Origin of the sequence: Bacteroides sp. 3_1_13 (assembly GCF_001185845.1) — a bacterium.
Taxonomy (GTDB): Bacteria; Bacteroidota; Bacteroidia; order Bacteroidales; family Bacteroidaceae; genus Bacteroides; species Bacteroides xylanisolvens.
In genome coordinates, this window is sequence record NZ_KQ236955.1 from 2591210 (window position 1) to 2648880 (window position 57671).

The window sequence follows — 57671 nt, forward strand, 5'->3', positions numbered from 1 at the left end:
TGTGGAGTCAAATTGCTCCATGATTGAAAATATTCCTCCAAAAGGAGTGAGCTTCTCGGATTTTATTTGCATTTTTGCCATGCCTGATGAGGTTTTGTTTGATTATTTTTTTGCAACACTAAGTTAAGTGAATCCTCTGACATGGCAAAATCCTGAGCAACTTTTTGTTGCTCAGGTACTTAAAAAAAATATTTTATAATAGTGTTGCGGAATTAAGGTTTTTATAGAATTTGATAATTTGTTTTTTACTTGTTTTCTTTAGAAACGAGAACCGGCACCACCGCCGCCGCCCATTCCTCCGCCGAAGCTGCCTCCACCGAAACCGCCTCCGCCTCCGAAACTGCCTCCGCCAAAACCACCAATGAACGGACCGCCTCCGCCACCGCCCCGGTGATGGTAATCATTGTCATAACTTTGCTGGCGGCGTATGATGGTATGTCCACAGTTTCTACATGTATAGGTGACATCTTCGGTCTTCACTCCATTAATCCGGGATACGACTGCGCTTCCACTTCTCTGCAATTGATGTTTACCACAATTCGGACAACGACTTTGTTTACGTGCCGAAAAGAAAGCAAGACCTCCGCCAATGGCGATAAAACAAAGGATGGCAAGAATAAAATCAAAAGAACCACCGCTGTTAGAATCGGAGAGAGCATCATTTTCCATCGAACCGTCGAGTCGCTGACAAGTCGCTTTTAGACCAGCCACCATTCCTGCATCCCAATTCCCATCTTTGAGGTAAGGAATCATATATCTTGTTTGAATCCTTTTGCAGATAGCATCAGGAAGTACTCCTTCCAGACCATAACCGGTATAGAACTGTATACAGCGTTGATCGGTGACTAATAAAATGACCAATCCATTGTTTTTGCCTTTTTTTCCTACACCCCATTTATTAAGCAGCTGGTGGCAGAAGTCGAAACAATCTTCTTCTCCGATTGAGGGAACTACGGCAACCACTGTTTCAATTCCTGTTTGTTGTTCCAAGGCATAAAGCATGGAGTCTATACTGTCACAAGCAGCCTGTGAAAGTATGCCGTCCGGGTTGCAAACATATTGCATTTTGTTTTGCAGGTGAACTTTCGGAAGGTTGTCTACCGTATATACTTTCTCTTGAGCTTGTAGTGGGAACAGAAGAAAAGTTGCTAGTATAAAAGTTAATATTGATTTCATAACGCTTGTTTTATCTTTGCAAATATAGAAACTTTTTCTGTTATGAATCTAAAACTCCTTGTTATAATAGGTTTAATGGATGTATCGCCCGACGAATGCACGGACTCGGTCGGTGTACTCCTGTTTATTCTCTTGGTATGAAACTGCATGGGCCGCTCCCGGCACAATCCATAGTTCTTTGGGCTCCGGTTTGGCTTCGTAGAGCGAATATACCATCCAGGTAGGTACATACGTATCTTTATCTCCGTGAATAAACAGCATCGGAAGTTGTGATTTGGCTACTTGTTTCAGTGAAGAAGCTTCTTTGAAATTCCATCCATATTTCTTTTCACAAAGCCAGCTTGTGGTATACATGAGTGGAAAAGGAGGAAGATGGAAACTGGCTTTAAGTTCGTGCGAGAATTCGTCCCATACGCTGGTATAGCCGCAATCCTCCACAAAGCATTTGACAAACGGCTTTTGCTCCTCACCGGACACCATCATGGTCGTCGCACCTCCCATTGAAATTCCGTGTACAACCATTTGCGTGCTGTCTCCGAAGATTTCATTGGCGATGTTCATCCATTGCAACACGTCCCAACGGTCTTTCCAGCCCATTTGAATGGCAGGGCCTTCACTTTCTCCCTGATGTTGCAGGTCAGGAAGTAATATATTATATCCTAAATCGCGATTATACAGATAACCGATCATAAACATACGGATAGCATTATCTGTATGTCCATGCACGATGACTGCTGTTTTACTGGTGGGTTGGGGAGCAGCCACATAATAAGCATGCAGTTGTATTCCGTGCGGGTTAATAATGAAAGTGTCTTTCAGTGCATCCACTTGTTTCAGACTATCCACCCATGGACGCAAGAAAGGGTAGTTTTTATACATAAAAGGATAAGAGTCAGCATCTTTAGACAAAATTTTGGCATTCGGAGTCAATGAGAAGTTTAACATATAAAAACTTCCTCCGATGGTGCAGCCGGTCAATGCCAGCATGATAAAAATGATGCTATATACTACTTTTCTCCTCATAAAAACTTCTCTCTAACCCTTATTTATGCCATATCTCCCAGGCGGCAAATGCCTGAAGCAGGAGCATTTCCAGACCGTTTTTCACAACAGCCCCTTGCGCTTCTCCTTTTTTCATGAACAGCGTAACGTTCGGATTATATAACAAATCGTAGAGCAAATGGTTTGGTGTCAGAAGTTCATAAGGGATATTAGGGCAGAAATCTACCTTAGGAAACATTCCTACGGGGGTACAATTGACAATGACTGTGTATTCTGCCATAATTTCGGGAGTCAGTTCTTCATAAGTCAGCATATCGTCGGCTTTGTGGGTGCGCGATACGAAGATGCTTTCGATACCTAGATTCTTCAGGCCGTGGTAGACAGCTTTGGAAGCTCCGCCGGTACCCAAAATCAACGCTTTCTTGTGATGAGGCTGCAACAAGGGCTGGATGGATTGAGTGAATCCAATGATATCGGAGTTGTAACCCACCAATTTGACTTTTCCTTTTGGCTGGCGGATGATTTTAATCACATTGACTGCGCCTATCTTTGCGGTGTCACGATCGAGTTCATCCAGAAAAGGAATCACTTGTTCTTTGTAAGGGATGGTGACATTGAGGCCGCACAGGTTGGGATTCTCTTCGATCACTTCCATGAAGTTATTGATACTGGGAATCTCGAAATTCACATACTCTGCATTGATTCCTTCGGATTTGAACTTCTCATTAAAGTATCCGATAGAAAATGAATGTCGCAGAGGATAGCCGATTAAACCATATTTTTCCATAATATAATAAGGGTTAAATTAATCATTCACAATGAATTGCTATTTTGTTGCGGTATAAAGAGTGCAGATGCCAAAGGTCAGCCGTTTGAAGTTGACTTCGCTAAATCCGGCTCGGGCGATGACTCCTTTCATCACTTCCCCTTGAGGAAATACTTTGATGGTATCCGGCAGATAGCGGTAGGCACTGTTATCTTTGGAGAGCAGTTTGCCCAATAATGGAATGACGACTTTTGAGTAGATGGAAAACAATTGTTTCATCGGGAAACGGTCCGGAGTGGTAAGTTCCAAAATCACAAGATGACCGCCCGGTTTCAATACACGGCACATTTCGGAGAGTCCTTTGTCGAGGTCTTCGAAATTGCGGATACCGAAAGCTACGGTGATGGCGTCAAAATCATTGTCGGCAAAAGAGAGTGAAGTACAGTCCTCCCGGGCAAAAGAGATTTTGTCCGACAGTCCTTCCTTTTTTACTTTTTCACGTCCCACATTCATCATGCCTTCCGAGATGTCCGTCCCGATCAGTTCGGCAGGTTGCAGTTTACGACAGGCGAGGATAGCAAAATCTCCTGTGCCGGTAGCTACATCCATCATACGCTGCGGTTGGAAAGGGCGTAACCAGGCAATCGCTTTTTTGCGCCAGCTGCGGTCGATACCTAGAGATAAGGTATGGTTCAGCTTATCGTATGCATGCGCGATGTTGTCGAACATTCGTTCCACTTGCTCGGTCTTTTTCCCTTCTTCGTCGTAAGGCTTGATATGTTGTTGTGGGTAGTCCATTCTTTTTAATTGATAGTTGATAAATGATAGTTAGAAGATGATAGTTGATAAATGATAGTTGGCGGATAATAATTAAGGTTGAAGTTATATGCGATGAATTGCATACGAACTGTCATTCATTATCTGTCAACTATCATTTATTATCTGTCATTTGTTGACTATCAACGATTCAAGAACGTTTCAACGTTTTTGAATATACGTTCAGCGATGTTGGTGGTATCTTCTTTCACAAACTTCTCACCGGTGATGTTTTCGAACAATTCGATGTAACGGTCACTGATGCTTTGTACGATAGCCGGAGTCATTTCAGGCACTTTCTGACCGTCTTTGCCCTGGAAACCGTTTTCCATCAACCATTCGCGAACGAACTCTTTAGAAAGTTGTTTCTGGGGTTCGCCTTTTTCGAAACGTTCCTGGTAACCTTCAGCATAGAAATAACGGCTTGAATCGGGAGTGTGGATTTCGTCCATCAGGTAGATAGTACCGTTGTGCTTGCCGAATTCGTATTTTGTATCTACGAGAATCAGTCCGCGTTCTGCTGCGATTTCAGTACCGCGTTTGAAAAGGGCTAATGTATATTTTTCGAGGATTTCATACTCTTCCGGAGTAGCCAATCCCTGTTTCAGGATTTCTTCTTTAGAGATGTCTTCGTCGTGCAATCCCATTTCTGCTTTCGTAGTCGGAGTGACGATCGGTTCGGGGAATTTTTGGTTTTCGCGCATTCCGTCCGGCAATTTTACGCCGCAAATCTCGCGTACACCGCTTTTGTAAGCCCGCCATGCGCTACCGCACAGGTAACCACGTACAATCATTTCCACCGGAAAACCTTCACACAACACACCCACTGTTACCATTGGGTCCGGAGTAGCCATTTTCCAGTTCGGACAGATGTCAGTAGTGGCATCGAGGAATTTAGCTGCAATCTGGTTCAGCATTTGTCCTTTGTAAGGAATACCTTCAGGTAGTACTACGTCAAAGGCCGAAATACGGTCGGTTGCTACCATGACGAGTTTTTCGCCGTTGATGTTGTACACATCGCGCACTTTTCCGTGGTACACACTTTTCTGTCCCGGAAAGTTGAAATCTGTTTTTGTTAATGCTTTCATATGTTTAATTATTTATAATACTTCCTGTGTTGATATCTATCTTGGTGCTTACTTTTTCTTTTTCTCCACTGTAATATGTCACATTAAATATGGAATTAAGTACATTGGATTTTAAGGAATGTTCTATTAACTCTATTTTGGGTGGATTTATTTCTTCTACTGGCTTATTGGGAATTAATTCATTGTAGGTGTTTGACCATATGAGTCCCTTGTCTAAGCATTTTCTCGATATACTATATTCTCCCCAATCAAGAAATTCTGTATTTGAAATGGCGATATTGTGATAACAAGTTGGCCATTCGTATGTTTCCCCATAGTACATTTTCTCGAATATAATTTTACCAGTTGAATCGTATACTATGTTCTTATTTTCTGAATTATCATGTATAATGAACTTATCTTCTCCAAAATTGGATGATTTTATAACTCCTATTGTTGTTACAGTTGCTATACTATCTAATTTATTTGTGTATATCATTGTGTATGTGTGAGTCTTGTTATGGGTATTAACATAATGGGCATTCCAATATAATAATATGTGTTCTTTCAAAAATAAACAATTATAAGGTGTATAAGGTATTGTTTCTACTTCTCCATATCCTAAGTCAACATTTTCTGATTTAGGTGCATATAAATTCCGTTCATGGGCGACTTTCTGATTTTGGTAAATACGAATTTTTAATATGCCATTAATTTCTTCTACTGAAACGCGAATTGATGTATCGTATGGAGATGTTTCGTTAATATAAGAATACGAAGAAACAGTTAGTATCTCTTCTTCATTTTTACTACATCCCAATATAATTATTAACAGTATTGTAAATATTGCAATTTTCTTCATTGTATTAATTTATTAGTTGTTTTTTCACTTCCCGTTTCTCCCGCTCGGCTTTCGCTTCTTTATCGAACTTTTCGTAAGCATCCACGATACGTTCCACCAGTTTATGGCGTACAATATCTTTCTTATTCAGTTCAACAAAACTGATCCCTTTCACTCCCTTCAAGATGCGGAGGGCTTGCACCAATCCCGATGTTTGTGAAGCGGGAAGGTCAATCTGTGTCATGTCTCCCGTCACAATCATCTTGGTGTTCATACCCATACGGGTGAGGAACATTTTGATTTGTTGGGCGGTAGTATTCTGGGCTTCGTCCAATATAACGACTGCATCATTCAGCGTACGTCCGCGCATAAAGGCTAACGGGGCAATCTGGATAATGTTCAATTCCATGTATTCCTTTAACTTGGCGGCAGGTATCATATCCTGCAAGGCGTCATATAAAGGTTGTAGGTATGGATCGATCTTATCTTTCATGTCGCCGGGCAGGAAACCGAGTTTTTCTCCGGCTTCTACGGCGGGGCGGCTAAGAATGATTTTTTTGATTTCTTTGTTTTTTAATGCACGCACGGCAAGGGCGATAGCAGTGTATGTTTTTCCCGAACCTGCCGGACCGATGGCGAATACCATATCATTCTTGGCGAATCCTTCTACCAGTTTCAACTGGTTTTCGCTTCGGGGGATGATAGGCTTGCCCGTGACGCTGAACACAATCACGTTTCCTGTCTGTTCCGCTTGCGGAGCATTTCCTTTTATAATGTCAATGATGACCTCTTCTTTCAGTGAATTATATTCGGCGCAGTACTTTTCAAGTTTGGTGATATTTTCCTCGAAGGCACACATTTCTTCCTCGTCGCCCAGCACTTTGATGACATTGCCTCGGGCAACTATGCGTAGCTTTGGGTATAAAGCTTTAATTAACTGTATGTTGGCGTTGTTTACACCGTAAAAAATAACCGGATCAATGTCCTCAAGAACAATCAGCTTCTCTATCATTAAGTTGTATTAAAGAAAAATTTCTGCAAATTTAATCAAACGTTTTGGATTCTCTGATTGTTTGGAGGTGAATTTTACTGCAAATCTTCTACTATCCACTTTTCGATGTTTCTTGTTTCATTACTGAAATTAATGCCTATTTTAAATATTTGTCGCTTGTCGGCAGCAAATGCTTGTGCATAATGTTTGTCATTGATTTGTTGCAGAGCTTCTTCGGCGGTTCCCTCTAGCTTGAATTCCATTACATAGATGAAATGATCGGTTTGCAGGACGAGGTCAATGCGTCCTTGTGAGGTATGATACTCTGCTTTTACATAGAATCCAATGAGTTTAAATACGATGAAGAGTACATTTTGATAATGTAGTTCCAAATCGCGTACCAATTCGTAAGGTGTATCGGCAAAGAAACTTTGCAGGCGGCGGAAAAAGGCATCATAATCACCTTGTTCCACTTCATCGACAAACTGCCGTATTTGGAAAGGAGATTCGATTACGTCTATATTGGTATAGAACGGAAGGAGGTATTTTACAAAACCTTCTTCTACTTCCCGATTGGGAAATCCCAGTCGATAAATTCCAAAGCGATTGTCGAATCCTTTGATCGTAAGATATCCACTTTGATAGATAACCGGAATAGGATTTCGGGACGTCGAATCAATGCTGTTCAGTACATCTGCATCCGTTTCTTCATGGGTGATACGTTGGAGATTATAATTGGATTTCTTTAGTAATTCTACCAAATAAGTCGGGGTGCCGGTCTCAAACCAGTAACTACCGAATTTCATCTTATAGAATGTGTTGAGTAAACTGAATGGGTTGTATATTCCTATGGAATTTTCTACGAAATGATAACCATCGTAACATTCTTTCAGTTCGGAGCAGACCTCCTCATAAGTCATTTTCTGCTTATCAGCTAAAATATGCAGGTCTTCTTCCATATTGTCGTGGATTTCTTTCTCTGTGATACCGCAGAGTTCCACGTATTGCTCATCCATTGAAATATCAATCAGATTGTTCAGATCGCTGAATACACTGACTTTTCCGAATTTGGTGACACCTGTAAGGAATCCGAGTTTGATGCATCCGTCTTTACTCTTTAATGCCCCATAGAAAGGCTTTAGTGTGTTTCGGAAATATTTTTGCAGTTCTTCGTTTCCGATAGCTTGCAGCATAGGTTTGTCGTATTCGTCCACAAGGATAACGACACGTTGCCCGGTCTGTTCGTAAGCCCGCTGTATGATGCCTGCAAAGCGTAAAGAAAAGGAAACTTCCGACGGGCGTGTGCCATACAGGCTTTCCCAATGTTCCAGATTGTCATTGAGTATTTGGTCCAGACTTTCGGGAGTATCATATTTCTCGATATTTAAATCAAGGTGTAATATCGGATGTTTGATCCAGTCTTTTTCCAGTTGTTCGATAGCCAATCCTTCGAATAGTTCTTTCTTTCCCTGATAGTATGCTTCAAGAGTAGATATAAGCAGACTCTTCCCAAAGCGGCGGGGACGGCTAAGAAAATAGTAACGGCCGGTTTTTACTAATTGGTAAATGAGTCTGGTTTTATCTACATAGAGATAACCATCGTTACGGAGACTTTCAAAATTCTGTATGCCGATAGGATATAGCTTGCTCATAATCTGATTCTTTTAGCGTTGGATTCATACAAAGATAGCTGTTTTCCATCTTAACACAAAATTTACCTTGAAGGTTTTATGATATGCTAGTCAAAGATTTTGAAAAAAGGTATTTATCGGGCGGTGATATGGAAACATCCTTGCTTCAATTCATATTTGATGTAGCATTTTTCAGCTTGTCGCAGGTCTCTTAAAACCTCGGACAAGACAAGTTTCAGTGTATCGGCACTTACATCCTGTAACGGTCTTCCATCCTTGTCTTCTACCTTTTTGAAACGTTTCCAACTGACATCAAAGGTGGCTCCAAAGCAGTGTGCCGAGTTGGCGGAAGCATTTCCGTTGCGACGGCGGAGGCGTTTCACATCGTTTTCGGTACGCAGTACGGAAGTAATAATTACCTGGTTGGGGTTTAGACCTTTGGCTGCCAATGAATCGAGGAAATTGGAACCGATTGTATCGAGCAGTGCACTGGCACGCGGTACGAGATAGGGGATAGAGTGTGTCAGTGAATCTACTACATAAAACTCATTGTCGGTAATATGAGTTAGCTTTTCTTTCATATCTTCTGCTGCTTCCCGGTCTGCCAATGGACGGATACCTATCTTTTTGGCTACTTCCAGATGTGCGTCATTCAAATCAGGGAAAGAACGTTTATAGCTGACGACGCCACGAATATTGCGTGGCTCATTCAGTTTCAGCGACATGTCTTTCTTTTTGCAGCCCGAAGTAAGCGTTGTAAGCCCAATAACTAGTAAAAATAGCGGTAATATGCGAAGCTTATAAATAGTCATTTTATATTTTTTGCTCGCAAATATACGCTATTTTTTCATACGTTCCATGCTTTGCATTATTTTCAATTCCATACTTTTGAGGTTATTCCAAAATATTCTCTGGTATTTCAGGATAGGTATTTAATATACCTATTATGGTATAATCTGTATTGTCAATTGTTGTTTTTAGTGTGGGTACTATTGTATGTTCGCTTCTGGTAAGAGCTTTTTCTACAAGTTCTTTCCAATCTACACCTAGAAATCTTGATATAAGATTTAGGACAGCATTTGCACTCGTAACCCCATCGTATAGCTCAAATCTTAATTTGTGAGGGGTGGGGGGAACTGATGCATCCGTGAAATTTTCTTGTTCGTCAGATGTATAATTTAATGTTAAATAAGGTATGGCGTATGTAGGAGACGAGTTGCCGGAACCGCTTTCTAACTTGGTGAAAAAGTCGTATGTTCCTTTTGCTATTGGAGTGTGAGATAGTTCGTCTCTAAACTCAATATAACGGAAAAAATAGCATTCTTTAGCTTCATTGTTAATCAGATAAACTACAGTGCCATTGGAAAGTGCCGGATGATTACTTTTTTCTATAGCGTACGCCAAATAGCTGTCTGTTATTTTAATTCTTAAATCAACTGTTTCGTTGGTGATATTATCTTTTATTTTCACCTTTGTTTCTCCTTTCTTTTTTGGGGTGACCCTTAAGCTTCCCATTCCTATCGAACTGGACAAATCTACATCTATATTTAAAATGTCAGTTTTTTCTACAGTTACGGTGTAGTCCCTGTTTCCACCTGTGATGGTGATATTGGTTGTTCCTAACAAAGGTCGTTCGTAATACTCTTTTTCGAAGGATAAAGAATATATCTTTTTTTCATCGTTATTTCCACAGCTAAAAAAGATAATTGTATAGAGAAATGACAGTAGTGCTCCAGGTAAATGTTTTGTCTTCATGATTATTCTGTTTTATAGTTTTGCAGGAGAGATATAGTTTTATAAGTTCCTGTATTGATGTTGGAGGCAAATATAAAGATTTTATCAATGTGTTGAAGTAAATAGTGTATTTATTTCTTGTCCTCCAGCTATTTTCATACATTTGTAGCGGTTTATAAAAATAGGCCACTTTTCCACTAAACATAACACACATGAAAACAGATTTCGATTACAATTCTATGCCCGTTAGCTTCGCTCATTGCTTGAATGGACATTGTTTGCGTGCGGACAAATGTCTGCGACGACAAGTAACTCTCCGAATGCCGAAAGAGCGGGCTGCTGTAATGGTTATTAATCCCGAACATGTCACCTCCGATGGTGAAGACTGTACTTACTTTATTGATGAAAAGCCGGTGTTGTTTGCACGGGGAATGAAACATTTGCTGGATCGGGTGCCGCTTGCTGATGCCACCGTTATCAAGCGACAGATGATAGCCTACTTCGGCAAAACGATCTATTATCGTTGTTGCAATAAAGAACGGTTGATTAAACCAAAGGAACAAAAGTATATACAAGAACTTTTTCGAAAGAGGGGAGTTACAGAAACGCCTCAATATGATGAATATATCGAATACTATGATCTTGGGTAAGTATATCCGTTAGTTCCGGTAATCCCATATATTGTGGGAAAGTATTCTCTTATATTATGGGAATTTATTCCCTCAAAATGAGGGAATAAATTCTCTCCAGCTAGGGAATCTTTTCCCACAATATGTGGGACTACCGGGGGCTGTAATACCCTGATAATAGTTGGCTGCCTTTTTTTTATCTTCGGGTTGGGTTGACATTTATTATGTAGGTATTATATAGCAGTTCCGGTATGAGAAATGCATGATGAAAGTATGAGAAATACCGGTTTTTTGTGGCATTTCAGGCAAAATACTATGAGAAACACCTTTTTGAAAAGTATTTCTCATAGTGTTATTGCTTTGAATTACAGATGATTATCCTGTAAAGTATGAGAATATGAGAAATGATTTCGCGAAATCATTTCTAGTGCGTATTAGATTACTGCATCTTTCAGCCATTTTCCGAAAAAACGGTCATAGACAATATACCCATCTGGTGTATTATATATCAGTTCTTTATTCAGTAAGGATTTTAGTGCCACGTTAACGCTGCTGGGCGTTTTTAAATGATGCTTTTTGATGAAGTCATTGGCATTTATGCTTTTTATACAGCCTTCTGTGGCAATAGCTTTCAATAAATCTACTTGATTGTTGGTTAGTAGAGTCAGGTTACTTTGATATATGGTTTCCTGTTCATCTAAAATGTCGTTTATACATCTATCTACCAGTCGGTTATCAATGGGGTTGATTTTCTTTTCATACAATCGGTTGAGTATACTTTGGACGTACCATGTGTGTCCGTTTTCAAGTTGGTACAAATAAGAAAATGTTTCTAGTGTCAACTCTCTTTTTTCCTTAGCAAAGAATGAGTGTGCGAACGAATAATAATTCTCCAGTGGGATTTCCGTTAATACAATGATTTGGGTACTTTGATAAAAAGGACGTTTTGCAGAAGTAAACATTTCTTCCATTACATGCTTTTTACTTCCGGAAAAGATAAAATGTACATTGGGCATGAATTGGATATGAGAGCGGAGCAATGCTTCTACACCTTTTTCCGGATATTCTGTAATTTGTTGGAATTCATCAATGGCAAGATAACACTGTTTCTTTGAGGCTACCATATAATTGAGTATTTCTTTCAATGTTTGTTCAGCGTGGGTAGGAGCAAAGTCTAATGTTACGGTAGGCATACCACTTCTTTCGTCAGCGCTGATAATAGGACGGCAAGATTTGAAGAAAGCAGTCATTTGCCGGAGTATGTTTTGGGACAGAGTATCTAATTCTCCAAGTACATTTTGAGCAAGTAACTGGATGAATGCTTTTAAATCACGTGTGGAGTAAATGTCCATATAAAAATAGGCAGCATTCGGATTATTTTCCCGCTTCATTCGATAGAATACATTTTTGATAAGTCCCGTCTTTCCCATGCGTCGGGGGGATATTAAGGTCAGGTTACGTTCATTTAGTAAAGCTGAAATCATTTTATCAGTTTCTTTCTCCCGATCGCAAAAGTATTCGGGACTGTTGTAACCGTATACAAGGAATGGATTGTATGGCTTCATGACTTATTACATATTTTACGTTACATATTTTATGTAACACAAAGAACGTAATAAATCTGGAATATTCAAAGATTTATTTGAATTATATAAAAAACAAACGCTGATGAGAACAAGTAATCATTCTTTTCTCATCAGCGTATATTATGTCGGATCACAACTATTTCTTATCTTTTTTCTCGTCAGCTTTTGTTGCAGGCTTTTCCTCCGTTTTGCTTTCCGGATTGATAATACCTTTCACTGTTTCACCGATAGGCAATTTATCCAATACACCGAGACTTGGAGCTACCGTTTTCACCAATGTGTTTAGGAAATTGCTAGTTCCACCGTTTCCTCCGTCGAATACGGTGATATTTCCTAAGTTCATGTGTTCGAACGCCTTCACCTGTTCGCCGGCGATTTCCTTCCACTGGTCTACCATCTTATATTGGATAGCGATAGCCGGATTCGATTCGGCCGCTCTTACCATTGCTTCGAAACCTTCCGCTTCCGCAAGTAATGACCGTTTCTTACCTTCCGCTTCTGCTTCCAGTTTCATTTGGATAGCTTTTGCTTCCGCTTCGGCTTGTGCTAAAGTAGCCTTTGCGCGTGCTTCCGCTTCGCGGGTAATCTTTTCAGCGATGGCATTTGCCTGAAGGATAGCTTCCTGTCTGGCGATTTCTGCAGGAACAATCTTTTCAGCCTTCAATGAAGATTCCACTTTTCGTGCCTTAGCTTCTTCCACTTCTTTTTGCGCAATTTCGCGTGCAGTCTGTACGGCAGCTTCCGATTTCGCGGCAGCTTCACCGGCTTGCTTGTCGGCGTTAGCCTGTGTCACGGCTAGTTCGGAATTTGATAGAGCCACCTCTTTCTGTGCGTCATTTCGTCCGATGGCAGCTTTCTTTGCAGCTTCCGCCTGTTTGATTTCCATGTCGGAATTCAGTTCGGCAACGCGGCTTTCCTTTTCGGTATTTGCCTGCTCGATTCGGATATTCTTTTCAGCTTCAGCCTTTGCTACTTGCGATTCTTTTTCCGCGTTGGCGATGGCTACTTGCGAGATTCTGTCCTTATCCGCATTTGCAACAGAGATTTCCTGTTGTTTCTTTGTTTCTGCAATAGCAATATCCTGATCTTTGCGGGTTTCTGCTACTTTCGTTTCACGTTCCTTTATCTGATTGGCAATTTTGATAGCACCCAGCTTTTCCTGTTCTTCGATGTTAGCCTGTGCTTCGTTCAGTGCTTTACTTTCAGCTTCCTTACCTAAGTTGACAATGTAGTTGGCAGCGTCGCGAATGTCACTGATGTTAATGTTCATCAGATACAAACCGAATTTGCGAAGTTCGGTATCGATGTTATCTTTCACTTTAGCCAGGAACTTATCTCGGTCTGAATTTAATTCTTCGATAGTCATATCGGCGATCACCATACGCATCTGACCATATACAACATCAGTAATTAAGTTCTGCTTGTCATCCATTGTTAATCCCAGCATACGTTCAGCAGCGTTTTGCATCACTTCAGGATCGGTGCTGATAGCTACAGTGATTGTAGTCGGCACGTCTACACGAATGTTTTGAGCGGATAATGCACCGGTCAGTTTACATTCGATCTGCATTGGTTTCATGGACAGGAATTCATATCCCTGAATAATCGGCCATACAAAAGCCGCACCACCATGATATAGCTTTGCCGACTTCTTATCTCCTCCCGTTTTACCATATACAACGAGGACTTCATCACTCTTACATTTGCGGTAACGCGAAAGGATACCAATAAAAGTGAGTAGGATGACTGCCACTAGTATAGCAGCCATGATTAACATTTCTTGTGTCATAAAATTGTGTATTTGAATAATTATTGAATGAATAGCGTTCCGTCTTTGTAGCTGGTAATCATTGTTCTGTCGCCAGTCTGATATGCTTTTCCGGATTCGGAGATGACGTCTACTTCGCGCATGGCTCCGTCCCGGGTGGTCTGTACAGTATATTTGCTGTCGCTTTGTTTGAAATAGATCACACATTCCCGTCCCACAAGCTGATCGGTCTGCTCGTTGTGGTTCACTTGTTGCAGTTGATAAGCTTTCTTATAGAGGAACCAGACGGCAAAAACAAAGAAAAGACCCACTAGAATACCGATTATGTAACTTTGAATTTCCGTGTTTCCCGCCAGATACATGTACCATCCGAATCCAATTCCGAAATGGGTAAGTCCTTTAAAAGAAACTACGCTACTGATATCAGCATCCACGTCTACATCTGCATCTATATCTCCGAAAAAGATGGATAATACGAATTGAATAAGAAAGATGCCTGTCGTGACGAGGGCGATGATGAGGAAAATGGTACTACTCATAATTGTGGGGTATTAGTAAATCATGATTATTTTGTTCTGTAAATATACAGGTTTATGTGAATTATACAAAGATAAATGAGATAAAATGATTAATTTTGCGCGCGAAAACCCTAAAATGAGGAATTAGCGTGCAAAGGTATTTTATTTATTTGGCTTACGACGGGACCAACTATCATGGTTGGCAAATTCAACCGAATGGGATTAGTGTGCAGGAATGTCTGATGAAAGCATTGTCTACCTTTCTGCGTCGCGAAATTGAAGTAATAGGGGCAGGTCGGACAGATGCCGGGGTACATGCTTCCCTGATGGTTGCTCATTTTGACTTCGATGAGCCGTTGGATGAAATATCAGTTGCCGATAAATTAAACCGTCTGTTGCCTCCCGATATTTCCATTTATCGTGTTTGCCGGGTCCGGCCGGATGCGCATGCCCGCTTTGATGCGACTGCGCGAACTTACAAGTATTATGTAACGACATCGAAATATCCTTTTAACCGGCAATATCGTTGGCGAGTTTATAATCAGTTGGATTATGCACTCATGAACGAAGCTGCACGTACCCTTTTTGAGTATACTGACTTTACGAGCTTCAGCAAACTTCATACAGATGTAAAGACCAATATCTGCCATATCACTCATGCCGAATGGACGCAGGAAGATGATGCTACTTGGGTGTTTACCATCCGTGCCGACCGTTTTCTGCGAAATATGGTGCGAGCTATCGTAGGTACGCTGATTGAAGTGGGACGGGGGAAACTTACTGTTGAAGGCTTTCGGCGGGTTATCGAACAACAAGACCGTTGCAAAGCCGGGACATCTGCTCCAGGGCAAGCCCTGTTTCTGGTAAATGTGGAATATCCCGAAAGTATATTTGAATAATAAATAATAAATATTCTCATGTGGTTATTATTAGCATTTCTCTCGGCTACTTTGCTGGGCTTTTATGATGTATTCAAGAAGAAATCGTTGAAAGATAATGCGGTACTTCCCGTTTTGTTTCTAAATACATTTTTTTCCAGTCTCATCTTTCTGCCGTTTATCCTGATATCCGTATATAAACCGGACCTGTTGGGAGGAACGATATTTAATGTTCCCGTTGTTGGTTGGGAACAGCATAAATATATCATCATCAAGTCGTTCATCGTGTTGTCTTCGTGGATATTCGGATATTTCGGAATGAAACATCTGCCTTTAACCATAGTAGGACCTATCAACGCCACTCGTCCGGTGATGGTGCTTGTGGGAGCGATGCTGGTATTTGGCGAACGGTTGAATCTCTATCAATGGATTGGGGTAATGCTGGCCATTGTCTCTTTCTTTATGTTAAGTCGTTCGGGGAAGAAAGAAGGAATTGATTTTAAACATAACAAATGGATATTCTTTATTGTGTTGGCTGCCATTACAGGTGCTATCAGCGGATTATATGACAAGTATCTGATGAAGTCTCTGAATCCGATGCTGGTACAATCCTGGTATAATGTTTATCAGGTGTTTATTATGTGTCCTATTCTGTTATTGCTTTGGTGGCCTAAAAGAAAGTCTACCACCCCGTTTCGCTGGGACTGGACGATTATCCTGATTTCTATCTTCCTTTCGGCTGCCGATTTCGTTTACTTTTACGCATTGAGCTATGACGATTCCATGATTTCCATTGTTTCGATGGTCCGTCGGGGAAGTGTAGTAGTCTCTTTCACTTTCGGTGCACTTCTCTTCCGTGAAAAGAATTTAAAAAGCAAAGCGATTGACCTTATACTGGTGTTAATCGGAATGATATTCTTATATTTGGGGTCTAAAAATTAAAACAGTTACACAAAATCTGTTTGTCACAGGTTAAATAAGATAGATATGAAAATAAATAAATTTGTAATCACTATATTCTTTTCTGCTGTCGGACTCTTTGCTTCGACCGCTCTTTGGGCACAAGAAGCCAAAACGCTGTTTGTGAATATGCCGGATTCTCTAAGCCCGTTACTAACCAAAGTAAACCGGGAAGATTGTATTGACTTTCTGGAAAGTAAGATGAAAGCGCAAGTAGAGAATCGTTTCGGCAAGAAGTCGGAGATGACTGATCTAAGTAAAGATTATATCCGTATGCAGATGTCTTCTCAATCTACCTGGCAGATGAAAGTGTTGGCTTTGAATGACTCGACGAACGTGATCTGTACAGTCTCTACAGCTTGTGCACCTGCCTGCGACAGCAGCATCCGTTTCTATACAGATGACTGGAAACCGCTTACAGCATCTCTCTATATTACCCTGCCTGTGATGGGCGACTTTCTGAATACGCCGGATTCAGCAGGTGTTTATGAGTTTGACGAGGCACGCCGTTCGGCAGATATATTATTGATGAAAGCCGATTTTAATAAAGAAAATACAGAATTGACTGTTACATTGGCTACTCCTGATTATATGTCAACAGAAACGGCAGAGAAACTGAAACCGTTTCTCCGCCGTCCGATTGTTTATCATTGGAAGAATGGAGCCTTTACCAAATAGATAATTCTCCATTCTCTTTTTTCCTCTATTCTCAATTCTTTAAGCAATCGTTGATGAATGCGATCATTTCCGGTGTGTTGGCTTCCACACTTTGAAGCAGTTTGAATTGTGCTTTAGTACGAACCAAATTATGTTCCGGATATTTGATTTTATAATAAGTATCTCCATTGATATAGTCTGCCAAGAACCGTACACACTGCATGTATGGGAATAAAGCGGCTGCATAAGGAAGATTCTCAATCTCAATTGGAGTCAGGAATGATTTGGCTCCTTTCAGATAGCCTTTGGTAAACGCTTTGAATATTTCCATATTGAAGTTTACACGATCAAGGTCTTTATCGTCCTCATCACCCGTGTTGGCGCCTGTACGAAGGAAATCTCCATAATCGGAGAAGACAAAGCTGGGCATTACCGTATCCAGGTCGATGACACAAAGCACTTTGCCATCCTCGTCGAACATCATGTTATTCACTTTCGTATCGCAGTGGCAAACACGTTTGGGGAGTTTTCCTTCACGATATAAACGTTCTGCTTTACACATTTCATCTGCACGCTTCTCTATTTCGTCCAGATAGTATTTCACTTCCGATACCCGTCCGGCAGCATCTTTCGCAACAGCTTCACGTAGTTGTTTGAGGCGGAACTCCATATTGTGGAAGTCAGGTATGGTTTCACCCAATGTTTCCGGAATATCGGCCAACATAGCCTGGAAGTTACCAAAAGCTTCTCCAGCATAATTTGAATATTCGGGATTCACCGTCTCATACGTTTTGGCGCGTGGGATGAATACCATCACACGCCAGTAGCTATCACCGTCGAACCAATATGCTTTACCCTCTTCTGTTTCGAGGAAACTCAAAACCTTGCGCTCTATATCCGATTCTCCTGCCTCCGTTAGTTTCTTGCGAATATGATTGGTGACAGCGGTAATATTGGATTGAAGCATCTCTACATTCTGAAAAATGGCATGATTGATGCGTTGCAAAACGTAGTCGGGAGCATCTGCTTCTTTGGTGTTTACTTTGTAAGTGTCGTTAATAAGTCCTGTACCCAAAGGTTTGATTTCTTCTATCGTACCTTGGACTTTAAAATTAGCTACAATGCTAGATAAATCTTTCATGAGTTTTTTCTTTAAAAATTTATACTAAGGTTATCGATAATCGTATTTAGCCGCTTCGTTGGCCTGATTAGCCGAGCGAACAGGTACTAATGTGAAGCCCCAATGGTAATCACGATTAGCCGGGATTTGGTGGAAAGGTTCCGGGCGTGCACCCCAACTGTCATATCCGCCTACACCTTGTTGCTTCATGTCCACACAAACCTCTACGAAATCTCTCGGAACGATGTCATTAACATGATGCATTCTCCGCAATACATTACGGGCGGCATTCTCATCATGATTGGCTACTTCTTCCGGACTAAAGTTATTCCATTGGTAAGGGTGGGGCAGAGCCTCTTCAGAGTCAAAATCTTCGATAGAGTTGCGCAAGGCATTGAAACCGATCGTACTGTCGGCTACCAAAACCAGGCCATTTCCTTTGGCGGGAGATAAAGCGATCCAACGGGTATCGGTGTGATGCCCGTTTTCCTGTGGACGTACATAGTTGAAGTACATTTTATCTGCTGTTGTCTTATATACGCCAACGAGGGTTCCATGATTACGGTCGATATAGTTCTCTTCCGGACCACGGCCAAAGTATTGTACGTTGTTCATCTGTGCCGGCAAGCGGAAACGAACACCGATACGGGGGACTTCCAGTTTGGAAGCGGCCTTGCGGGCAGCGTCACTTCCGGGAGTAAACGTAGCCATGCGGGTAGCTTCGGAAACTTCAGTTTCTGTTGCCTGCATATCTGTTGACGTGAATTTGGCATTTACATTGACTACTCCGTTCGGATAGATTTTGTACGTGACAACATACAAGTTGCCGGCAGCCAATAAGTAGGTCACATTTAAGGAAACTACCTTATTCTCTGTTGTCATGGTTGCATCCGTTACGTGGAAGTTTTTGCTTGATTGCTTCCATACCTGTAAACGTTTAGGAGCGCCATTACCATAATCATTATCATTAGGAGCACGCCAGAAGTTAGGCTGAATACCAAATCCGTCTTTGAAATATTCTGTGCCGTCCACTTTATACGAGGTAACTAATCCGCTATTCTTGTTGAATACAAAATTCACTTTGGAAGAAGAAACGATTAGCTCATCTCCTTGAGTCGTTGTTTTCAGTGCCGGACCGTTTGCTTTATAAATAGCTTTCTCTGCCTGGATAGGAAGCTGGAACTGGTCGTATGCTATTTCATATCCTGTTGGAATCAACGGTTCAGGTTCTGTGGTTGTCACGCTGAAGTTTACAAAATATTCCACTCCCGGTTGGGCTTTCAAGCCGTTTACCGGTACGGTGAATTCTTTGGATGCCTGCGGAGCAATATCCAAAGATACTTTTCCACCTTTTATAGTCTTTCCGTTAGCGAGTACGTTATAGTGAATCTGATACTTTTTCAGATTGGTGAAATAGAAACGGTTGGTGATTTTGAATATACCGGCAGCGGCATCTACTGCCTCAAAGCCTACATTCTGATGTACATATTTCACTTCAGCCATTGCCGGATGCGGACCACGATCCGGATTGACAAGACCGTTGCAGAGGAAGTTGCCATCGCTCGGCGCGTCTACACCGAAGTCACCTCCGTAAGCCCAGTATTCTCTTCCATTCTCATCTTTCTGGAGAAGACCTTGGTCTACCCAGTCCCAGATATATCCACCCTGTAGGTTCGGATATTTGTAAATCGCCTGCCATTGTCCCCACAGGTTTCCGGTGGAGTTTCCCATTGCGTGCGCATATTCGGAAGGAGCTACAGGACGGTCGCTGCCGTTCTTTCCTGTATTTTCCAGCCAGTCGGCACCTGGATATTGCGGAACATACATATCGGAGTTCCATTCCCATTGAGCACGCTCATAGTTGACAGGGCGATTCATCAGCTCTTTGTCAGCCTCTTTCAGCCACAAGTAAGTCTGATAGAAATTATATCCGTTTCCGGCTTCATTTCCCAACGACCAGAAGGTGACGCTCGGATAGTTCTTGTTGCGTTCGAACATATTGATGGTACGGTCCATGTGTGGTTTCAGCCATTCGGGGTTGTTACCCAATGAACCGCCCTTTCGAAGATCGTAATACATTCCGTGGCTTTCGACATTGGCTTCATCGTACACATAAAGACCGTATTCATCGCAAAGTTCGTAGAAACGGCGGTCTTGCGGATAGTGGCAAAGGCGTACGCTGTTCAGGTTATGTTGCTTCATAAGCTCGAAGTCACGACGCATTAACTCTTCTGTTACATAATGACCTGTTGACGGGTTGTGTTCGTGGATATTTACCCCTTTCAGTTTTAGTGGCTGACCATTGATGAACAGGCAAACGTATGGTTTTCCGTTAGCAGCTTTTTGTTCGATAGGTTTGATTTCAATACGGCGGAATCCTACATTAAAAGGAATAATCTCATTTATTTTGCCATTCTCTTTGACGGTCATCAGCAGTTTGTACAGATTCGGATGTTCGGATGTCCATGTATTGACATCTGCCAGCTTCTGATCGAAAGAAAGTGTACGTACTTCGTCCGATGGGATATAGGCGGTCTTCTCTTCAGTAGAGATTACTTTTCCCTGTGCATCCAATAGCTCATAAACTAATGTGAGATTAGTTGCTGCCTTCTCGTGATTTCTCAAATCGACATTCAAGCTGAAGATTCCATTCTTGTAGCTGTCATCCAGGGTAGACTTCACCCGGAAATCTTTGAGGGCTGCTTTAGGTTGTGAATACAGATAAACATCGCGTTCAATACCGCTCATGCGCCAGAAGTCCTGACATTCCAGATAGGAACCAGTACTCCAACGGAAGATTTTAACGGTAAGCACGTTTTTGCCGGGCTTCACATAGTTGTTAATAAGAAACTCTGCCGGATTTTTGGAGTCTTCGCTATATCCAACTTCTTGCCCGTTGATATATACATATACGCCGGACTTGGCTCCTGCCAGATGCAGGTAGATATCCCGTCCGTCCCAATCTGCCGGAATATCAATATCCCGGCGGTAAACTCCCACCGGATTCGCTTCGGGAAGAGCCGGAGGTTGCGGATTGCGCGGCTTGAATTCATAACCATGATTGGTGTAGATGGCTATTCCGTGTCCTTGTACTTCCCAGTTGCCGGGTACCTGAATATCATTCCACGAATCTGTATTTGTATTCGGGTCAGTAATGTTGTCGGGAAGTTTTTTGTAAGAGTCTACAAAGTAGAATTTCCAGGTTCCGTTCAGCAAGCGGTAATACTTGCTTCGTTCGAACTTGCCACTCAAGGCATCAGCGCGATTGTTGTATGTCATAAAAGAAGTGCGTGGATACTCTTTGTTGACTTCAACTACCTGCACATCCTGCCAATAGGGTTTCACGGCTTTTTCAGCCATTACATTAAATGTTGTCAGGGAAAATATTCCCATGAAAATGCCTGTTAATAAATTGGGGGTTGGTCGAAATTTCATGTTTCTCAATATTGGTTTTTCATTTCTTTTTTATTTAACTTTAATATGATCGAATCCTTCTCCATAAACTCCGATGACAGCACTTTGTGACACAAATGCATTCGGGTCTATATCTTTAATCAACCGGAAGATGATAGGTGATTCCCTCTTCTTGGCTAATACGAACAGCATCTTTACTTCTCGTCCTGTATAAAAGCCGGTTGCATTGATAATCGTAACTCCCCGGTGTGGATATTCGTTGATATGCCGTCCTATTTCTTCATATTTATTGGATATGATAAAGAACTGTACGGATTGACGGGCACTATTCACTACCTGGTCGAGAACGAAGCTACAAATATAAAGAGTAACAAACCCATATACCACTTTTTCCCAGTCTTTTAAGACAAAATAACTGGAAGAAATAATAATCATATCGCAGATGAGTACGACTCTTCCTAATGTGATGTCCCGGTATTTGTTGATGATGGCTGCGATAATATCCGTGCCTCCTGTGCTTCCGTTTGCCGAAAAAGCAACCCCTATACCACCTCCACAGAAGGATGCTCCAATGACACATGCCATAAAGGGCTGGTCGTGAAGGAGTCCGAAACCTGCTGTCAGCTTTTGAATGACGGACAGAAAGAAGGTGAGGGTAAATACTCCAAAAATAGTTTTAATGCAAAACTTCATCCCCAGCAATTTGAGGGCCAGTAGCAATAAAAAGAAGTTGATGCTGAAGTACGTATACTGTACGGGAAAACCCGTAGCCCAATATACAATAGAAGCAATACCTGGTACTCCCCCGGTAGTGATATCGTTCGGAAGTAGAAAAACGGTCCAACCGATGCCATACAAAATCATGCCGATGGCAATCATTACATAATCTCTGGCTTCACGGATAATGCTTTGCTTAGAAGGTTTTGGAATAGCTGTTTTCATAAAAGTGATTATGATAATCTATAAAATGTTCAAACACGAACCCATGAATAATCCGGCTTTGGGGGAGAAGCCGGATTGGTTCATTATGTTCGTGCTAAAAGGATATATTCAGTTTTATTTTGCAAAAGCGTGACGATAGCCTTGTACTTTATTCCATCCGCCGCGAGTGAAATCGGGAACTTCTACCGGAGCAGAATTGTTTTCGATGGAAAGTCTGGTAAGTTCGGCCATGCAACACCACTCTGCCAAGTCATAAACGTCCATATCTAATGGTAATCCATTTTGCAGGCAATATGCCAGACGGTAGTCCATGATAAAGTCCATACCACCGTGGCCGCCTACTTTCTTGGCAGTTTCTTCCAACTCTATGTGAATCGGATCTTTATATTTGTCCATCAAGGCTTTCTTTACATTTTCGGGTACAGAGCCATGTGCATTCAGATTTTCATGATTAGGCACATCTTTAGAATCAACTTGTGTAGGTCGCAGGCAATATTCTTCAATCGGATATTTGCTTGCATAACCATCGGCTCCTACTATCTGGTACATACGGCTGTATGGGCGGGGTGTCATTACATTGTGCTGGATCAGCATCGTTTTGCCATTTTCTGTGCGAATCAAGGTCGAAGTCTGGTCACCATTCTGGAAATCGGTCACTTCTTCTCCTGTTTGTTTCTTAATGTAAGCCGGTCCGTTGACAGCTTTCGTATCCATAGATACCAATGTTTTCATACGGTCGCCACGGTGGATGTTAAGTACCTGACAAGCGGGGCCCATACCGTGAGTCGCATATACGTCACCGCGATGCAGGTGATTATAATCCATTCGCCAGTTGTTCCAGTATTCAGGCCAGAAATCTTCCAGGTTGTGGATATATGAACCTTCTACATGAAGCACTTCTCCGAATACGCCCTGTTGTGCCATATTTAAAGAAGTCAGTTCAAAGAAGTCATATACACAGTTTTCGAGCTGCATACAATGCTTGCGGGTCTTTTCAGAAGTGTTGATTAACTGCCAGATTTCATCCAATGTCATAGCGGCAGGAACTTCGATGGCTACATGCTTGCCATGTTCCATGGCATAGACACCCATTGCAGCATGATGCTTCCAGTCTGTAGCTATGTATACAAGATCAATATCATCCCGCTCGCAAAGTTTTTTCCATGCATCTTCCTCTCCGCTGTAAGAAGCAGCTGCAGGGAGTCCGGCATTCTTCAAAATTTCTTGTGATTTTTCAACACGTTCGGGAAGCAGGTCGCATAACGCTACAATCTTAGTTCCCGGAATATGAGTCCAGCGTGCTACGGCGCCGGGACCACGCATTCCTAAGCCGATGAAACCGACACGTACGGTGTCAATTTTAGGAGTAACGAGTTGGATTACATCTTCTTGTCCGGCAGGGCGGGCAGGAGTTTCTACTTTGATAGGAGTAAAGGCTTCCGGAGCCTTTGGTTGTTGAGTACAACTGGTGTGCCAAGTTAACAAAGCCAAGCCGATAGCAGTGGCTGTGAGTAGTTTCTTCATCATATTTTAAGTTTTTAATAGGGGTTATTCGCTGTTTTTCATTTACGTGTCAAAAATAGTAATTAATTAGCCAACTATTTATATTTATAACTGATATTTTCATCATAAACTTCTATTATGAGGTAGAAAATGATTCAAACTTTTTCTACCTGATTTTGTATAGTCTTGTGTATCGACAAATACATATAAAAGACAGGCCATTAGAAGGTCTTTCCTAAAAAGAAGTGGTCTTTTTAAAATTGCTTAACGTTTACTTCTTTTGTTTTGATTAACTACATAAGCCGGTAGTCTATTATAGTTCATTTCTGTACGGAAATGAGCTAAATGATAATTTTGCGGAGTGCCCTGAAAGGGCTTAATTATATAGCGTAGGGCAACGCCCTACGAAAAAACGGTAATCTGAATTTGCGCCCTGAAAGGGCATAATTGTATACAGTTCCGCCCTTTCAGGGCTTGTGGCTGGTGTGTTTTTTTTCGTAGGGCGTTGCCCTACGCTATATAATTAAGCCCTTTCAGGGCACCCCAATAAATATATAATTGTAAGGCTTTCAGCCTAACTGCAAAATTCCCATTTAACCGCTAAATTCCCATTTAATTGAGAACAGCATAGAAACGAGTTAAACGGTGCGCTAATGAATGGATCAAGGGTGAGGGGTGGTGAGGGTAGATTTATAACTTTCGTATTTTTTTTTATAGATAAAAAAGGAGATAGTATAGAAAATAATAAAATAAAAGGTTATAAATCTACCCTCACCACCCCTCACCTTTGACCCATATTTTATAATAAAAAGATAACGGGGAATCTTAAAAACTCAATCATCTTTTTCAGATTTACCACAACGTTTCCAGAATACTTCATTATTTTATTCAAAACTACATAGTTTGGAATCAATTGCCACTAATGATTTTATTAGTTATTTTTAAGCAATCGTTTACCTATTGATAGTTATTTCATTGCCTAAGTAGTTTTCGTTTGACTATAGTCAAGCGATAGTTCAACATATGTCAAGCGTTCGTTCAACAACTGTCAAACGATAACTCGTTAGGCAATTGAAAGAATAATATAAGCAAGAGAAAGAAATAAAAGCTGCATATTGACGAGTTATTGTCAGCGGTAGTATCTTGGGAGCCGTTTTCAGACTGAGCCGCATTTCCGTACCGGAATGAATTAATTTTTAGGGATATGGGCTCAGTTGTAATTCTTGGGGGATTAAGTTTAGTCAATTCCCTTCATGCATATACCTTTGCTAGCCTAAAAAGGAAGAAGCTCATATCCACTACTCCTCTAAATGATGCCCTAAATGCTTTGATTTTAGCATTAAATGCTTCCGCTGCTGCATTTGTACTCCTGTTCACAAAGAAGTTCAGAATCCTTTCATAATGATTCTCAATAGAGTTTGCTACTGTTGTGAATGTATCGTATCCATATTCTTCAATCTTATTATACCATAGTGCCAGCTTTGCTCTTGCTACATCCTTGTCATAGTTTGTGGAAAAGATCTTTCCCAACTCCAATGAGTAGTAATATACGTGCTTAATATCTTCAAACTGCTTGAAAAGTAATTCTGCCCTGATTTTCTGACTCTTGGTCCATTTATCAGGTGATTTAAATAATAAATATCTGCTTCTGGCCAATAATTGCCTGAGTGTATCTCCGTTTTCGAGTTCTTCTGCTTTATATACTTCCCCCTTCTCTTTTGCCGCTTTCATAGCTTTATTCTCCTCTTTTATCACTTGCCATCTATATGTAATGCGCAACTCTTGTACAGCTTCGTATACAAGTTTTTGTACATGAAACCTATCAATCACCTGCATGGCACGTGGAAAGCACGTTTTGGCAATCTTTTGCATGCTCCCTGCCATATCCAGTGTAATTTCTTTGACCTGATTACGCAGCTCCTGTGGCATCTTTGTAAGTACCGCAATGATATCATCGGTTTTAGTGCCCTGAATTACAGCTATAATAGAACCTTTCCTACCTCGCTTATCTCTATTTATTAAGATGGTATAAAGATCTCCCTTACTTAAAGCCGTTTCGTCAATACATAGGTGATAACCCATATTCTTTGGATAAAGGATATACTCTTGGGCATGTGCTCTCTGATCCCAATTCTGGAAGTCACTCAGGTGGTCTTTATATTGGCTTTGAAGCTGTTTGCCATCCATACAGTAATGCTCAGCTACACTTTGGCAGCTAACGGCGTGATTATCTAAGTAATTCTTTTAAAAAAGCACCGAACTCAGCGGTTATGCGAGTACCGGTGGCTACCAAACTCCAGTCACGACTATATGTCTGCCCAGTGGATGGATCTTCCCAGCGACGACGCTTGATACGTAAATAAACGGCTTTACCACGGATAGGGAAGTCCTGAACTTCAATCTCAGGGAGGAAACCTTTTGAGTGAAGATGGAGATCAGAGTACTCAGCAGGAATAGTGGCTTTCTCCTCTAAATAAAGAATAAAGCAAGTATCCTGAGAAACATGATTGACTAGGGTAAAGTAATCAAGGATTCCTGAAGGCAAGAACAAGCTTAAAGAAGCAACAGGATCAATCGTTTGGGAAGAGGATGTTTTCATGATGCAAAAATAAGAATTTTAACGCAATCCCCCAAGGTTTCAGACTGAGCCGGGATATGCCGCCGTTTCATAATCTTAGCGGTCTAAAGTAAAACAAAAAAAAGAGAATCTAATTTCTCAGATTCTCTTTGGAGAGCGGAAGACGGGGCTCAAACCCGCGACCCTCAGCTTGGAAGGCTAATGCTCTATCAACTGAGCTACTTCCGCAATTTTTGTGGGCAAAGATGGATTCGAACCACCGAAGTCGAAAGACAGCAGATTTACAGTCTGCCCCATTTGGCCACTCTGGTATTTGCCCTTTTTTTGCTTTTGAGGAGGTTTGTTTCTCAATTGCGGTGCAAAGATACAACTATTTATTTAAACTCCAAACAAAATCGATCATTTTTATTGCAGTAATTGCACATTCGTCTCCTTTGTTACCCAGTTTGCCACCGGCACGATCCTCTGCTTGCTCCATTGTATTTGTGGTAATTAATCCGTAAATAACTGGTATATCGCCAGTTGCGTTTAACTCGGTAATTCCCTGGGTTGCTCCCATACAAACATAATCAAAATGTGGAGTATCTCCTTTAATTACGCAACCAATTGCAATAATTGCATCAAGATCGCAATTTTCCATCATTTGATTGGCGCCAAAAGTTAGTTCGAAACTTCCCGGTACAGTTTTTACCAGAATATTTTCGTCTTTTGCTCCATGTTTTTTTAATGTATCGACTGCGCCTTTCAGTAAAGCACCGGTAATATTGAAGTTCCATTCGGATACGACAATGCCAAATTTCATTGCTTCTGCATTCGGAACGGAATTGAAATCATATTCGGATAAGTTATGGTAAGCTGTTGCCATAGTAAATTAAAAGTTGAGAATTATAAAATGAAGTTTGAAAGTATGGGAAATTAAGAAGAAAGGCACGGATTTCACGGATTCCACGGTTTTAATAGATAATCCGCTTAATCCGGTGTAATCCGTGCCTCGATCTCCTTATATAATAAGGTATTATTTTTTCATCAATTTAGCCTGTTCGATATATTTGTCGATGTCCATAGCTTGATAAGACTGGAAGTATTTATCCTTGATCTTAGTGTAAGCGTTTACTGCATCGTCATATTTTCCTTGTTTTACCAAGATTTCTCCGGCTTGTATCAGGAAAATCGGGCTTAATGTGTTATTGTCAGCTTTGTCTGCTGCCGACAGTAAAGTAGAGGCAGCTTTGTCCAGTTGACCAAGTTGTGCATAGCAGTTACCTGCAGCACCCAAGATTGCCGGAGCAACCATTTGGTCTTTTCCATTGAAGCTATCCAGCATCTTCACTGCTTCTTCATATTTGCCAAGTTGTGCGTAGCAAATACCAGCATAAGCTTTTGCCAAATTAGCAGCTTTTGTTCCGCTGTACTCATCAGCTACTTTCAGGAAACCTGTGTAACCGATGCTGTCACCGTTTAAAGCCTGTTCAAAAGCATCCTGTTCAAAGTATTCCTGTCCTTTGAAAAGAGCTGCTTGTGCTTTTTCTTCACGTGGTTCAGCATAGAGGTTTTTGTACATGATAAAACCTGCTACAATAATAATCACAGCAACAACACCGCCAATAATTGCGTTTTTGTACTTGATAAGAAATGCTTCCGATTGTGTCAGTGCATCTTCTACGTTCAGATGTTCGTTCTGATTCTTTTGTTCTGCCATTTTATATGATTCTTTTTGTTATTATTCACAGTTTGATATTTCGACTCGCAAAAGTAGTTTTTTTATATCTACAAACGAAATTTAGAAGCATCTTTTTTTGTTTTACACCCGAAAACCACGAAAATCTTGCTACTTTTGTGAACAAATTAACGTGTGCACAATGATACTGAAACGAATATCTATATTAAATTATAAGAATCTGGAAGAGGTGGAGCTGGGATTCTCTGCCAAACTGAATTGTTTTTTTGGACTGAATGGGATGGGGAAGACGAATCTGCTGGATGCAGTGTATTTCTTATCCTTCTGTAAAAGTTCCGGCAATCCGATTGATTCGCAGAATATTCGTCATGAACAAGACTTCTTTGTCATCCAGGGTTTCTATGAAGCGGAGGACGGAACTCCTGAAGAGATTTATTGTGGAATGAAACGCCGTTCGAAGAAACAATTTAAACGGAATAAGAAAGAATATAGTCGTTTCTCGGATCACATCGGCTTCCTGCCTTTGGTGATGGTTTCACCTGCCGATTCTGAATTGATAGCCGGAGGGAGTGATGAACGTCGTCGGTTTATGGATGTAGTGATTTCGCAGTATGATAAAGAATATCTTGAAGCACTGATACGGTATAATAAAGCATTGGTGCAGCGTAACACATTGCTGAAGAGTGAGTTCCCGGTGGAGGAAGAATTGTTTCTTGTATGGGAGGAAATGATGTCTCAAGCCGGTGAAATCGTTTTCCGGAAGCGTGAAGCGTTTATCCGGGAGTTTATTCCTATTTTCCAATCTTTCTATTCTTTTATTTCTCAGGATAAAGAGGCTGTGGGATTATCTTATGAGTCTCATGCACGGGATGCTTCTTTGTTGGAAGTGTTGAAGCAGAGCAGGGAGCGGGATAAGATAATGGGATTCTCTTTGCGGGGGATTCATAAGGATGAGTTAAATATGCTGTTGGGCGAATTTCCGATAAAGAAAGAAGGCTCGCAGGGACAGAATAAGACATATCTGGTGGCGTTAAAACTGGCACAGTTTGATTTCTTGAAACGTACGGGCAGAACTGTTCCTTTATTATTATTAGATGATATTTTTGATAAACTGGATGCTTCCCGCGTAGAGCAAATAGTGAAGTTAGTGGGCGGAGACAATTTCGGGCAGATATTTATAACGGATACGAACCGGGGGCATCTGGACCGTATTTTACATAAGGTAGGTAGTGATTATAAGATATTTCGTGTAGAAGAGGGTACAATTCAAGAAATGGAGGCTGACGATGAAGCGCAATGATGCCGAACAAATAGGAAAACTGATTCAACAGTTTCTTCGTCAGGAGAGTTTGGAATCTCCGCTGAACGAACAAAGACTGTTGGATGCCTGGCCTCAAGTCTTAGGACCGGCGGCGGCTTATACCAGCAATCTTTATATTCGTAATCAGACATTGTATGTGCATCTTACTTCTGCTGCTCTCCGGCAGGAGTTGATGATGGGGCGTGAAGTATTGGTGCGCACACTCAATCAGAGAGTCGGTGCTATGGTTATTACAAACATTATTTTTCGTTGAGGAAAGGGATTCTGTCTATAACCTTTATACCCAGCTTGCGAAGTGTTTCGGTTGCACGGCTGTAATAAAAAGGATTTTCCAGATATTGATTATTGTGAGCATCTACACCGATGATAGCGGTACAACCTTCATGGGCGGCTACTTTCCAGAAATCCGGGTAAGGAATGGTGGTGATTCCATGAATGTCATTATACTCTTCATAACCAAGATTATATTCCAACGGTAGGTTTAACCGTGCTGCTGTCCGGCAGATATGTCTGCTGACCAGTTTGCAATGATGATCGAATTCCGGGTAGGAACGCATGAATAAATCCGGATGGGCAAGGTAGGCAAATAGTCCGCTTTCCATCCCTTCAATAGCACTCTCTTCGTAGAGCTCGAGCATGTCTACCGAATCTGTATTCCGGCCGAAATAGGGAAACTTCTCATCTGTATGAAAATGGTGATTTCCGAAGATGATGTAATCCAGCTTATATTCTTTGATGATTCCTTTTAACCAGTGTATATATTCAGGAAAGTATTCACATTCCAATCCTATTTTTATACTGATTTGATTCTTGTATTTTTCTTGTAGCGAACGGAGGCTTTCCACATACCCCGGCAACTCTTCAGGGAGCATGCGGATGTCGGAGATATAATTGGTGTGGTATTTCCACGGAGTGTGGTCTGAAAAGCCTATTTCTTGATAGCCGCCTTTGATGGCACTTAAAACAAATTCTTCGTCACTCCCTGTCGCATGATGGCAGCGGGTGGTATGGGTGTGATAATTCGTCTTCATTGATTGTTATAATTATATCCATGCGGACGTCGAATGATTCCGCAGGAACTTCTTCTACTAATTGAAATGGGAAACAAATCCCAGCTTTGTAAGCTGTTGGTATGCGTGGCAAGAGGCGGTCGTAGTATCCTTTTCCTCGTCCCAAACGATTACCTTTTGCGTCGAAAGCGACTCCGGGAACGACGATGAAATCGATGGCTGCATAGTCTGTGAATGCTTCCCCGGTTGGTTCTTCTATGCCATAGACACCACAGATTGACATATTTTCAGGCCCGGTATATACCCGAAGCTCCAAATCATCGCCTACCACTACGGGGAGCAAGATTCGTTTCTTATTGCTCCATTTTTGGATAAACTCATGTGTGTCTACTTCATCATTTAGCGAATGGTATAGTAGTACGGTATTGGCCGCCCTGAAAGCCGGGTGGGCTTCAAGGGCGGTCAGTATGTTAGCTGATTGCAGCTTTCGCATAGTCGAATCCGCGTGTTGGGTCTTCAGTAATGCTATACGCTTGCGCAGTTCTTTTTTTCTTTCCATCTTTTTTGTCCTTTGTCACTTCTTCCTCTTCAACGGCTACCGGAGCTTTTGGGAAAGCTTCTCCTTTTTCGAGTATCTCAATGCCTTTAATGACGGTAGCATCTGTCTTGTTAAAATATTGAAGATAAGCTTCCAGTCCAAGCATATTGTAGATGATGTTACCAAAGAGGTTCTTCTCCAAAAGTTTGTATGACTTCTGAATGAGGATATTTCTTCTTTTCACTCCTTTGCTGTCGGCAAAACGGACAAACTGTTCTACCAATCCCTGATGACGAAGATAATTCAGCAATTCTTCCTCTGTTTCATATTGGCTAAGTTTCTTCCGGTTATTGTCGGTGTACTGGAATGTGAATTGAATAGTCAGTCCCCGATTGATAACAGTAGAAAGATAAGAGGTGACTCCCGTTGTATCTTGTGGTACGAATATATCCGGCATGATACCACCACCGCCATAAACAGTACGTCCTAGGCTGGTGTTATAACGTTCGCTCTCATTCTGCTTGATACTGTCGCGTGAGAAGAATTCCCCATGTTCGTAACGGGTATATAAATCCAGTTCGTAGTTACGATCTTTACCGCTTTCGTATGGGCGTTGGATACAACGTCCGGATGGAGTGTAGTAGCGGGCGATTGTCAGGCGGATAGCCGAACCATCACTGAAGTCGATCGGTTGTTGCACAAGCCCCTTACCAAAGGAACGGCGTCCTACAACTGTACCCCGGTCGTTATCTTGAATAGCTCCGGTGAAGATTTCACTGGCAGAAGCAGAACCTTCGTCAATCAATACGACGAGTGGCATTTTCTGACAGCTACCTGTGCCGTTGGCGAATTCTTCTGCACGTGGATATTTACGGCCTTGAGTGTATACGATTAATTTGCCTTCGGGCAGGAACTCATTCACCATGCGGATGGCAGCCTCCATATATCCTCCGGTGTTACCGCGGAGGTCAATGATTAGACCTTTGCATTTTTTATGGTTGAGTTGTGCCAGTGCATTCAACAATTCTACATGACTGGTACGACCGAATTTGCTGACTTTCACGTAACCTATGTCATCGTTTAGCATATAAGCTGCATCAACGGTATTTTGAGGAATGTCTCCACGGGTAATGTTGAAATGCAATAAGTCTTTTTCTCCTGTTCGTTTGATTCCTAATTTCACTTGTGAACCTTTCGGACCTTTCAGAGTGCGCATAGCCCGTTCGTTAGTTACTTTCTTACCGACAAACAAACTGTCGTCCACGGTAACAATACGGTCGCCCGCCATCAATCCTATCTTTTCAGAAGGGCCACCCTGAACGACTGCATTCACATGAATGGTGTCGTTCTGTATGGTAAACTGGATACCGATTCCGCTAAAGCTACCTTCCAGTTCCGAGTTGACTTCTTCGAGATTTTGAGCAGGGATATAAGTTGAATGTGGATCTAATTCGGCCAGAATCTGCGGCATGGCTTTTTCCACTAAATCGGCCATGTTTACGGTGTCGACATATTGATCGTCTACAATGCGTAACAATGCGTTTAGCTTATTGGAGGAACCGTTGATAATACCCAAACGGTTGCCGGCAAAATGCTTGGCATAAAATGTACCGATAAGAATCCCGACTACCACGCTGACTGCTATGATGACAGGTGTAAAACGTGAAGAGTTTTTTGTACTCATGTCTATTCCTTTTTTAAAACGTTCGTCTTCTTATTTATTCGGAGAGGAATGGTTATCTAATTCTGTGTAGATAACTTCGATTCCCGCCCGTTTTAATAACTCAATTCCATCTTCCAGGCGGTAATGTTCGGAGTAAACTACCCGTTTGATCCCTGCCTGTATGATTAACTTCGCACATTCGATGCAAGGAGAGGCGGTGACGTACATGGTAGCACCGTCGCTACTGTTGTTTGAACGTGCTATTTTGGTAATGGCATTTGCTTCCGCATGCAGAACGTATGGTTTTGTCAGATTGTTTTCATCTTCGCATACATTCTCAAAACCGGAAGGAGTTCCGTTATATCCATCGGAGATAATCATTTTATCTTTAACAATTAAAGCTCCTACTTTGCGGCGTTGGCAATAGGAATTTTCAGCCCATATACTGGCCATGCGTATATAACGTTTGTCAAGTTCTAATTGTTTCTTTTCAGTGTCCATGTTGTTTACTATTTATTACTAACTACCCGGAAAACCATACGGAAAGTTTGTTTACCGGATGCCGGTTTGTATAAAAGGTATAAGTTGTTACTGTCTCCTTCGTAAGATGTGGCTGCATTAAGTCCCTCTATAAAATTTCTGGCGAGTTGGTCGTTACCATAATTACCTGCAGTGGTAACAGTAGCTTTAAAGCTGTTGTTTTTGGCATTGGCGCTCCATTTCCCTTCAAAAGTACTGGTTGCAATGACAGTTCCTTTTATATTTCCGTTCATAACATCTCCATCTACTGTACCATCAAATACGATATTGTATGTACCATTCTTATTAAGTTCTTTGATACTTGCTTTTTCTTGTTCCTCATTTTCCCAGAAGGGAAACATCTCATGACCTCCATCCACAGTGATATAATTTAGTTTCCACGTTTTTCCTGTAAAGATAGCAGCTACATCGTCCGAATCATTACACCCTGAAAATAAAGGAAGCAATAGTAATAATCCTACTATTTTATAGATATTCTTCTTCATACGGTTATGTTTAATACTTAATACCTTATACTTAATACTTATTTCTTTATTCCATTTCTGATTAATAAAGCATCAATACTTGGTTCCTGTCCGCGGAAACGTTTATAAAGTACCATTGGATGTTCCGTTCCTCCTTTCGACAGAATATTATTGCGGAACGAGTCTGCAACTTCCTGATTGAATATTCCTTTTTGCTTGAACAATGAGAAAGCGTCAGCATCCAGTACTTCCGCCCATTTATAGCTATAGTATCCGGCAGCATATCCACCAGCAAAGATATGGGAGAACTGCGTACTCATGCAAGCTTCCGGCACAACCGGCAATATTTGTGCATCCTTCCAGGCTTCCTGTTCATAAGCTTTCACGTCTCCTTCAAAAGGAGTGTCGCGAGTATACCACGCCATATCGAGTAAACCGAAACTTAGTTGTCGCAGACAAGCATAGGCAATATTAAAATTAGAAGCATCTACAAGACGTTTTATTAATTCATCCGGTAAAACTTCTCCTGTCTGATAATGACGGGCAAATGTATTGAGGAAATCTTTCTCTATGGCGAAGTTCTCCATAATCTGCGAAGGAAGCTCCACAAAGTCCCAATATACATTGGTTCCGCTTAAACTTCTGTAAGTGGAATTGGCAAACATACCATGCAGGCTATGTCCGAACTCATGCAAGAATGTTTCTACTTCATTGAATGTTAATAAAGCAGGCTTATTCTCGGTTGGCTTGGTAAAGTTCATCACAACGGATACATGCGGACGGCTGTTTTCGCCAGTCTTTTTATCTATCCATTGATCTTTGTAACTCGTCATCCAAGCTCCGGCGCGCTTACCTAAACGCGGGTGGAAGTCAGTATATAGGACGGCTAAGAATTTTCCGTCTTTATCAAACACTTCAAAGGCTTCCACTTCTTTATGGTAAACCGGAATCTCTGTATTTTTCCGGAAAGTAATTCCATATAACTTTTCAGCTAGTCCAAACACTCCTTTCTTCACTTGTTCCAATTCGAAGTAAGGACGGAGCATTTCTTCATTGATATTGAATTTTTTGTCTTTCAGTTTGTTTGAGTAATAACTCCAGTCCCAAGGCATTACAACGAAATCATCTCCCTGCTCTTCGCGGGCCAGTTCTTGAATTTCTTTGTATTCTTGTTGTGCGGTAGGAGCGTATGCTTCCAGCAGTTGGTTGAGCAGCTTGTATACAGACTCACTGTTTTCAGCCATTCTTTTCTTTAGCGTATATTCCGCATAATCTTTGTATCCCAATAGCTGGGCTATTTTCATACGTGTATTGGCTATATTTTTTACGATATCGATATTATTGAATTCGTTATCGTGCGTACATTTTGTATTGTAAGCCATATACAATTTCTGGCGTAAATCACGATTGTCGGAATACGTCATAAAAGGAACGTAGCTTGGAGCATGAAGCGTGAACGCCCATCCTTCTTTTTCTTCGCTCTTGGCTGTTTCAGCAGCAGCTTCTATGATAATTTCGGGTAATCCGGCGAGACTTTCCTTTTTTGTCAACAGCATCTGATAGGCATTTGTCTCTTTCAGGTTGTTTTCACTGAAAGTAAGCGTCAGTTTACTCAACTCGTTTGTCAGGCGGCGGTACTCTTCCCGTGCTTCTCCTTCCAAATTGGCACCATGACGAACAAAACTGTTGTATGCATTTTCCAGTAACTGTTTTTGTTCCTGTGTCAGTTGCAAAGTCTCTTTTTGGTTGTACACTTCTTTCACACGTGCGAATAACTTTTCATTCAGTGTGATATTATTGCTGTGTTCACTAAGTAACGGCATAATCTTTTGAGCGAGTTCTTGCAGATCGTCATTCGTTTCTGCGCTCAACATATTACCGAAGACGGCAACTACTTTATCCAGTAATTCCCCTGATTCTTCGAAAGCTTCTATCGTATTGCTAAAATCAGCCTTTTCCGGATTCTGTATGATAGCCTCTATTTCAGCATTTTGCAGCTTGATTCCTTCGAGGATAGCAGGCTCATAATGTTCAGTTTCAATCCGGTCGAACGGCACGGTTCCGTGCGGCGTATGGTATTGCCCGTAGAAAGGATTCTGGGCGTTTGTTATATTGCTCATAGTGCAAACTAGTATCAATGTTATTAATAATCTCTCCATAGAAGTACAAAGCTACTAAAATTGTCGCTTATTCAACGGATAACACGTTGCTTTTTAACAATATATAAAATGAAATGTATAAAAAAACCGCTACGGTTTCCCGCAGCGGTTTTCTATATGGTTCAAGCTTCTAATTAAGCGTTAACTGATGCCATGTGAGCGATCAAGTCAAGAACTTTGTTAGAGTAACCGATTTCGTTGTCATACCAAGATACAACTTTAACGAAAGTATCAGTCAAAGCGATACCTGCTTTAGCGTCGAAGATAGAAGTACGAGCGTCACCTAAGAAGTCAGAAGAAACTACTGCATCTTCAGTGTAACCCAGGATACCTTTTAATTCGCCTTCAGAAGCTTCTTTCATTGCAGCGCAGATTTCAGCGTAAGTAGCCGGTTTAGCCAAGTTAACTGTCAAGTCAACTACAGATACGTCCAAAGTCGGAACACGCATAGACATACCAGTCAATTTGCCGTTCAATGCAGGGATTACTTTACCTACAGCTTTAGCAGCACCAGTAGAAGAAGGGATGATGTTGCCAGAAGCAGCACGACCACCTCTCCAGTCTTTCATAGAAGGACCGTCAACTGTTTTCTGAGTAGCAGTTGTAGAGTGAACTGTAGTCATCAAACCGTCAAGGATACCGAACTTGTCGTTCAATACTTTAGCGATAGGAGCCAAACAGTTAGTAGTACAAGAAGCGTTAGATACAAATTGAGTACCTTTTACGTATGTCTTTTCGTTTACACCGCAAACGAACATCGGAGTGTCATCTTTAGAAGGAGCTGACATTACAACATATTTTGCACCAGCTTCGATGTGAGCCTGAGCTTTGTCTTTGCTCAAGAACAAACCTGTAGATTCAACAACGTATTCTGCACCTACTTCGTTCCATTTCAAATCAGCCGGATTTCTTTCAGCTGTGATACGGATAGCTTGACCGTTAACGATCAATTTGCTGTTTTCAACATCTGCTTCGATAGTACCGTCGAATTGACCGTGCATTGTATCATACTTCAGCATGTAAGCCAAGTAATCAACCGGGCAAAGGTCATTGATACCTACGATTTGAATATCGTTTCTTGTCATTGCAGCGCGGAAAACGAAACGTCCGATACGTCCGAATCCATTAATACCTACTTTAATCATTTTGTTTAAACTTTTAAGGGTTTTATAATATTTGTTCAAATATCTCTCTACCTCCGCACTTGTTTTATTTTCAAATGCGGTGCAAAATTACAAAAATGTTTTTATATTCGCGCATTAAATTCACATTAAATATTGAAAAAAGATGGGAAAGAGTACATTTTTACAGGACTTTAAGGCGTTTGCCATGAAAGGTAACGTCATAGACATGGCTGTCGGTGTTGTTATTGGTGGTGCGTTTGGAAAAATCGTATCATCATTGGTTGCTAATGTTATTATGCCTCCGATTGGTTTATTGGTTGGCGGTGTGAACTTTACGGATTTGAAATGGGTGATGAAAGCGGCAGAGATCGGTGCTGACGGTAAGGAGATAGCTCCGGCTGTGACATTGGATTATGGTCAGTTTCTGCAGGCCACCTTTGATTTTCTGATTATCGCTTTTGCTATATTTTTATTTATACGTTTGATTACGAAACTGACAACTAAAAAACAGGCAGAAGTAGCGGCTGCTCCTCCAACTCCTCCTGCGCCAACGAAAGAAGAAGTTTTGTTGACGGAGATACGTGATTTGCTGAAAGAAAAAAATAATTGATTCTAATTAAAATAAAGGAGATTTCGGGTGTAAACTTGTGAATCTCCTTTATTTTTCTCTTCATTATTAATATAGATTGCGTACTTTTTTCTACTTTTGCAACTCAATTTATTCAAAATCCAACCATTGATATGCAGGAAAAAATAATAATTCTTGATTTCGGTTCGCAGACAACACAGCTTATAGGCCGCCGTGTACGTGAATTGGATACGTATTGTGAAATCGTTCCTTATAACAAGTTTCCTAAAGAAGACCCGACTATTAAAGGAGTCATTCTCTCCGGAAGTCCTTTTTCGGTTTACGATAAAGATGCTTTCAAAGTAGATTTGAGTGAAATTCGTGGTAAATATCCGATATTGGGTATTTGTTATGGTGCACAGTATCTGTCATACACCAATGGCGGAAAAGTGGAACCGGCCGGAACGCGTGAGTATGGACGTGCTCATTTGGCTTCTTTCTGCAAAGATAATGTACTGTTTAAAGGAGTGCGTGAGGAGTCGCAGGTGTGGATGAGTCATGGAGATACGATAACTGCTATTCCTGATAATTTCAAGAAAATAGCTTCAACAGATAAAGTAGAGATTGCTGCTTATCAGATAGAAAGGGAGCAGGTATGGGGTGTCCAGTTCCATCCGGAAGTATTCCATAGTGAAGACGGAACTCAAATCCTGAAGAACTTTGTGGTAGATGTTTGCGGCTGCAAGCAAGATTGGTCGCCGGCTTCTTTTATTGAGAGCACGGTTGCCGAACTGAAAGAACAGTTGGGTGATGATAAGGTTGTTCTCGGTTTGAGTGGTGGAGTCGATTCATCGGTTGCGGCAGTGCTGCTGAATAAAGCTATCGGCAAGAACTTGACTTGTATCTTTGTAGATCATGGTATGCTGCGTAAGAATGAGTTCAAGAATGTGATGAAAGACTACGAATGTCTTGGTTTGAATGTGATTGGCGTTGATGCCAGCGAAAAGTTCTTTACGGAACTGGCTGGTGTGGCCGAACCGGAAGCTAAACGTAAGATTATAGGTAAGGGGTTCATCGATGTGTTCGATGTAGAAGCTCATAAGATCAAAGACGTGAAATGGCTGGCCCAAGGTACAATCTATCCGGATTGTATCGAGTCATTGTCTATCACGGGTACAGTGATAAAGAGCCATCATAATGTAGGTGGACTTCCTGAAAAGATGAATCTGAAATTATGTGAGCCACTTCGTTTGTTGTTTAAGGATGAAGTTCGTCGGGTAGGTCGTGAGTTGGGTATGCCGGAACATCTGATTACCCGCCATCCGTTCCCGGGACCGGGGCTGGCAGTGCGTATTCTGGGTGATATTACTCCTGAAAAAGTACGTATTCTGCAGGATGCTGATGATATTTTTATTCAGGGATTGCGTGACTGGGGATTGTATGACCAGGTATGGCAGGCAGGAGTTATCTTGTTGCCCGTACAGTCTGTAGGCGTGATGGGAGATGAACGTACGTACGAAAGAGCAGTTGCTTTACGTGCTGTGACATCTACAGATGCCATGACAGCCGACTGGGCGCATCTGCCTTATGAATTTATGGGTAAGGTATCGAATGATATTATTAATAAGGTGAAGGGAGTGAACCGTGTAACCTATGATATCAGTTCAAAACCACCAGCAACCATTGAGTGGGAATAATAACACTTTATAATCTAAAAATAGCCTCAATAGGAATTCCTGTTGAGGCTATTTTTATGATGGATAGGTTCTTTTTATAATGAGTCAGTCTGTATCTACTCGCTTACCAGCTTCTGTGCATCTGGAATAAGAATCTCTTTCCGACGTAATTCTAATAATCCTTTGTCTTGTAGCTCATTGAGCGCTTTTGAAGTATTCAGTCGGGTGTCGTCTAAGTAGCGGGCAAGATCGTCCATCTTCATTTTGAATATCTTTTCTCCCTGAATCTTTTCACAATGTAACAGAAAAAAGCGAATGATTTTCTCTGTTAAATCCTGTGTCGGCTCTTCCCATAAGCGGGAGTAAAGATTTTGTGCCCGGTTACTTACGATATTCATATAGTTGAGCCGGAATATTTCATATTTGAACAGATCGCTAAGTACAAATGCTTTGCTGATACTGACAGTATGCGCTTCTGTATGTGCCACATAAGCAGAAGTGTAATGAGTGTTCATGCCAAACAGCGACTGTGGTTCCAGCAGGTAAGGTGCTTCCATCTGTTCAATGACGGTGTATATATTTTCTTTGGAATTTGTGACAATAGAAACCTCGCCTTTTAACAGGAAGCAGAGTTGTTTACACGGACTACCACTCTCAATGATAGTTTCTCCTACTTTATGCTTGATAAAGTGTAGCTTGACCTTATCCAGAATACTTGTGAAATCTTCATGACAAAGACCTTGAAATAAAGGCAATTGGAGCAAAGTGTCGAACATTGTTTCCATATGTTGTAATCTCTTGTTAATCGTACAAATTTACTCATAATACAACACGGCTGTCAATATCTGACCCTTCTTTTTGTTTTTTTTATTGTTTGAATGTATAAAAATAGAGTATATTTGCAGAAAAAAAGGAGGAAATTATGTTTGCAGGCTTCAATTGGCAACAGATGGTTAGTGCGTTTATCGTACTTTTTGCCGTGATAGACATTATCGGCTCTATACCTATTATAATTAACCTGAAAGAAAAGGGGAAAGATGTGAATGCAATGAAAGCTACCGTCATCTCTTTTGTTTTGCTGATCGGATTTTTCTATGCGGGAGATATGATGCTGAAACTCTTCCATGTAGATATCGAATCGTTTGCAGTTGCCGGTGCGTTTGTTATCTTCCTCATGTCTTTGGAGATGATTTTGGATATTGAGATTTTCAAAAATCAGGGTCCTATCAAAGAAGCTACTTTGGTGCCGCTTGTCTTTCCTTTGTTGGCAGGTGCCGGAGCTTTTACTACTTTGCTTTCTCTTCGGGCGGAATATGCCAGTGTTAATATCATTATAGCTTTAGTATTGAACATGATTTGGGTTTACTTTGTAGTGAGTATGACTGGTCGTGTAGAACGTTTCTTGGGAAAAGGTGGTATCTATATTATTCGTAAGTTTTTTGGTATCATCTTATTGGCTATTTCTGTAAGGTTGTTTACGGCCAATATAACGTTATTGATTGAAGCGTTGCATCGGTCTTGATTAATAATCTAATCTTTACTTGTTTTCTACTTGTTATTTTTGTATATTTGACGATTTTACTTATACTTTTCACTAGGGTGAGAAGAGCTTGTCATCGAGGTGAAAAGGGCTTCTCATTCGGGTGATAATGTCTCATCATTTTAGTGAGAGGTTACTGATGTTGGTAATAAACTACAAGGATGTTGGTGAGAAATGGTGAGGATGTCGGTGTCCTTATGAAGGAGAAACTAATATATAACCGTAAAGATGGCAGTACAATTTGAGTTTTATAAGAATCCTGGAACGGGAGAAGAAGGAGAGGAAGAGCAATATCATCCCCGAGTTGTTAACTTCAATTCTGTGAGTACTGAATATTTGGCAGCTGAAATTCATAGAGCTACAACGTTCGGTGAGGCAGAGGTTGAAGGCGTTCTGATGTCATTAAGTCATTTCATGAGCTCTCATCTTAAAAATGGTGAACGTGTACATTTGAAAGGGATAGGATATTTTCAGGTGACGTTGCAGACTACAGAACCGGTATATGATGTTAAGACACGTTCTGATAAAGTTTCTTTCAAAGCTATTCGTTTTCAGGCGGATAAAGAACTCAAAGGTGAATTATATGACATGCATATACAACGTTCGAAATGGAAGTGCCATTCGGCTGTCCTTTCAGAGGAAGAAATTGATCGGCGTTTGACGGAGTTTTTCACTACTCACCAAGTCTTGATTCGGCGTAATTTACAATCCATTTGCCAGTTTACTCAAATTATGGCATCGCGTCATATACAACGTTTGAAAGAACAAGGTAAAATAGAGAATATAGGAACTCGTTTTCAACCGATTTATGTGCCCAGATCCGGGTATTATGGAAAATAAACCATCCCTGATACTGGGTGGAGAGGCGTAAGTAGGGCCGGAAAATCATGATAGGGGGGGCTGGATATGGGTATATTGGATGTAGATAAATATTTAATATGTGTCTTTGCATTACTTGAACGTCTCCTGTCATAGTTGCAGATAGATGGGAATTTCTTGTTTGTCATGAAAAGACCTCTGTTATTAAGTTAACCTTATTGTATATAAGTAAAAAGAAAAAATCACGGAACAATGAAACAAAAACGATATTTGTTGATCAGCCTTCTCATTTTCTGCTTGTTTGTAACATTGCAATGGGGCTATGCAAATACTACTATATTGTCCAATTATCGTTATGGACTTACCTTCAAAGCACATACTGTTAATCAGGATCAAAGAACAAGTCTTGATCTGACTCCGGATAGAAGTCTGCATCTGGGTAATAAGTTCTCGCTTAGTTTTGACATTAAGTTGAGAGAGGAATTGCATACTTATGGATATGTGTTTAGAATAATCTCCGACGATACTTCTTCTTGCTTGGATTTTATATCTTATCAACTACGATCCAAATTCAATTTTATATTGAACAAAGGTAGTTCGATTGTTGAGAATGTGGATTTTATAGACAGTACTCAAATAGTAAAGGATGAGTGGATTAAGATAAGGCTTGATTTCACAGAACAGGGGATTAAGATTTCGGTGAATGAGGCTACTCAAATGATGCGTCATTCTTTTAAAGACTTTAACAGTCTAAGTTTCTTATTTGGAAGCAATAGGCATCCAAAGTATTATACGACCGATGTTCCTCCCGTTAGTTTGCGTAACATTGAATTGTATAATCAGGATGGTAGAATAATACGATGCTGGAAGCTGGCCTTGCATAACAGAAAAGGAGAAACAATGGATGAAGTAGAGGCTCAACGTGCAATTGTTCAAAATGGCATTTGGGAAATAGATAGACATTATAACTGGCAGAAAGAGAAATCCCTGAAATTTGATAGTAAGAAGTTTCAATGTCAAAATCTTCAATTAGCTTATGATAGTATAGGTGGTAGGATATTTATGGTACTAAAAGAGAAGGTATTGGTCTACCATGTCGATAATAAACAGGTAGATACTCTATCAGTTGAAAAAGGAGAACCTTATTTTGGAGTATCCAGACAGGTTATTTATTCTGCTGCTACTGACGAGTTGATTTCCTATTCTACTGAACATCCTCTTTTAAGCAAATATAATTTTGCCACGCATGAATGGTCGATTCCTTCTACGTGGGAAGTGGACTCCAGACAGCATCATAATCGTATGATAGATCCGGAAACCAATCATTTGATCCTTTTTGGAGGATATGGACGCCATACTTATAATGCAGATTTTGTGGAAAAAGGTTTGAATGACGGAGATCAATGGCAAATTATTTCTTTGGATTCCTGTATCACTCCTCGGTATTTAAGTGCTATGGGCATTGAGGATAAAGACCACATTCTTATAATGGGCGGGTATGGAAGCCGTTCAGGAAAGCAGGAAGAGTCTCCACAGAATTACTATGATCTTTATCGGTTGAATATCCGGGATAAATCATGTTCTAAAGTGTGGTCTTTTTTTAATGAAGGCGAGCATTTTACGTTTAGTAATTCAATGATAATAGATACTGTCGCTGATAAGTTGTATGCTTTGGTTTATAATAATGATCGTTTCCATACCAATCTCAACTTGTGCAGTTTTGATATTTGTACCTCAAATCCACAATCCAAAATAGTAAGTGATTCTATCGAATATGATTTTCTGGATATTAAGTCTTATTGTGATTTATTTCTTTATCAAGACCAGATGTTGTATGCTTTTGTTGTTCAGGAGAAGATACCGGGTGAGGCAGTTTTAGATGTATATTCTTTAGTATATCCTCCTTTATCGTCAGATGAGATTTATATGGAAAAGAACAAAGATTGTCATTTTTCTACATGGGTTATCTATGGAAGCATTTTAATATGTCTGGTATTCTTCTTCTTCGTTATTGTATATGTCTACAAAAAAAAGAAAAGTAAAACAACTGGAGTTTCGATGACTATTTCCAAAGTGGAATATGGAGAACAAGAGATTGCTAAGCCATCTAACAGAAAAATATCTGCAATTTTACTTCTTGGTGGTTTTCAGGTCTTTGATAAACAAGGGAATAATATAACGGGTGAATTTACGCCTACTCTTAAATTACTTTTTCTTTTCCTATTGCTAAACTCCATCAAAGGTGGAAAGGGAACAACTTCACAAAGATTGGAAGAGACTTTTTGGTTTGATATGAGTAAAACGAGTGCAGCCAACAACCGTAGGGTTAATATCCGTAAACTTCGGCTAATTCTTGAGACGGTCGGGGAAGTACAGATTGTTAATAAAAATGATTATTGGTATATTGATATGGGTAAAGATACCCTATGTGATTATCATCAGGTATGCCAGATCTTAAATGCTTTTGAATTCTATAATTCTTCTAATAAAGAAATGATTGTCAACTTTGTAGAGTTGGCATCTTTGGGGGTGTTGCTGCCTAATGTAAGTACGGAATGGGTGGATGAATATAAATCGGAGTATTCTCATAACGTTATAGAACTACTTCTTTCTATCAGTGTTCGTGAAGAGATTGGGAAAGACAACAAACTATTGCTGAAAATAGCGGATATTATACTGATGCATGACTGTACGGATGAAGATGCTATTCGTATAAAGTGCAGGGCGTTATTTCTGTCTGGACAAAAAGGACTTGCTAAACAATGTTTTGATAAGTATTGTGCTGATTATAACCGTTTATTGAATACTTCTCCCGAATTTACATACGATGATGTGATTTGTGAGAGCTGATAGGTGGAATTTATTTTTTGAATGAAATAAATTTTGCATTAAAAGTGCATTAATGATTTCCCGGAAGTGGCTTTATTGCTTTCGGGTTCTTTTATTTTCTTCATAAGAGGGCAAAATATTTCTATTTTTTTCTCTTTGTTTATCAGGTACTTATATGGAATGTGATAAGAAAAATCATATTATTAATATGAAATTAATGTTGTGATAATGCCTCTCATATACTTTCGCAGTACCAATTAATCGCAAATCTATCGAGTTATGAAGTGTACTGATACCTCTTGAGTAGGTTCATGATTCATAGTGATCTATAATAGATGATTGATTGAACAATATATCAACTTAATTTATAATTTATGAAAGCACGCATTTGCAAAGAGAAGCACTGGAATGTGCATTTAAGGTTCTTTCTTGTGATGATGGGAGACTTACTGTTCTCAGTTTCTGTTCTTGCCCAAAGTAACCTGATAACGGGTAAAGTTATAGACAACGCCAGCGAACCGATTATTGGAGCCAGTATTCAATCTTCTGTGGTCGGGAAGGGAACTATCTCTAATATGAATGGAGATTTTTCCATTGAGGTTCCTGTCGGGACGGAATTAACTATTAGTTTTCTTGGTTACCGCACTCAAAAAATAAAAGTGTCTGATATGCGGTCTTTAGTTATCAAATTGCTGGAAGATACACAGGCGTTGGATGAAGTGGTAGTGGTAGGTTATGGAGTTCAGAAAAAAGAGAGTTTGACGGGTGCTATTTCTAATATTAAAAATGATGAGATTATTAAAACGAAAGCTACCAGTCTGGCACAATCACTTGAAGGGAAAGTCTCGGGATTGAAGATACGGCAGAATGACGGTGAACCGGGACAATTTCGTTCCGATATCAATATCCGTGGTTTGGGTACTCCGCTTTTCATTATTGATGGGATTGTCAGAGATGGGGCTAATGAGTTTCAGCGTCTTAATCCGGATGATATAGAAAGCATTTCTTTCCTGAAAGATGGTACTGCAGCTATTTATGGTATGAATTCGGCTAATGGAGCCATTGTTGTAACAACAAAAAAAGGATATAAAGGAAAAGCGAAAATATCCTTGTCGGCTAATTGGGGATGGTCTAAACCGACTAATATTCCTAGGATGGCAAACGCAGCTCAATATATGGAGCTTAGAAATGATGCTGCAATATTAGGAGAAGGTAATCCATTGGTTACAAAAGAAGAACTGGAATTATGGAAGACGGGTGCTTCTGGATATGCCAGTACTGATTTATACGATCATGTGATTAAGAATAGTTCTATTCAACAGCAATATACTTTGTCCTTGCAAGGAGGTTCGGATATTGTCTCATACTTTGGTAGTTTTAGCTATGCATCTGATGAAGGGTTGTTGAAATCCGGTGATTTGGGATATGAGAAATTTACTTTTCGTTCGAATACTGATATAAAAATAGCTAAAGGATTGACCGCAGGAGTTAATTTGGCAGGTAGATATGATAAGACCAGCCAGCCATGGAACTCTTTCTATGAGATCTTCAAGCAGACCCGTGTGAATGTGCCGACTGTGCCTGCGTATGCCAATAACAATCCGGACTATTTGGCAACTCAAAGTATGGGAATTAATCCCATTGCTTTGGCGGATGCGGATATGACAGGTTATCATTATTATTATAATAAAAACTTTCAATCGACATTCACTTTAAAATATGAAGTACCGTTTGTGCAGGGATTATCTATACAAGGGCAATTAGGCTATGATTATAATCACAATAAACATAAAGGATTGAGAAAGAAGTTTTCTACTTATACATACGCTATCGAAACGGATGAATATATAGAGAATGAATACAATAATCCTTCTATGATACAAGTGAATAATAACGAAGCGAGCAGGCTTGACATGCAAGCACAAATCAGTTACAATAGGTTGTTTAATGATACACATAATGTAAGTGCTACATTGGTTTATGAAAGGAGACAGGAAAAAAGCGATTGGTCGAATATAGAACGTAAGTTTGATTTATTGACTTATGATGAAGTAGATTATGCCGGATTGAAAGATGCTGTTTCAGGGGGGATGTCCAACGAACAGGCTTTTATCTCGTATGTCGGTCGGTTTAACTATGATTACAAAGGAAGGTATTTATTAGAATTAGGATTCAGAAATGATGGTTCTTACCGCTATGCTCCTGGTAGCAGATGGGCTTTTTTCCCTATGGGGTCTATTGGTTGGCGTTTGTCGGAAGAGAAGTTTTTGAAGGAAAAGTTGGGCTTTCTTGATAATCTGAAGATCAGGGCTTCATACGGGGAGTCCGGACAGGATGCAGGTGATCCGTTCCAATATGTGTCGGGGTATAATCTTAATGTTGGTATTTATGAATTTAATGACGGAACTACCACTTCGGGCATTTCTGCTCCCTCTATTACGAATACGAATTTAACTTGGTATAAAGCTAAGTTACTTGATATAGGATTCGATCTTTCTATATTCAAAGGATTATTCTCTTTGGAGTTCGACTTATACCAAAGAAAAAGAAGCGGATTGTTAGCTACAAGAGTGGTGGCATTACCTAATACATTTGGTTCGCAACTGCCACAGGAAAATTTGAATAGTGATTTGACGAGGGGTATTGACATAACGCTCGGGCATACTAATAAGATCAGAAATTTTTCTTATAGCGTCAAAGCGAATATGAACTTAGCCCGCACCCGGATGGAGCATGTAGAAAGAGGACCTTTCATCAGTAGCATGGATCGTTGGAGAAATCAGTCTTCCGGACGTTGGAATGATTTCACATGGGGGTATCAAACTAATGGGCAATTCCAGACTACAGAGGAAATAAAATATGCTCCTGTTCAGGATGGAGAGTTGGGAAATAGCAAGGAACTGCCGGGGGATTACCGTTATGTAGATGCTAATGGTGACGGTATTATCGATGATAATGATAGAATGCCTCTCTTTTGGTCAGGTACTCCACTGATTCATTATGGCTTTAATTTGGAGGCTTCTTGGAAAAATTTCGATATCTACGCTTTGCTTCAGGGAGCGGGAATGTATACTGTCCAGTTTTCAGAGGTTTATGCCGAGGTACTGTGGTCAAAAGGAGCGAATACTCCAGCCTATTTCTATGACAGATGGCGCAAAGAAGACCCTTACAATCCGAATAGTAAATGGGTTGCCGGGAAATGGCCTGCTACCCGTTTAATACAGGATACTGGAGCTATGTATAAAGAGAGTAATATCTGGCGTCGTGATGCTTCTTATTTAAGACTCAAAACTTTGGAACTGGGTTATACATTGCCAGACAGTATTTTGAGAAAGAGTGGTATTAGTAATATACGATTCTATATTAATGGCTATAATCTTTTAACCTTCTGTGATTCTTTTGTGAAAGCGTTTGATCCGGAAAAGGTGGAAGGCTCTTATAGTGCTGGAATGAATTATCCTCTGACTAAAAGTTTTAATATTGGTTTTACTGCTAATTTCTGATAGATTATGAAATATAAGATTATACTATTGCTGAATATGGCTCTTCTTTTTGCAGGATGTACGGATATTCTGGATATAGAGCCTAATAATAAGGTGGTTGCAGACAAAGTCCTGACTACTGAAGAGGGGATTGCGATGCACATGGCAAATCTTTACGGCCGTCTTCCTATCGAGGACTTCTCTTATGCGATTGATAAGGGCTTTAATTTGGGAATTGGGAATACTGATCCGAATAATGGTGGACGGGCTGCTGCTATGTACTGTGACGAAGCGATGCATTCTGAATTCGACGAATGGGGAAGTGAAGGATTTAATTTTTGGGAAAGATATACGGATGATAAAGGTTTGTATAATGCTTCTGTTGGTATTTACACATTGATAAGGGATATTAATAACCTGTTGGAAACGATTCCTACGTTGAATACTTCCAATAATAAAAAAACATTATTGGAGGGTGAAGCTGCTTTTCTACGTGCATATACATATTTTGCTTTGGCAAAGCGGTATGGTGGAGTTTCGATTATCAAGAAAGTTCAGGTGTATAATGGAGATGTAGAAGAATTGAAAGTGCCCCGCAGCACAGAAAAGGATACATGGGATTTTATCTTGAGCGATTGTGATGACGCTATCCGGAAACTAAGTGAGTCTTCAGAAGATACTCGTCGTGCTAATAAATGGATTGCATTGGCACTGAAGTCTCGGGCAGCTTTATATGCAGCTTCGATTGCCAAATATACTCATGAGCCTTATGTGGGTCTGTCGGGGCCGGCTGTAGAACAGAAACTTGTGGGTATTGATGCTTCGGAAGCAGATCGTTATTATGAAATCTGTATGCAGTCGTCTGATGAAATAATGAAGAGTGGGTTGTATGGTTTATATGGTGCAGAGCCTCAAAGCAGAGACGAAGCTATCGTAAATTATAAAAAACTGTTTGAGGATCCAAACAGTGTATTGAATGGAACGAAGGAACCTATTTTTATTAAAGGATATACATCTGGTACCCAACTTGCACACAATTATGATATTTGGTATCGTCCTAATCAGGTAGCAAACGGCTGGCCGCATCCGGGACGTATGAATCCTTCGTTAGATCTGGCCGATATTTATGAAGATTATACGGATGACGGGCAAGGATTAAGTAAGCCTATCCGTACTCGTGTGGATAATAATGAAATTTTTTCTGGTTTTGACAGAAATGCTAACTATTATTCTTATCCAATGGATGCTCCTTATGAAATATTCAATGATAAGGATATTCGTATGTGGGCTACTATGATTCTTCCGGGTACGCAATGGAAAGGACAGAAAATCATTATTCAGGGAGGATTTATTCGTCCCGATGGAAGTTATGTGTTCAGAACAGATGCCAGTACTCAGGGGAAAGATGGAAAGACCTACTATTCGTTTGGTGCGCAGGATCAGAAAATGTATTCGGGATTTAGTTCTGTTGGTGGTAACTACACCCGTTCTGGTTTTCTTCTTCGCAAATTCTTGCAGGAAAGTAAAGACGTGACTTCTGAGTGGAATAAGGGATTTACAGACTGGATCGAATTTCGTTATGCTGAGATTCTGATGAATTATGCGGAAGCATCCATAGAACATTCGTCTGCAACGGGTGAACAGCTGAAAAAAGGGAAAAAAGCGCTTAATGCTGTTAGAAAGCGAGCTGCACACAAAGACGAAATTCCATTAACAATAGAGAATGTACGTAAAGAGCGTTTTGTTGAATTTGCTTTTGAGAATAGACGCAGATGGGATCTGATTCGTTGGAGGATATTTCATAAGGAATATGAGAACCGAATAAAGAAGTCCTTAGTTCCGTTCCTCGATTTAAGAGGAGAAACTCCTAAATACATCTTTGTACGCATGGATGCTCCTGGAGTGAACAAACATTCGTTTGATTATTCCTGGTACTATCAGGATATTCCTGGTACCGGTAGTAACGGACTTGTTCAGAATCCTTGATATATCAAAACTTTACTTTAAAGACAGAAAATATGAAAGCAACTTTTTATTTATTGACAATAATATTCTTTCCCATATGTTTTGTAGCATGTGAAAAGGACAATCTGGATATAGCCCCAAATGCTACATTCGGTGGGGAAATCCGGGATATGGAGACAGGTGAGTTGGTGGAGCAAGAGATAATCAGAGGTTCGCAGATTTATTTTATTGAACTCGGATGGGACAATCCTCCTGTTCAGGCAATGGCTGTTAAAAATGACGGAACATTCCAAAATAATCTCATGTTTGCGGGCGATTACAAAATAATTCTGAATAAGGGGAATTATATTCCTCAAGATACGATTGATTTTAGAATTAATAAAGGAAAGAATTATAAGGTGTTTGAGGTTCTGCCTTACATACGTATCGTGAATCCTGATATTAGATATAAAGGTAATAAAGTAGTAGCAAAATTCAGTTTACAGCAATATACGGTAGATCCGGTAAAGACAATCGCTCTATTTGCACATACAGAGTCCCATGTAAGTAGTAATATCCAGACAGCTAAAGTGAGTAGTGAAATAAATACTGCTGTATCACCTTTGACGGAGTACGAATTGAGCATGGATTTGAGCCAGACTACTGGAATTGAACGGGAACATAGTTATTTTTTCAGAATCGGAGCATTGAGCAGTACGTCGGAAGCTAAATATAATTATTCTCCTGCAGTAGAAATCGACTTATAAAGGAATAGGACATTTATGAAAAGAAAAATACAAGATTGCCTTGCATACAGACTGTTTTTGTTGTTACCGCTTTTCTCGTTTGGAGGATGTGTGGAGATAAAAGCTCCTGTTGATTACGTAAATCCATATATGGGAAATATTAGTCACTTGTTGGTACCGACTTATCCGACTGTCCATTTACCTAACAGTATGTTACGAATATATCCTCAAAGGGAGGATTATACAAGTAATAAATTGAAGGGATTACCTGTGATAGTGACAAGTCATAGAGGAAATTCGGCCTTCTCTATCAATCCGTTCAATAGCTTTTGTGATAGTTTAGAGAAGGGTAGTAGGTCTTCTTTTATATTGTATAATTACGATAATGAAAAGATCAAGCCTTATTATTACAGTGTTTTTTTGAGTGACTATGATATAGAGGTAAAATATGTCCCTTCTCATCAGTCGGCTTTATATCAATTAGATTTCCGGGCAGGGCAACCTGGGCTTTTGATCGGGGCGACAAATGGAGAGTTGCATGTAGAGAAAAACAAAGTTTTTGGTTATCAGCAAATCGGTTCCTATGAGACAAGAGTGTATCTTTATCTGGAAACGGACGTGGTTCCTTTACAAACGGAAGAAGGAAATACTGTCGTAATGAAATTTCCAGAGAATGATAAAAGGATTAATCTTCGTTATGGAATCTCTTTTATAAGTGTAGATCAGGCGAAAAAAAATATGGAACGCGAAGTGGCTGGAAAGGATTTGGAAACTCTTACACGAACAGGTAGAACTATTTGGAATGATGCTCTTGGAAAGATTCAGGTAAAGGGAAACTGTGAGGATAGTAAGACTATATTCTATACTTCTTTATACAGAACATATGAACGAATGGTTTGTCTTTCTGAAGATGGACAGTATTATAGTGCTTTTGACAATCAGGTTCATCAGGATAGCGGTGTTCCTTTTTATACTGATGATTGGATCTGGGATACGTATAGAGCTACCCATCCATTGAGAATATTACTGGAACCGGAACGCGAGAAATATATGATTCAGTCTTTTATCCGGATGGCTGGTCAGATGAAACATTTTTGGATGCCTACTTTTCCGGAGATAACAGGTGATAGCCGACGGATGAATTCAAATCATGGGGTGGCTACTGTACTTGACGCTTATGTAAAAGGAATTACGGATTTCGATTTAAAGGAAGCATATCGTGCTTGTAGAAATGCTATCACTGAAAAGACATTAGCACCGTGGTCGGATATGGAAGCCGGAAAGCTAGATTCTTTTTATGTGTCAAACGGATATTTTCCGGCGTTAGCTTCTGGTGAAGAGGAAGTTGTTTCCGAAGTACATAGTTTTGAGAAAAGGCAAGCTGTTGCTGTGACATTAGGTACAGTGTACGATGAATGGTGTCTGGCACAAATAGCCAGACTGCTGGATAATAAAGAGGATTACAATTACTTTTTGCAAAGAAGTTTGAACTATCATCAATTGTTTAATGCAGAAACAAAATTTTTTCATCCTAAAGATAGTGAAGGAAATTTTATCACTCCGTTTGATTATCGTTATTCCGGTGGAATGGGTGGAAGGGATTATTATGGCGAAAATAATGGATGGGTTTATCGTTGGGATGTCCCCCATAATGTAGCGGATCTTATCAAACTGATGGGAGGGAAAGAGGCGTTTGTTGATGAGCTGGAAAAGATGTTTGATACTCCTTTAGGAAAAAGCAAGTATGAATTTTTCTCCCGTTTTCCTGATCATACAGGTAATGTCGGACAGTTTTCTATGGCAAATGAACCTTGTTTACATATTCCTTACTTATATAACTATGCCAATAAACCCTGGATGACCCAGAAAAAGATTAGGGCATTACTGGAGGAATGGTTTAGAAATGATTTGATGGGGATGCCGGGAGATGAGGATGGTGGTGGCATGAGTGCATTTATTGTCTTCTCGCAGCTGGGTTTTTATCCGGTTACGCCAGGATTACCTATATATGTCATTGGAAGTCCGGTGTTTGAACGGGCAAAAATTCAGTTGAGTGATGACAAAACCTTTGAAGTATATTGCCATAATTATTCGCCGAAACATAAATACATTCAATCGGTTAAGCTGGATGGAGTGGAATGGGATAAATCTTGGTTTAGTCATGAGGAACTGATGAAGGGAAATAAATTAGAAGTAACGATGGGGGCCTATCCCAATAAGGAGTGGGCGTCTCAAGACCAGTCTGTCCCCCCTTCATTTGAAATGAGAAAATAAAGAATATGAATAATTAAAATTAAATCAATTATGATGCAGAGACTCTTTTTTATGATGATTTTTTTCTTGTCACTTTCATTGGAAAGTTGTAGCAAAGAAGATGATAATAATCCTTCTAATTCGGAGAATAACGGAGGAAATAATAATTTAGGTACAGAGTTGGATTATGATACTTTCTGCTTTTATTATGATTGGTATGGAAGTGAGGCTATTGACGGTCAATATAGACATTGGGCCCATGCTATAGCACCCGATCCTAATGGTGGATCCGGTCAGAATCCGGGGACCATTCCGGGTACACAGGAGAGTATAGCCAGTAATTTTTATCCTCAATTAGGAAGATATAGTAGTAGTGATCCTAATATTTTGACCAAACATATGGATATGTTTGTTATGGCGCGTACCGGAGTGCTGGCACTTACCTGGTGGAATGAACAGGATGAGACTGAAGCCAAGAGAATCGGTCTTATACTGGATGCAGCAGATAAGAAAAAAATAAAAGTATGTTTTCACTTGGAGCCATATCCCAGCAGAAATGTGCAGAATCTCCGGGAGAACATAGTTAAATTGATAACGAGGTATGGAAATCACCCGGCCTTCTACAGAAAGGATGGCAAACCTTTGTTTTTTATTTATGACTCTTATTTAATCGAACCTAGTGAATGGGAAAAGTTATTAAGTCCTGGTGGTTCCATTACAATCAGAAATACAGCCTATGATGCTTTGATGATTGGATTATGGACTTCTAGTCCGACAGTGCAACGGCCTTTTATTTTGAATGCTCATTTTGATGGTTTCTATACATATTTTGCAGCTACCGGGTTCACGTATGGTTCTACCCCGACTAATTGGGTAAGTATGCAAAAATGGGCAAAGGAAAATGGTAAGATATTTATTCCAAGTGTGGGTCCCGGATATATAGACACACGTATACGTCCTTGGAATGGTTCGGTAATCCGGACTAGAACGGATGGGCAGTATTATGACGCTATGTATCGAAAGGCCATTGAAGCTGGGGTTTCGGCTATTTCTATTACCTCCTTTAATGAATGGCATGAAGGGAGCCAGATAGAACCGGCTGTGCCTTACACAAGTTCCGAGTTTACTTATTTGGATTATGAGAACCGTGAACCTGATTATTATCTCACCCGCACTGCGTACTGGGTTGGGAAATTTAGAGAAAGCAAACAGTAATCATATTTATTAATAAAAAATAAACCATGAAAAAAGTCACAAAAGTAAAGATGTTGTTAATAATGCTATGTGCATTGTTTATATCAGTATGTTCTATTTCTTGTTCTGATGACGACGATAATGTGCTAAAGGTAGACACAGTAGCTTTTATAAGCCAACTGACTGATTATCAAAATCAGCTGGAAACATTGAGGGATGGATCGCAGTATGGAAATAAGACGGGAATGTATCCGGAAGAGAGCAGGGATATACTTGAACTGGTATTAATCCAGATAAAAAAGAGCATCCGGCAAATTGAAAACGGAGAAGAGACTAATCCTTCACAGGAGAAAGTGGATGAATTGATTCAGGCTGCTAAAAAAGCGATGGAGGATTTTAAAGCAACTGTGATTATAGAATATGTTTCTGTAGCTGCAGAATTGTATGTAGACGGACAAAATGACGGGTATATTGATTTTGGAGCAAGTGAGAACTATTCTAAGTTTGGTAATACTGGTGAACAAGTTTTCACTGTTGAGTTGTGGGTGAAGTTGAAATATACTTCCGGTTTTGGTAGTGTGGTGGATGTCTTTATCGAAGATGGTACCGGACATTATAGAAAAGGATGGGTAATTAATAACTTTGATAATAAGAGACTACGTATGTCGTTGGGAATGGATAATTGGGGATTGTTGGAACCTGGCATTGATTTCAGTACGACAGAGAAATGGGTTCATTTTGCAGCAGTTATTAACGAGAAAGGAGTTGATGGAGATGTTAATTCAGAAGGAAAACCTATTGTTGTAAAAGTGTATATGAATGGCGAATTGAAGGATCAGGCGACAGGGCTTGATGGTAATCCTTATAATCCGAATGATTTGGGAACATCTATGATTGCTTTTAGACATATGGGGGGGAATCTTGGTATGACAAATGACTGGAAACTATCTGGATATATCAAACATTTCCATCTTTGGAAATCTGCCAAGTCACAGGGAGAAATTAAAAAGCTGATGAATAAGGAAATTAGGGTTACAGGACAGGAAGATGATTTAGTTTGTGGATGGGAGTTTGATGCAACAGTGGAGGATGATACTAATATACCTGATTTGACAGGCAAATATTCTGCTAAGTTGCTTGGAGAGTATAAGTGGATTCCTTTGGAATAAAAGATTCTTTATCTGCTTCCTTTGGTAGGGCAGAAGCTTTTTGAGGCTGTCAGAAGTTTGGATTTACTATGTTTGGGATATTTTGTCTCTAATCAATCAGATAGTAAAACAGGCTTTTGACAGCTTTACTTTTATTTGATAAATTAAATGTGGTCTGTTTACTCTGCTATTTCAGCCCTTTAAGGGCTTTTTCCCTTCTCTTCTTCATTATTTTCCTCTTCCGTTTCATCTGCAAAAGGTTCCGGCCGTTGCGGTCCGTGATTTACGAAAACGAAAGCGCAGAGCGTTCCCATAATTCCTCCGCTAAGATGTCCTTCCCATGACATATTGGTAGGGGAGAAATAAGGAAACATATGCCATATAATTCCTCCATATAAAAAGGTGACAAGTAAAGAGATGGCAATGAGTGGAACATATTTGCGGAGAATACCACTGAAAAAGAGAAAGAAGGCAAAGCCATAGATCAGTCCGCTGGCACCGATGTGCCATCCCGGTTTTCCGATCAGAAAAGTAAGTAGTCCGCTTCCGAGCCAAATGAGAATAAAAATTTTACCGGCTATTCCCCGGTAAAAGTAAAAAAGACACCATGACAAGAAGAATAAAGGGATTGTATTTGCTAATAAATGACTGAACCCGCTGTGTATCAGCGGATGGGTTAAAATGCCGGTCAGTCCCCGTTTCTCCATAGGATATACCCCCAAGCGAGAGAAGTCCCAGTTCATTCCGACTTCCATAATCTTGAGTATATAGAGAATAAAAATAAGGAACAAAGGCTTTGCTGCAGCCAGCATGATACGCTGAATATCTTGCTTCATGACATTCTTTTCTTTAGATATTTTACGCAATACTACGAATATTTGCACAAAATCTGAAAATAAAAAGCCTTTTTATTTTTGTTTTTATCTATAATTTGTACATTTGGGCGTTATACCTATTGTATATGCTGCTACAGCCAATATATACGGTATGTAACAATAAATAGATATACGATATAATGACCAATAATTAACCTTTAATAATGCACAACTATGAGTTATTTACGATTTGACAAGACCCTCATGACGAATCTGGAAGAATCTCTTCAAAGGGAAATCCTCCGGACGAACAAAGCAGGAGCTTATCATTGTACGACGATTGTTGATTGTAACACACGCAAATATCACGGCCTGTTGGTAATTCCAGTTCCCAATCTCGACGATGAAAATCATGTGCTGCTATCTTCTCTTGATGAAACGGTAATTCAACACGGTGCGGAGTTTAACTTGGGGTTGCACAAATATCAGGGAAACAACTTTAGTCCTAACGGACACAAGTATATCCGTGAGTTTGACTGTGAGCATATCCCGGCAACAACTTACCGTGTCGGAGGTGTAGTCCTCCGCAAAGAAAAAATCTTTGTACATCATGAAAATAGAATCCTGATTCGTTATACTTTACTTGATGCGCATTCGGCTACAACCCTGCGCTTCCGGCCGTTCCTTGCTTTCAGAAGTGTACGTGAGTACACTCACGAAAACCCACAGGCAAGCCGCGAGTATCAACTGGTGGAAAATGGTATTAAAACCTGTATGTATCCCGGTTATCCGGAACTTTATATGCAGTTGAATAAAAAGTGTGAGTTTCATTTCACGCCCGACTGGTATCGGGGGATTGAATATCCGAAAGAACAGGAACGTGGGTATGACTTCAATGAAGACCTTTATGTTCCCGGCTATTTCGAAGTGGATATAAAGAAAGGAGAGAGTATTGTATTCTCTGCCGGAACTTCAGAAGTAACTCCTCGTAGACTGAAACAAACATTTGAGGCTGAAGTAGCTGATCGTACTCCACGTGATAGCTTTTACCATTGTCTGAAGAATTCCGCTCATCAGTTCCATAACCAGCAGGAAGACGAACATTATATTCTTGCCGGTTATCCGTGGTTTAAATGTCGTGCACGTGATATGTTCATTGCCCTGCCGGGACTGACGCTTGCGCTCGATGAGGTCGATCAGTTTGAGGATGTGATGAAAACGGCGGAAAAGGCAATTCGCAATTTTATAAATGAAGAACCAGTAGGCTACAAGATTTATGAAATGGAGCATCCTGACGTTTTGCTTTGGGCTGTCTGGGCTTTGCAGCAATATGCAAAAGAAACTTCCCGTGAGCAATGTCGTCAGAAATACGGAGAACTTCTGAAAGATATAATGGAGTTTATTCGTCAGCGGAAACATGAGAATCTTTTCTTGCATGATAATGGATTACTTTTTGCCAACGGTACGGATAAGGCGATTACATGGATGAATTCTACAGTGAACGGACATCCGGTGATTCCTCGTACGGGGTATATTGTTGAATTTAATGCGTTGTGGTATAATGCGTTGCGTTTTATAGCTGA

General features: G+C 40.4%; 48 protein-coding genes and 2 tRNA genes (1 of these 50 cut by a window edge). 18 read left to right on the top strand and 32 right to left on the bottom strand.

Translation table 11 applies throughout. The features are described from left to right. Window positions 1–258: 258 nt before the first annotated feature. The 10 genes from HMPREF9009_RS09160 to HMPREF9009_RS09205 all read right to left on the bottom strand — a co-directional run bounded on the left by HMPREF9009_RS09160 (window position 259) and on the right by HMPREF9009_RS09205 (window position 10045). Window positions 259–1176, bottom strand: a complete 918-nt coding sequence (locus HMPREF9009_RS09160) for a TPM domain-containing protein (protein WP_049701974.1) — start codon at window positions 1174–1176, stop codon at window positions 259–261. A 72-nt stretch (window positions 1177–1248) separates the two neighbouring features. Then, complete coding sequence (locus HMPREF9009_RS09165; protein WP_032811706.1) at window positions 1249–2199, bottom strand: alpha/beta hydrolase; 951 nt, start codon at window positions 2197–2199, stop codon at window positions 1249–1251. Between the two features lie 19 nt (window positions 2200–2218). Next, the gene (locus HMPREF9009_RS09170; RefSeq protein ID WP_004315681.1) at window positions 2219–2965 is read right to left on the bottom strand and encodes a shikimate dehydrogenase family protein; all 747 of its coding nucleotides are present in this window, start codon (window positions 2963–2965) and stop codon (window positions 2219–2221) included. 39 nt (window positions 2966–3004) lie between these two features. Then, a complete protein-coding gene (ubiE, locus tag HMPREF9009_RS09175; RefSeq protein ID WP_004315680.1) occupies window positions 3005–3742 on the bottom strand; it encodes a bifunctional demethylmenaquinone methyltransferase/2-methoxy-6-polyprenyl-1,4-benzoquinol methylase UbiE in 738 nt (245 codons plus the stop codon). A 161-nt stretch (window positions 3743–3903) separates the two neighbouring features. Continuing rightward, window positions 3904–4848, bottom strand: a complete 945-nt coding sequence (locus tag HMPREF9009_RS09180) for a phosphoribosylaminoimidazolesuccinocarboxamide synthase (protein WP_004315679.1) — start codon at window positions 4846–4848, stop codon at window positions 3904–3906. 4 nt (window positions 4849–4852) lie between these two features. Continuing rightward, a complete protein-coding gene (locus tag HMPREF9009_RS09185) occupies window positions 4853–5689 on the bottom strand; it encodes a hypothetical protein (protein ID WP_008020811.1) in 837 nt (278 codons plus the stop codon). A 4-nt stretch (window positions 5690–5693) separates the two neighbouring features. Continuing rightward, window positions 5694–6680, bottom strand: a complete 987-nt coding sequence (locus HMPREF9009_RS09190; RefSeq protein ID WP_008020812.1) for a PhoH family protein — start codon at window positions 6678–6680, stop codon at window positions 5694–5696. A 74-nt stretch (window positions 6681–6754) separates the two neighbouring features. Beyond that, entirely contained in the window at window positions 6755–8311 is a 1557-nt protein-coding gene (locus HMPREF9009_RS09195) for an ATP-binding protein (protein WP_008020813.1), read from the bottom strand. Between the two features lie 113 nt (window positions 8312–8424). After that, window positions 8425–9102, bottom strand: coding sequence for a DUF5715 family protein (locus HMPREF9009_RS09200; RefSeq protein ID WP_008020814.1), 678 nt, complete (start codon window positions 9100–9102; stop codon window positions 8425–8427). 82 nt (window positions 9103–9184) lie between these two features. Next, complete coding sequence (locus tag HMPREF9009_RS09205; RefSeq protein WP_049701975.1) at window positions 9185–10045, bottom strand: hypothetical protein; 861 nt, start codon at window positions 10043–10045, stop codon at window positions 9185–9187. A gap of 191 nt (window positions 10046–10236) precedes the next feature. Between HMPREF9009_RS09205 and HMPREF9009_RS09210 the strand changes: the two genes are divergently transcribed. Then, on the top strand, window positions 10237–10674 hold the full coding sequence (locus HMPREF9009_RS09210) for a DUF6078 family protein (RefSeq protein ID WP_008020821.1): 438 nt from the start codon (window positions 10237–10239) through the stop codon (window positions 10672–10674). A gap of 413 nt (window positions 10675–11087) precedes the next feature. Here the strand turns inward: HMPREF9009_RS09210 and HMPREF9009_RS09215 are convergent, their stop codons facing one another. The 3 genes from HMPREF9009_RS09215 to HMPREF9009_RS09225 form a co-directional block, all read right to left on the bottom strand. Beyond that, on the bottom strand, window positions 11088–12218 hold the full coding sequence (locus HMPREF9009_RS09215; RefSeq protein WP_049701976.1) for an AAA family ATPase: 1131 nt from the start codon (window positions 12216–12218) through the stop codon (window positions 11088–11090). Window positions 12219–12375: 157 nt separating this feature from the next. Then, the gene (locus tag HMPREF9009_RS09220; RefSeq protein ID WP_008020825.1) at window positions 12376–14028 is read right to left on the bottom strand and encodes a flotillin family protein; all 1653 of its coding nucleotides are present in this window, start codon (window positions 14026–14028) and stop codon (window positions 12376–12378) included. 20 nt (window positions 14029–14048) lie between these two features. Then, window positions 14049–14546: a hypothetical protein gene (locus tag HMPREF9009_RS09225; protein ID WP_008020827.1), complete on the bottom strand. Its 498-nt coding sequence runs from the start codon at window positions 14544–14546 to the stop codon at window positions 14049–14051. A gap of 128 nt (window positions 14547–14674) precedes the next feature. On the opposite strand from HMPREF9009_RS09225, the gene truA reads away from it, so the two are divergent. From truA to HMPREF9009_RS09240, 3 genes are read left to right on the top strand one after another with little or no spacing between them, the layout of a single operon-like run. Further along, window positions 14675–15424 carry a tRNA pseudouridine(38-40) synthase TruA gene (gene truA, locus HMPREF9009_RS09230; protein WP_008020828.1) on the top strand — a complete coding sequence of 250 codons (750 nt, stop codon included), beginning with the start codon at window positions 14675–14677 and terminating at the stop codon, window positions 15422–15424. Window positions 15425–15442: 18 nt separating this feature from the next. Next, window positions 15443–16345: a DMT family transporter gene (locus HMPREF9009_RS09235; RefSeq protein ID WP_008020829.1), complete on the top strand. Its 903-nt coding sequence runs from the start codon at window positions 15443–15445 to the stop codon at window positions 16343–16345. Window positions 16346–16390: 45 nt separating this feature from the next. Continuing rightward, window positions 16391–17041 carry a DUF3256 family protein gene (locus tag HMPREF9009_RS09240; protein ID WP_008645465.1) on the top strand — a complete coding sequence of 217 codons (651 nt, stop codon included), beginning with the start codon at window positions 16391–16393 and terminating at the stop codon, window positions 17039–17041. Window positions 17042–17072: 31 nt separating this feature from the next. On the opposite strand, the gene HMPREF9009_RS09245 is transcribed toward HMPREF9009_RS09240, so the two are convergent. The 10 genes from HMPREF9009_RS09245 to HMPREF9009_RS09290 all read right to left on the bottom strand — a co-directional run bounded on the left by HMPREF9009_RS09245 (window position 17073) and on the right by HMPREF9009_RS09290 (window position 28276). Continuing rightward, window positions 17073–18161, bottom strand: coding sequence for a phosphotransferase enzyme family protein (locus HMPREF9009_RS09245; protein ID WP_009040152.1), 1089 nt, complete (start codon window positions 18159–18161; stop codon window positions 17073–17075). A gap of 30 nt (window positions 18162–18191) precedes the next feature. Next, on the bottom strand, window positions 18192–21533 hold the full coding sequence (locus tag HMPREF9009_RS09250) for a glycoside hydrolase family 2 TIM barrel-domain containing protein (RefSeq protein ID WP_177159846.1): 3342 nt from the start codon (window positions 21531–21533) through the stop codon (window positions 18192–18194). 72 nt (window positions 21534–21605) lie between these two features. Next, window positions 21606–22496: a YitT family protein gene (locus HMPREF9009_RS09255; RefSeq protein ID WP_015532437.1), complete on the bottom strand. Its 891-nt coding sequence runs from the start codon at window positions 22494–22496 to the stop codon at window positions 21606–21608. 114 nt (window positions 22497–22610) lie between these two features. Further along, window positions 22611–24020: a Gfo/Idh/MocA family protein gene (locus tag HMPREF9009_RS09260; RefSeq protein ID WP_008645458.1), complete on the bottom strand. Its 1410-nt coding sequence runs from the start codon at window positions 24018–24020 to the stop codon at window positions 22611–22613. A 1230-nt stretch (window positions 24021–25250) separates the two neighbouring features. Next, window positions 25251–26186 (bottom strand): ISAon1 family transposase, encoded by a 936-nt coding sequence (locus tag HMPREF9009_RS09265; protein WP_008025715.1) that lies wholly within the window; start codon window positions 26184–26186, stop codon window positions 25251–25253. A 40-nt stretch (window positions 26187–26226) separates the two neighbouring features. Beyond that, complete coding sequence (locus tag HMPREF9009_RS09270; RefSeq protein WP_008640050.1) at window positions 26227–26598, bottom strand: ISAon1 family transposase N-terminal region protein; 372 nt, start codon at window positions 26596–26598, stop codon at window positions 26227–26229. Between the two features lie 134 nt (window positions 26599–26732). Then, window positions 26733–26805, bottom strand: a tRNA-Gly gene (locus HMPREF9009_RS09275). Window positions 26806–26813: 8 nt separating this feature from the next. Next, a tRNA-Tyr gene (locus HMPREF9009_RS09280) sits at window positions 26814–26896 on the bottom strand. Window positions 26897–26947: 51 nt separating this feature from the next. Continuing rightward, the gene (gene ribH / locus HMPREF9009_RS09285; protein WP_004301766.1) at window positions 26948–27442 is read right to left on the bottom strand and encodes a 6,7-dimethyl-8-ribityllumazine synthase; all 495 of its coding nucleotides are present in this window, start codon (window positions 27440–27442) and stop codon (window positions 26948–26950) included. A gap of 150 nt (window positions 27443–27592) precedes the next feature. Then, on the bottom strand, window positions 27593–28276 hold the full coding sequence (locus HMPREF9009_RS09290) for a tetratricopeptide repeat protein (RefSeq protein WP_004316163.1): 684 nt from the start codon (window positions 28274–28276) through the stop codon (window positions 27593–27595). Window positions 28277–28436: 160 nt separating this feature from the next. Here HMPREF9009_RS09290 and recF point away from each other — a divergent pair, with 160 nt between their 5' ends. Continuing rightward, the gene (recF, locus tag HMPREF9009_RS09295; RefSeq protein ID WP_008771136.1) at window positions 28437–29555 is read left to right on the top strand and encodes a DNA replication/repair protein RecF; all 1119 of its coding nucleotides are present in this window, start codon (window positions 28437–28439) and stop codon (window positions 29553–29555) included. After that, window positions 29542–29829 (top strand): DciA family protein, encoded by a 288-nt coding sequence (locus tag HMPREF9009_RS09300; RefSeq protein ID WP_004316165.1) that lies wholly within the window; start codon window positions 29542–29544, stop codon window positions 29827–29829. The genes recF and HMPREF9009_RS09300 overlap by 14 nt, the downstream gene beginning before the upstream one ends. Here HMPREF9009_RS09300 and HMPREF9009_RS09305 read toward each other — a convergent pair. From HMPREF9009_RS09305 to gap, 7 genes are all read right to left on the bottom strand, one after another. Next, entirely contained in the window at window positions 29816–30607 is a 792-nt protein-coding gene (locus HMPREF9009_RS09305) for a histidinol-phosphatase (RefSeq protein WP_008771137.1), read from the bottom strand. The two genes, HMPREF9009_RS09300 and HMPREF9009_RS09305, sit on opposite strands and share 14 nt — an antisense overlap. Further along, window positions 30552–31079: a 5-formyltetrahydrofolate cyclo-ligase gene (locus HMPREF9009_RS09310; protein WP_049701978.1), complete on the bottom strand. Its 528-nt coding sequence runs from the start codon at window positions 31077–31079 to the stop codon at window positions 30552–30554. Before HMPREF9009_RS09310 ends, HMPREF9009_RS09305 begins: the two co-directional genes overlap by 56 nt. Beyond that, entirely contained in the window at window positions 31057–32808 is a 1752-nt protein-coding gene (locus HMPREF9009_RS09315) for a S41 family peptidase (RefSeq protein ID WP_008020856.1), read from the bottom strand. The genes HMPREF9009_RS09310 and HMPREF9009_RS09315 overlap by 23 nt, the downstream gene beginning before the upstream one ends. Before the next feature lie 30 nt (window positions 32809–32838). Further along, window positions 32839–33288, bottom strand: coding sequence for a dCMP deaminase family protein (locus HMPREF9009_RS09320; RefSeq protein WP_008020857.1), 450 nt, complete (start codon window positions 33286–33288; stop codon window positions 32839–32841). Between the two features lie 8 nt (window positions 33289–33296). Beyond that, a complete protein-coding gene (locus HMPREF9009_RS09325) occupies window positions 33297–33812 on the bottom strand; it encodes a DUF4847 family protein (RefSeq protein WP_008020858.1) in 516 nt (171 codons plus the stop codon). 38 nt (window positions 33813–33850) lie between these two features. Then, window positions 33851–35911: a M3 family metallopeptidase gene (locus HMPREF9009_RS09330; protein WP_049701979.1), complete on the bottom strand. Its 2061-nt coding sequence runs from the start codon at window positions 35909–35911 to the stop codon at window positions 33851–33853. 173 nt (window positions 35912–36084) lie between these two features. Next, window positions 36085–37095, bottom strand: a complete 1011-nt coding sequence (gap, locus tag HMPREF9009_RS09335; protein WP_004316172.1) for a type I glyceraldehyde-3-phosphate dehydrogenase — start codon at window positions 37093–37095, stop codon at window positions 36085–36087. A 142-nt stretch (window positions 37096–37237) separates the two neighbouring features. Here gap and mscL point away from each other — a divergent pair, with 142 nt between their 5' ends. Both mscL and guaA read left to right on the top strand, forming a co-directional pair. Continuing rightward, window positions 37238–37684 (top strand): large-conductance mechanosensitive channel protein MscL, encoded by a 447-nt coding sequence (mscL, locus tag HMPREF9009_RS09340; RefSeq protein ID WP_004316173.1) that lies wholly within the window; start codon window positions 37238–37240, stop codon window positions 37682–37684. Window positions 37685–37815: 131 nt separating this feature from the next. Next, window positions 37816–39339: a glutamine-hydrolyzing GMP synthase gene (guaA, locus tag HMPREF9009_RS09345; RefSeq protein ID WP_049701980.1), complete on the top strand. Its 1524-nt coding sequence runs from the start codon at window positions 37816–37818 to the stop codon at window positions 39337–39339. Between the two features lie 95 nt (window positions 39340–39434). Here guaA and HMPREF9009_RS09350 read toward each other — a convergent pair whose 3' ends face one another. Further along, window positions 39435–40103 (bottom strand): Crp/Fnr family transcriptional regulator, encoded by a 669-nt coding sequence (locus tag HMPREF9009_RS09350; RefSeq protein WP_004316175.1) that lies wholly within the window; start codon window positions 40101–40103, stop codon window positions 39435–39437. Window positions 40104–40240: 137 nt separating this feature from the next. Between HMPREF9009_RS09350 and HMPREF9009_RS09355 the strand changes: the two genes are divergently transcribed. From HMPREF9009_RS09355 to HMPREF9009_RS09395, 9 genes are all read left to right on the top strand, one after another. Further along, window positions 40241–40840 carry a MarC family protein gene (locus HMPREF9009_RS09355; protein ID WP_004316176.1) on the top strand — a complete coding sequence of 200 codons (600 nt, stop codon included), beginning with the start codon at window positions 40241–40243 and terminating at the stop codon, window positions 40838–40840. 246 nt (window positions 40841–41086) lie between these two features. Next, on the top strand, window positions 41087–41698 hold the full coding sequence (locus HMPREF9009_RS09360) for an HU family DNA-binding protein (protein ID WP_004316725.1): 612 nt from the start codon (window positions 41087–41089) through the stop codon (window positions 41696–41698). Window positions 41699–41929: 231 nt separating this feature from the next. Continuing rightward, a complete protein-coding gene (locus HMPREF9009_RS09365) occupies window positions 41930–44527 on the top strand; it encodes a hypothetical protein (protein ID WP_049701981.1) in 2598 nt (865 codons plus the stop codon). Window positions 44528–44880: 353 nt separating this feature from the next. Beyond that, entirely contained in the window at window positions 44881–48009 is a 3129-nt protein-coding gene (locus tag HMPREF9009_RS09370) for a SusC/RagA family TonB-linked outer membrane protein (RefSeq protein WP_049701982.1), read from the top strand. A gap of 6 nt (window positions 48010–48015) precedes the next feature. Next, a complete protein-coding gene (locus HMPREF9009_RS09375) occupies window positions 48016–49974 on the top strand; it encodes a RagB/SusD family nutrient uptake outer membrane protein (protein ID WP_008645635.1) in 1959 nt (652 codons plus the stop codon). Between the two features lie 32 nt (window positions 49975–50006). Then, window positions 50007–50699: a DUF3823 domain-containing protein gene (locus HMPREF9009_RS09380; RefSeq protein WP_049701983.1), complete on the top strand. Its 693-nt coding sequence runs from the start codon at window positions 50007–50009 to the stop codon at window positions 50697–50699. Window positions 50700–50714: 15 nt separating this feature from the next. After that, window positions 50715–52952, top strand: coding sequence for a GH92 family glycosyl hydrolase (locus tag HMPREF9009_RS09385; RefSeq protein WP_008645637.1), 2238 nt, complete (start codon window positions 50715–50717; stop codon window positions 52950–52952). A gap of 30 nt (window positions 52953–52982) precedes the next feature. Further along, window positions 52983–54146, top strand: coding sequence for a glycoside hydrolase family 99 protein (locus tag HMPREF9009_RS09390; RefSeq protein WP_004316718.1), 1164 nt, complete (start codon window positions 52983–52985; stop codon window positions 54144–54146). A gap of 26 nt (window positions 54147–54172) precedes the next feature. Then, window positions 54173–55294 carry a DUF4972 domain-containing protein gene (locus HMPREF9009_RS09395; protein WP_049701984.1) on the top strand — a complete coding sequence of 374 codons (1122 nt, stop codon included), beginning with the start codon at window positions 54173–54175 and terminating at the stop codon, window positions 55292–55294. A 179-nt stretch (window positions 55295–55473) separates the two neighbouring features. Here the strand turns inward: HMPREF9009_RS09395 and HMPREF9009_RS09400 are convergent, their stop codons facing one another. Then, entirely contained in the window at window positions 55474–56109 is a 636-nt protein-coding gene (locus HMPREF9009_RS09400) for a rhomboid family intramembrane serine protease (protein WP_049702328.1), read from the bottom strand. Between the two features lie 213 nt (window positions 56110–56322). Between HMPREF9009_RS09400 and HMPREF9009_RS09405 the strand changes: the two genes are divergently transcribed. After that, on the top strand, window positions 56323–57671 hold the 5' portion of the coding sequence (locus HMPREF9009_RS09405) for a glycogen debranching enzyme N-terminal domain-containing protein (RefSeq protein ID WP_049701985.1). 589 nt of this gene lie beyond the right edge of the window; 1349 of the gene's 1938 nt are visible here — the first part of the coding sequence; its start codon is at window positions 56323–56325; its stop codon lies off the right edge, out of view.

What these genes read in the sequence shown, in the direction of transcription:
- HMPREF9009_RS09395 (WP_049701984.1), top strand. Translation starts at nt 54,173, where the DNA reads ATGAAAAAAGTCACAAAAGTAAAGATGTTGTTAATAATGCTATGTGCA.
- HMPREF9009_RS09390 (WP_004316718.1), top strand. Translation starts at nt 52,983, where the DNA reads ATGATGCAGAGACTCTTTTTTATGATGATTTTTTTCTTGTCACTTTCA.
- HMPREF9009_RS09265 (WP_008025715.1), bottom strand. Translation starts at nt 26,186, where the DNA reads ATGGATGGCAAACAGCTTCAAAGCCAATATAAAGACCACCTGAGTGAC.
- HMPREF9009_RS09305 (WP_008771137.1), bottom strand. Translation starts at nt 30,607, where the DNA reads ATGAAGACGAATTATCACACCCATACCACCCGCTGCCATCATGCGACA.
- HMPREF9009_RS09380 (WP_049701983.1), top strand. Translation starts at nt 50,007, where the DNA reads ATGAAAGCAACTTTTTATTTATTGACAATAATATTCTTTCCCATATGT.
- mscL (WP_004316173.1), top strand. Translation starts at nt 37,238, where the DNA reads ATGGGAAAGAGTACATTTTTACAGGACTTTAAGGCGTTTGCCATGAAA.
- HMPREF9009_RS09170 (WP_004315681.1), bottom strand. Translation starts at nt 2,965, where the DNA reads ATGGAAAAATATGGTTTAATCGGCTATCCTCTGCGACATTCATTTTCT.
- HMPREF9009_RS09180 (WP_004315679.1), bottom strand. Translation starts at nt 4,848, where the DNA reads ATGAAAGCATTAACAAAAACAGATTTCAACTTTCCGGGACAGAAAAGT.
- HMPREF9009_RS09385 (WP_008645637.1), top strand. Translation starts at nt 50,715, where the DNA reads ATGAAAAGAAAAATACAAGATTGCCTTGCATACAGACTGTTTTTGTTG.
- HMPREF9009_RS09300 (WP_004316165.1), top strand. Translation starts at nt 29,542, where the DNA reads ATGAAGCGCAATGATGCCGAACAAATAGGAAAACTGATTCAACAGTTT.
- HMPREF9009_RS09325 (WP_008020858.1), bottom strand. Translation starts at nt 33,812, where the DNA reads ATGAAGAAGAATATCTATAAAATAGTAGGATTATTACTATTGCTTCCT.
- HMPREF9009_RS09255 (WP_015532437.1), bottom strand. Translation starts at nt 22,496, where the DNA reads ATGAAAACAGCTATTCCAAAACCTTCTAAGCAAAGCATTATCCGTGAA.
- guaA (WP_049701980.1), top strand. Translation starts at nt 37,816, where the DNA reads ATGCAGGAAAAAATAATAATTCTTGATTTCGGTTCGCAGACAACACAG.
- HMPREF9009_RS09250 (WP_177159846.1), bottom strand. Translation starts at nt 21,533, where the DNA reads ATGGGAATATTTTCCCTGACAACATTTAATGTAATGGCTGAAAAAGCC.
- HMPREF9009_RS09370 (WP_049701982.1), top strand. Translation starts at nt 44,881, where the DNA reads ATGAAAGCACGCATTTGCAAAGAGAAGCACTGGAATGTGCATTTAAGG.
- HMPREF9009_RS09355 (WP_004316176.1), top strand. Translation starts at nt 40,241, where the DNA reads ATGTTTGCAGGCTTCAATTGGCAACAGATGGTTAGTGCGTTTATCGTA.
- ribH (WP_004301766.1), bottom strand. Translation starts at nt 27,442, where the DNA reads ATGGCAACAGCTTACCATAACTTATCCGAATATGATTTCAATTCCGTT.
- HMPREF9009_RS09375 (WP_008645635.1), top strand. Translation starts at nt 48,016, where the DNA reads ATGAAATATAAGATTATACTATTGCTGAATATGGCTCTTCTTTTTGCA.
- HMPREF9009_RS09360 (WP_004316725.1), top strand. Translation starts at nt 41,087, where the DNA reads ATGGCAGTACAATTTGAGTTTTATAAGAATCCTGGAACGGGAGAAGAA.
- HMPREF9009_RS09190 (WP_008020812.1), bottom strand. Translation starts at nt 6,680, where the DNA reads ATGATAGAGAAGCTGATTGTTCTTGAGGACATTGATCCGGTTATTTTT.
- ubiE (WP_004315680.1), bottom strand. Translation starts at nt 3,742, where the DNA reads ATGGACTACCCACAACAACATATCAAGCCTTACGACGAAGAAGGGAAA.
- HMPREF9009_RS09365 (WP_049701981.1), top strand. Translation starts at nt 41,930, where the DNA reads ATGAAACAAAAACGATATTTGTTGATCAGCCTTCTCATTTTCTGCTTG.
- HMPREF9009_RS09260 (WP_008645458.1), bottom strand. Translation starts at nt 24,020, where the DNA reads ATGAAGAAACTACTCACAGCCACTGCTATCGGCTTGGCTTTGTTAACT.
- HMPREF9009_RS09215 (WP_049701976.1), bottom strand. Translation starts at nt 12,218, where the DNA reads ATGAAGCCATACAATCCATTCCTTGTATACGGTTACAACAGTCCCGAA.
- HMPREF9009_RS09165 (WP_032811706.1), bottom strand. Translation starts at nt 2,199, where the DNA reads ATGAGGAGAAAAGTAGTATATAGCATCATTTTTATCATGCTGGCATTG.
- HMPREF9009_RS09270 (WP_008640050.1), bottom strand. Translation starts at nt 26,598, where the DNA reads ATGAAAACATCCTCTTCCCAAACGATTGATCCTGTTGCTTCTTTAAGC.
- HMPREF9009_RS09225 (WP_008020827.1), bottom strand. Translation starts at nt 14,546, where the DNA reads ATGAGTAGTACCATTTTCCTCATCATCGCCCTCGTCACGACAGGCATC.
- HMPREF9009_RS09320 (WP_008020857.1), bottom strand. Translation starts at nt 33,288, where the DNA reads ATGGACACTGAAAAGAAACAATTAGAACTTGACAAACGTTATATACGC.
- HMPREF9009_RS09315 (WP_008020856.1), bottom strand. Translation starts at nt 32,808, where the DNA reads ATGAGTACAAAAAACTCTTCACGTTTTACACCTGTCATCATAGCAGTC.
- HMPREF9009_RS09200 (WP_008020814.1), bottom strand. Translation starts at nt 9,102, where the DNA reads ATGACTATTTATAAGCTTCGCATATTACCGCTATTTTTACTAGTTATT.
- HMPREF9009_RS09235 (WP_008020829.1), top strand. Translation starts at nt 15,443, where the DNA reads ATGTGGTTATTATTAGCATTTCTCTCGGCTACTTTGCTGGGCTTTTAT.
- HMPREF9009_RS09245 (WP_009040152.1), bottom strand. Translation starts at nt 18,161, where the DNA reads ATGAAAGATTTATCTAGCATTGTAGCTAATTTTAAAGTCCAAGGTACG.
- HMPREF9009_RS09290 (WP_004316163.1), bottom strand. Translation starts at nt 28,276, where the DNA reads ATGGCAGAACAAAAGAATCAGAACGAACATCTGAACGTAGAAGATGCA.
- HMPREF9009_RS09400 (WP_049702328.1), bottom strand. Translation starts at nt 56,109, where the DNA reads ATGAAGCAAGATATTCAGCGTATCATGCTGGCTGCAGCAAAGCCTTTG.
- HMPREF9009_RS09210 (WP_008020821.1), top strand. Translation starts at nt 10,237, where the DNA reads ATGAAAACAGATTTCGATTACAATTCTATGCCCGTTAGCTTCGCTCAT.
- HMPREF9009_RS09205 (WP_049701975.1), bottom strand. Translation starts at nt 10,045, where the DNA reads ATGAAGACAAAACATTTACCTGGAGCACTACTGTCATTTCTCTATACA.
- HMPREF9009_RS09350 (WP_004316175.1), bottom strand. Translation starts at nt 40,103, where the DNA reads ATGGAAACAATGTTCGACACTTTGCTCCAATTGCCTTTATTTCAAGGT.
- HMPREF9009_RS09330 (WP_049701979.1), bottom strand. Translation starts at nt 35,911, where the DNA reads ATGAGCAATATAACAAACGCCCAGAATCCTTTCTACGGGCAATACCAT.
- HMPREF9009_RS09240 (WP_008645465.1), top strand. Translation starts at nt 16,391, where the DNA reads ATGAAAATAAATAAATTTGTAATCACTATATTCTTTTCTGCTGTCGGA.
- recF (WP_008771136.1), top strand. Translation starts at nt 28,437, where the DNA reads ATGATACTGAAACGAATATCTATATTAAATTATAAGAATCTGGAAGAG.
- gap (WP_004316172.1), bottom strand. Translation starts at nt 37,095, where the DNA reads ATGATTAAAGTAGGTATTAATGGATTCGGACGTATCGGACGTTTCGTT.
- HMPREF9009_RS09160 (WP_049701974.1), bottom strand. Translation starts at nt 1,176, where the DNA reads ATGAAATCAATATTAACTTTTATACTAGCAACTTTTCTTCTGTTCCCA.
- HMPREF9009_RS09310 (WP_049701978.1), bottom strand. Translation starts at nt 31,079, where the DNA reads ATGCGAAAGCTGCAATCAGCTAACATACTGACCGCCCTTGAAGCCCAC.
- HMPREF9009_RS09195 (WP_008020813.1), bottom strand. Translation starts at nt 8,311, where the DNA reads ATGAGCAAGCTATATCCTATCGGCATACAGAATTTTGAAAGTCTCCGT.
- HMPREF9009_RS09220 (WP_008020825.1), bottom strand. Translation starts at nt 14,028, where the DNA reads ATGACACAAGAAATGTTAATCATGGCTGCTATACTAGTGGCAGTCATC.
- HMPREF9009_RS09185 (WP_008020811.1), bottom strand. Translation starts at nt 5,689, where the DNA reads ATGAAGAAAATTGCAATATTTACAATACTGTTAATAATTATATTGGGA.